Here is a 57,500-nt window from a genome sequence, read left to right on the forward strand (position 1 = left end):
ACTTATGATCAAGGTAAAGAAATGAGTAACCATAAGCTATTTACAAAAGATACTCAAATGAAAGTATATTTTTGTCATCCGGGAAGTCCTTGGGAAAGGGGGACTTGTGAAAATACGAATATGCTAATAAGAGATTTCTTTCCTAAAAAAACTGACTTTAATGATATATCAAGAAAAGAACTGAAAAGAGTCCAAAAGCTTTTAAATGAGCGTCCAAGAAAAACGCTTGGCTGGAAAACTCCCGCGGAAAAAATAAAGGAAGTGTTGCGTTAAACTTTAGAATCTATCGTTTATAACCACCACAAAGAAAAGGAATCGAACCCACCAAAGAGTGGATCAGGAACTGGCCTTGAGTATGTAAAGCTCCGTTTGGAGGAGTCGTATTCAGGGAAGTGGTCATTAACTCATGGAAAATCAAAAAAAGGATACAGAGTTTTGATTCTGATTCAAAAAAATTAAAATGAAAATATTGATTTTAGAAGACGAACCTGTACACGCCAAATACTTAACGAAGTTATTAAATACCATTTCAGGTGTTTCCATAGATGAAATTAAACATGTTTCATCTATGGATGAAGCAAACATACACTTAAAACAATCATCAATAGATGTTTTCTTCTTAGATCTAAATATTTTTGGATCTGACGGATTCGAGATTTTAGACCAATTTCCAACAACAACGGTAAACACTATTGTTGTTTCAGCCAATACAGACAATGCCATTCGTGCCTTTGAATACGGCGTCATCGACTTTCTCGCAAAACCTGTGTCAGAAGATAGATTGAGGTTGGCTTTGGAAAGGCGCTCCCTTTTCGCAAGCACCTACCAGAAAGGAAGCGAAAACCAAAACAACACAAAATCACGTTTATTACAAGTGGACCTAGATCGGCTACAAAATCGTCTATCCCATCTTATGGAAGTAGAGAAAATTTATCTTAACGAAGATCTTTCCCTCGAAGTTCTTGCCGAAGAACTAGAGTTACACCCAAGACAACTTTCCGAATTTTTGAATGGAAAAAAACAAACTAACTTTAATTCTTTTTTACATAGTTACCGGATCAAAGAAGCAAAAGACCTTTTGATCAAATACCCAGAAAAGAATGTAAGCGACATAGGTTTTGAAGTAGGTTATAAATCACTTTCCAGTTTTTATGATGCCTTTAAAAAAGAACTAAAAATCACAACTTCCGAATTCAGACAAAAAGCATCCATACTTAGTCAATAAAACACGTTATTCCCGACTTATATTTGTAGCAAATTTCCTTTATTGGTTTGTCTAGCAAATCGATGACTATACCGTTCAGAAAAAAATATCCCCTTTTCGTCCTGATTCCCGTCCCAGGACGACACCAAATCCAAAACGAATTAGAATATTAAAGATTCACAATGGGATTCATCCATTTGGTTTAGGAGATTCTTTGGTGTTTAAAAAAATGATAGCAGGTTTTGGTTGGTTCAGCGTTCAAAAAAATAAATCCATGGAAGGTCATTTTCCTTTAATCTATTTCTTTTTTTTCCTTTCGTTATTATTTATCAATTGTATAAAAGACGATAAAAAACCAGACAGATCAAATACCTTAGGACTATTGGGCATTGCAGCCGGAACTCAAACATCCACAGGCTCCGATGATGATCAAGTGTTACCACCCATTCCGCCGATTGTGGGGCCACCTGCGGGGCCAGGCGGACCATTAAATCCTCCAATTTTAAATGATATCCAGGCCCAGGTTATTAATGCACCGAATGAAGATGACCCCTTTAAAAAATTGGGGAAAGTTTTTATTGATAATATTACTTTTCAGCTACCTGTTCATAGCCAAACAACGATTACATCATACGTTGGGAGACGTAACATGAAAATTGATAATGACGGTAATGTTTCCAATGCTCTACATTACTCAACTAAAACTCCATCTAATGCAATCAATGGCGTAATTCAATTTTCTTTTCTTATTAATTCTGATCTGAAACTAAAAATAATCCTTTTAGCAAGAAATGAGTTTGGCTCTTCATTTAAAGAAGTTACATTCTCTCACAATAGAAGCTGCAGTAATGCTAATTTGTTTCCAACTACAATTGGTGATTGTGAAGATCACTGCATTAAAGCACTTACTAATGAAGATGGAAAAATGGAATTCCAATCAAAATACAAACATGACAACTTGGATTTTCTTAATATGGATATCATAGGAATTGATCCGCTGGATGAGCATGATCTTACTTATTATCGATATTTTTTCTATAATGGCAATGCGCCATTGCCACTTGGATCAACATCGGTATCGACAAAAATTCGAGAGTTTGGTGAGAACTATACTTGTATGCTATTGAGTAGTGAAGTAATAGAAGAAAAAAACAATATACTGAACCATCGACATTTAGAGGGGTTAATAAGAATAGAATAAGAATAAAAAAATTATATATTGTGATTTGTTAAACACAAATCACAATTCCCACACCCATCAAATGCAGAATCAAAATATCCATGAATGAATTTTCTTCGACAATCAGTTACCTTTGTATACATCATTGTTTGGTACAATCTTTTTTGAGAGTCTTTCTTTTTTTCTAATAATTCAGATTCAGAAAAAAATGAATCTGACCAAGGGGATTCTATTTGTAATGTCCCCCTTTCGAGTTCTCCTGAGATCAGCCCCTTACTTGCCAATAAATTGAGTGCGGTTTGAATTCGATGATCCCCTTTGTTTTTATAAGTCATAAAGGATTGTAAAGTTCCGTAATCCAATCCAGACAATTCGTTTTCTTTTAACAAAAGAAATCCAAAAAGTTTTTTCAAATACAATCCATCTGGATTTTGCCATTCAATGAATTCCATTTGAACAGAGAGATCTTCTTGGCAATAATAAAGTTTACAAAACGATGGATCTCCATCCCTTCCCGCACGACCAATTTCTTGATAATAGGATTCGATACTTCCTGGGATTTGAGCATGATAAATATTGCGAATATTAGGTTTATCGATACCCATTCCAAATGCATTCGTTGCGAGAAGAATTCTATCCTCTGATTTAAGAAACATGGTTTGTACTTTATTTCTTTGTTCTGGAGATAGTTTGCCATGATAAACTAAATGTTTTCTCCGTTTTGTATCCATCCAATGACTGAACTTCTCCAAATCCTGAATCAAACTAAAATAGATAATGCTTGGTCCATTCGAATTTTCCAAATCTTCAAAAATTGCTTTGTATTTTGATTCTGTATCAAAACAATCCACAACAGATAACTTTAAGTTGGGCCGAAAAAGACCATCATCAAAGATTCGTAATTTTTCCTTTGGGATTCCCAATTGTGAAACGATATCTTCCTGCACTCGATTTGAGGCTGTGGCAGTCAGGGCAATTGTAGTTGGATACCCTAACACCTCTCGAAACCAAGATATTTTTGTGTAATCTGGCCGGAAGTCATGACCCCATTGGCTAATGCAATGAGCTTCATCAATGGCAAGAAGAGAAATTTTTTGTGTGCTCAATGCATCCAAAAATTCTTTTTTTTGAAACCTTTCTGGTGAAACATATACAATTTTATAATCACCCGATCTTAGTTTGGAATAACGCTCCAATCGTTCTGATTTTCCCAAACTAGAGTTGATAAACTCAGCAGAAACACCTTTTCTTTGTAATGCGGTAACTTGATCCTTCATCAGTGCGATGAGTGGAGAAATGACAATACAAACCCCTGGCATAGTGACGGCAGGAATCTGGTAACATAAAGATTTCCCCATACCCGTCGGCATAAGGACAAGAGCGTTCCCTCCAACTAAGATATGTTTTATTATTGTTTCCTGTTTCCCACGGAAATCGGAGATACCAAAAATATTTTTAATACTCTCAAAATCCAAAAAAACCACCGAAGTTGGGGCCAAATTCAACTAAACCGAGAGTTTGTTTCTTATTATCTATCAAAGTATTTATTTTGTAATTTTTAATCGAACAACGTCCATAACTTCCTCCAAAATAGAAGGATCGTCAATAGTTGATGGAATCGAATAAGTTTCCCCATCAATCATCTTTCTCATTGTTTTACGAAGGATTTTACCTGAGCGAGTTTTTGGTAGTCTTTTTACAAATACCACAATCTTTAAGGAAGCAATGGCTCCAATCTTTTCTCGGATTCGATGAGTCAAATCTGATTCGATAGATTTTTGGTCAACGGTGATTCCGTCCTTACAAACAACTATGGCTATCGGAACTTGTCCTTTTATTTCATCTGCAATACCAATCACTGCGGACTCAGCAATGGAAGGATTTTCAGCGACAATTTCTTCCATCTCTCCCGTCGAAAGTCTATGACCCGCAACATTGATTACGTCATCAATACGGCCCAAAATAAAAAGATAACCATCTTCATCAAAAAAACCACCATCACCAGTTAGATAATAACCAGGGTAGTGCGAAAGGTAGGAGGATTCAAAATTGGAATGGTCATTCCAAAGTGTTGGCAAACAACCAGGTGGTAAAGGAAGTTTAATTACAATATTCCCCTTTTCTCCTTGTTTTAACTCATGTCCTTCTTCATCAAGAATCCGAACATCAAATCCTTTTACTGGCTTTGTCGCCGAACCAGCTTTAGTTGGAATAGGATACGCACCCATCATGTTGGCAGCAATTGCCCAACCAGTTTCGGTTTGCCACCAATGATCCACCACAGGAACTTTTAGTAGTTCACAAGCCCAATCATAAGTAACGGGATCTGTTCTTTCCCCTGCTAAAAACAAATAACGAAGTGAAAATATATTATATTTCGATAATTCCTTGCCATCTGGATCTTCTTTTCGAATGGCACGAAAAGCTGTAGGTGCACAAAACAATGTTTTCACATTATATTCTTCAATGATTCGATAAAAAGCTCCCGCATCGGGTGTCCTTACCGGTTTTCCCTCGTATAACACTGTGGTGCAACCGTAAATTAAGGGAGCATATACAATATAGGAATGCCCCACAACCCAACCTACATCAGACGCAGCAAAAAAAACATCCCCAGGTTTCATATCATAAATAGCTTCCATTGAATAGTGCATCGCAACCGCATGACCACCGTTATCACGCACTACTCCCTTTGGTTTTCCTGTAGTTCCAGATGTATAAAGAATATACAAAGGGTCTGCGGCAGAGACAGGAACCGACTTCTTTTGACCTGCGGTTTCCATCAACTCATCCCAATCAAAATCCCTTCCCGTATGCATAATTACTTCTAAATTAGGTCTGGATTTAAGTATTACAAATTCTGGTTTATGAGAGGATAAATGCATCGCCTCATCTAACAATGGTTTATAAGGTATAATTTTAGATACTTCGACACCATAAGAGGATGTGATGACAATTTTTGGTCTACAGTCATCTAACCTAACAGCAAGTTCATGAGGAGCAAATCCACCAAAAACAACTGAATGTATCGCCCCAACCCTTGCACATGCTAACATAGAAATGAGTGCTTCAGGGATCATGGGCATATATATCACCACTGTGTCGCCCTTCTTCACCCCAAAAGAGTCCAAAACGAAAGCCATTTTTTCTACTGATTCTAAAAGTTTTCGGTAGGATAGTTTGGTTTTAGATTTTGTAACGGGAGAATCGTAAATGATGGCAATCTCTTCACCTTTGCCTGATTCTACATGATGGTCCAAAGCTAAATAAGAAGTATTTAATATTCCATCAGGAAACCAATGATTGAGTCCATCTTCACTAAGCCCATAAGCCTTCGTTGGCTTCTTTTGCCAAGGAATCCGATCAACTAGAGACATCCAAAATTTCATTAAGTCTTCGCGGTGAACCAATTGTTCCATTCTATCACATCCTAATTGTTTATAAGATGGAAATTCCTCAAAAATCCCAACTACAAAATTTAACAAACCAATCAAAAACTAACAAGAAGAACATCCAACACTGCGTCACAGAAAAGAACACTGAACATTGATTAGGATTCCAATTTTATGAATCCTAGTTAAAATAATAACTCTATACTTCCCAAGTTTTTTTTCCTCAGAAATTTAGAATCAATCCAAACTTTTCTTGTTTTTAGCTTGGCTTCTCTAATATACTTTCTAATTTTTGGGGACAAGGATCCATGAAACCAATTTTCACTTTTTTACTTTTTGTTATTCCCTTATTCGCAAAAACAAACCTACCCATTTCTTTTGAAGAAAATGGTCTCTATGGTTTTAAAAATAAATCAGGCAAAGTAATTATCAAAGCCCAATACCAACAAACAATGGATTTCACAAAGGAACAGGTAAGTTTTGTTGTTTCAGAAAACAAATGGATTTGTATTGATACAAAAAACAATATTTTACTGGAAACTTTTGTCTATGACAACGGACCCGATTATTATTCAGAAAACCTCGCTCGATTTGTTGAAAATAAAAAAATTGGATTTTTTGATTCCTATTGTAAAAAACAAATCCCTGCCAAATACGATTTTGGTTTTCCTTTCGAAAATGGTTATTCTATCGTATGTAATGGATGCGAATCTAAGTTAGATGGCGAACATACGAAGATTGTCGGTGGAAAGTTTGGTGTCATCAACCGGAAGGGAAAAATGGTATTACCGATAGAGTATGACTCTATCAATGCAATTGATGCCAAAAAGAAAGTGGCAAATGTAATGAAAGATCAAAAGAAAATAACAGTAAACTTACAATAAAAAAACATTACCAACAAAAATCATCACAAACCTTTGAGTGGATACTCCGAGCCGATCTACCTAGTATAGAATGACTGTAATGGAATTGGATTATAGGACTTTTACTGACGGTATTGCCAACCTGATCGCAAAGTTCCGTTGATAGATTCAAAATAAACCTGTGACAGTTTCTTTGGTGATTCCATCATGGCAGTGACGAAGGGAATGCGAATTTAGGTTTTGTTTGAAATGAATTGGAAACTATCTATATGGTTGGCTTGCCTTTGTAGTTGTGCACCTATTACTTCTTTTTCCGAAACTCCTGTTGCAGTCCATGGCCAGTTGGATGTAACTTCCTGGGGCTTTGAACAAAATCTCCCTCTTTCCGGAGAGTGGGCTTTCCAATGGAAAGAATTGATCCAACCAAAACCACCTCTTTTAGAAGAGAGGTCAAATGACAAAAATTTATCAAAGGTACCTCCATCCCCTAATGCTTTCCAAGTCATTGGAGAGAGGTGGAAAAATAAATACGAAGGAACTGGATATGCAACCTACCAGCTAAAAATTAGGTTTCCTATAACAGCCAAAGAAAACGTATTTGCCCTCCGTTTTTTCCAAACGGGAGGTGCCGCAATGTCCATCTATGTGGACGGCCATTTGCAATTGGAATTGGGTAAAGTAGGTAAAAACAAGGAAATGATGGTTCCCACCCGCAGCTCAGGGATTGTTGTCTTACCTCATCCCAATCAGGAAACGAACATTTTAGTTCATATTTCTAATTTCCATCATGACGATGGTGCGTTTTGGTATCCACCAACAATAGGTCTCTTTAACAACATCAACAAACAAATATTAAACGAAATCATAAAAGATTCCTTACTCACGGGTGCACTCCTGTTTATGGCCTTCTATCATTTTGTAGTTTTTTTATTTAGAAGAAACAGATCCATCATCCTCTATTTTGGATTGTATTGTTTGATGATTGCCCTTCATTCTATTTCATTAAATGGAGATTCCTTATACTATTTATTTCCAGAGGTTCCTTACCGTTTTGCGTTTATTCTTTCTCTAATTTTTTACTTAACAATGCCTTTTTATCTTTCCTTTTTATACCAACGATTTCCTGAAAATTTTTCCAAATGGATCACAAACTTCTTTATTTTCACATGTTCTGGTTTATTTCTTTTTGCTTTAGTAACACCTTCGGATTTAGGATCACAATCCACTTTTTTGGGGTTGTTTTTTAGCATTTTAGGTTTATTATATTCTATTGTTTGTGTTGCTCAAGCAGCCTTTCAAAAAAAAGAAATGGCCCAACCACTTCTTTTGATTCAAGTTTTTTTATTCCTCTGTGCTATCAATGATACTTTGTATTTATATGGGATCCTAAAGTATTTTTTAATTCTAGAGTATTCTTACTTATCTACTGTTTTATTCCAGTCTCTCCTCTTAGCTTCTTATTTTACAAAGTCTGTGATTAAAACAGAAGTATTAGGAAAAGAACTTACAAAACTAAATGAATCTTTAGAAAAAACGGTAATCCTTCGCACACAAGAATACAAAGAAGCAAAACAAATTGCAGAAGAAGCCAACGAATGGAAGGATAAATTTATCTCTCTTGTTGCTCATGATCTCAGGTCTCCACTTAGCACCGTTTACTCGGCGTTAACCATTGTAACGGACAAAGACTCAACAGAAGAGGAAAAAACGCATATATTCAAACAATTGTTCGTGATCTTAGAAAATGCAATGTCCACTGTGGAACATTTACTCAACCTAAACAGATTCAACAAAGGAAAAATCCATCTAAATTTATCTCAATTCCGATTATTGGAAGTATTACAACCATTAGCTGATTCTTTTTCTTTGGAACTACAAAAAAAGTCCTTACGGTTAGATTTATCCATTGCAGATACCGCGACTATTTATGCAGACAAAACCATCCTCATCGAAATCCTACGGAATGTGATTGCCAATGCAATAAAATTCAGTAACCCCAATGGTTGGATCCGAGTAGGATATTGTGACAATACAAACTCTACAGAGATTACGATAGAAGACAATGGGCAAGGAATTCCTTTTGAACGGCAAAAAGATTTGTTTTACAAACAAATGACTTCACCCGGGAGTTTTGGGGAAAAAGGATTTGGAATTGGACTGAAACTCTGCTTCGAACTCACCCGCCTCCACCAAGGAAATATTCGAGTTCAGTCGGAAGAAGGAAAGGGTAGTCTTTTTACTTTAGAGTTTCCAAAAGAAAACTAACTTTGCACAAAAATCCTTGAAGATGGAAAGTATAAATCAAAAAGGACTCTTCCCTATTTCAAACTGGTTGGCTAACACTTTCAATCCACAAGTGCACAAGACCTAAACAAGAAGATCTGTCGTTTTGACTTCTATTTCAAATTGTTTTTGTAAAAAGGCTTGTCAGATTCTAAAATTCGATGCGACTATTGCGTTCGATGAAAAAGATTTCGTGGATGCTGGTTTTGTTCCTTTTATTTTCAGGAACTTCCTGTACACCCGACGGATCAGGCAACAAGAACGTAACGAATCATTTCGATTATTTTTTAGACAAAAGTACAGAAATGTCTTTTGAACAAATTCAAAAATTACAAACCTGGAATACAATTTCCGAACACCAACTCTCTTTTAATTTTACAAATGATGTCATTTGGCTTCGAGGAAAAACATCCAAAGAGGAATTTTCGCAAAGTAGAATTCTTTCTTTGGAATGGAAAGCCCTTGATGAAGCCATATTATTTTATCCAGAGAATCCCAAAGAATACCAAACATATAAAACGGGAGACACAATCCCCAAATCAAAATGGACATTTCCAGAAGCACTCTACCCCAGCTTCCAAATTCCCAAGCAGAAAAGAGGCGAATATTTTTATATTCGAATCCAATCAAAGTCCATAATCTCTTTTCCCATTCATTCCTTAGATGAAAAATCGCTTAACAAACGTATGATTCTAGAAACCGCAGTCACTTGGCTGATTTTAGGAGTCTGCGCGGTCATGTTTGTATTTGCTTTATTTTATTTTTTTGCTTTTGGTTTAAGCGAATTTTTCTTTTATGCAGGTTATGTGGTCTGCACAGTTCTCTGGTACAATGGCCAATATGGGAATGCTTATGATGTACTTTGGCCAGAATCTCCCTGGTGGCAGAACAAAGCCATACTAACATTTTCCACTCTTGGAATTCCTTTTTCGTTCCAATTTGTGCGAATGTTTTTAAATACAAAAGTCAACAATCCGAGGATTGATAAAATTTTATTGATCATGGGAATTGTGGCCCTCTTTTGTGTTCCAGCGATTCTCATCTCTCCTACAACTAAAATTTTTTCCAGGATCGCCACTTATATTTATCTGATCTCCATTCCGCTCATTCTTGGAACAGCATTACGAAATTATTTCAAAGGAGAAAAACGAATTCTTTTTTTTCTGATCAGTTGGGGAACTTACTTTATTATTAGCTATAATACAATGTTTTATCTTTTGGGGATCCTACCTTATTCCACTCCTCTTCTCTATTCTGCTGTGTTTATTTTTCCCATCGATCTATTTTTCTTATTGTTTAATCTCTTACAAAAATATGAAACACTTGAGGGGGAACGAAATGAAATCCTTCATCGAATTGTCACCTTAAACAATGCACCAACTACTCGTTATGTGAAGTCAAAACTAAACTCAGTCAATACAGAAGAATCTCTTGCAAAATTAGAATCATGGATGCGGGCAACCAAACCTTATTTAGATGAAAAATTAGATTTAGAAATTGCTTCCCGGGCAGTAGGCCTGACTGTACAACAAACTTCAGAACTACTGAATTCCAAACTAGGGATTAGTTTTCGCAGTTATCTCAATTCCTTTCGGATCACAGAAGCTAAAAAATTTCTGATAGAAAAACCAGAGATGTCTATCCTTTCCATTGCCTATGCGACAGGATTTGGATCCAAAACTGCCTTCAATGTGGAATTTAAAAAAGCAACGGGGTTGAGTCCCGTTCAATATCGGAACTCTGGTGGGTCAAATAATCAATAACAACTGTTAAGGACCGAATACGGGCAGACCTTGGTAGATTTGATTTACAGCTGTGGCACTAATAGCCGAGCCAAAGACACGGAATCCATCAATTCCACCATGATACCAATACCCACCACCCCAACTTCCAAAAGTAATTTTTTGTAAAACAATAGCTGAAGACCCAGAACCCGCATTCGCAGGTGTACCTAGATAGGCGCCATTCGCAAAAAAAGAGGCATTTGTTCCATCGTAAACGATACAAATATGTGTCCAAACACCAGCAGCTGGTGCATAGGTCTGTTTGGAATTATAGCCAGCGAAAATAAAATATAAACCAGTAACTCCAGCTGTATTTTGCAGACCAAACCCGCAGGCATTACTAAAAAGCGTACCATAAGTAAATATCAATTCCTGCACGCCAGATCCGAGGAGGGCATCTGGCTTAAGCCAAATACAAATGGTTCTTGGCAATGTCCCACTTGGCAACATGCTATCTCCCCCAATTTGGGAACCGATATCTGTATTATTGAGATGGATTGCCCCATCCACATCTCCTTCATATCCAGTAATTTTGGAAAGAGTCGGGCCAGCCGTTAGCGTTAATGGCTGGATACCTGAATTCGTAAAAGATCCATTCGTAAATTTCAAATGGACTAAGGATCCTATTTCAACACCAATGCGAAGAGTTGTGGTGGTTTCTCCAGCACTCGTTGTCGCCGTGACCTTGTAATCAGTATAATTGGTTATTATCGCAGGAGAGCCACTGATTTCACAGGTTTCATTGTTTATCGTTAGTCCTATCGGGAGTGTTGGTGAAACATTACATGCTGTGATCTGGCTGCATAAATCTGATTTGATAGAAACCGGGAAATTTTGTCCTAAAAGGTAGGTGTTTTGCGGATAGGATAACGAAGTATTCCCTGTACAGGGAAAACAATCCTTACCTTTTACAAGACAGGCAAGTATTTGTGTTTCATTAAACTCTCGACTATAAAAATCCCCTGCATTATTAAAATCAGAAGGTTTACAATCTAAAATAATAAAAATAGAGAAGAGGATTGCGTAGGATAATTTACTAAACTGTCCAAGGATATGAAAACGTTCGCATATATGTTTTTTCATCTTGGCACAAGAGTATAGGGTATTTGTGCCTAGCAGTCGTTCGGATATATATTTCCGAACTGAAGAATTGAAAAAAATTTGGTTCGTTCGGAATCGTCAAAACAAACTGAAAACAAAATTCCCTACCACTCTTGGTTTGCTATTCGATGACTATTCTACGTAGGCAATTCCTGTTTGATAAATCTGACCGATTTGTTTCGCACTTAAGGCAATATCATAAATCCGCATGGCATCGGAATCTCCCCACCAGTAGTATGGCAAACCCCCACTACCAGTCCAAGTCCCAATCACAAACGCTCCAGAGATCGTATTGAGTGGCCCCGAACCTGAAAAAGTCGGACTGCCGATCAAGTTTCCATTTACATAGAGACTTGCCGTATTTCCACCGTTATACGAAGCACATAAATGCGTCCAGGTGTTCAGTGGTACTGTGTAATCGGCAAGGGCATCATAACCAAATCCTAAAAATGAAACTTTATTTCCAGTCGCCGTTGAAAGTGCTAACACCGAAGCATTCGCAGTTGTAGTAGAGCCATAACGAAAAACCAATTGATGAGAGCCATTGGCAGGAAGCTGCGAAGGTTTGATCCAAGCGCACATGGTTCTTGGATTTGCTCCCATTGGCAAACTGGCATCTTGACCTAAATTTGAAGAATAATACCGGTTATTCGTATCGAAATTTATGCCCCCGTTGGCATCTCCGTCTTTGCCTGTTGTTAGATTTGGCACCCATTCCTGGGAAGATAAGTTAAAAACCACCGGTCCCGAATTCACTAAGGAACCATTGGTAAAATCTAATTGCACTAATGGTTGGATTGGCGCCCCTACCACCCCGCGAGTACAAAACGGACCGATGAGTAAACAGTTTAGCATTTGCGTTTCATTAAATTCGCGACTGTTTACATCGTTTACGTTCTGCAAATCGGAAGGTTTACAGAAAAAAACAGAAAAAATGATCATTAGGATTAATAAGCACAGAATGCAATTTTTTTGTTTTTTCATCTTAACAAACAGTATAATCGACCAAGGCCAATTGGTCGTTCGAATATATATTTCTGAACTTATTTAATCAGGATGTTTGAGAGAATACGAATGGGGTTCAGAATGAATTTCTGCTGTAGTTACCATGTTTTTACAAATACCAAAGGCTTATTAATTAGAGCGAATTCGACCCTTAAATTTTCGAATCTCAGTTTCTGTCATTGACATACATAAGTTTAGTAAATAAATTTACTAAACAACAATGATCATAAAAATCTTAAAAGTAACAATTTTAGTTTTGATTCTTGGTCAATATTGCAAACCTACCGAAGTTTGCAATATAAATGACTCTGATTCACAATGCGGTTTGAACAATATTTTGGTGCAAACTGATTGTAGTCTCACATCTTCATCTCCATCCAAACCACAAAACTTTTCAGGACTCCCAAGTAATGGACAAATTGTACTCAACTGGAATCCCGTTCATTGCAGCAGTCATTATAATGTATATTGGTCAGTGACTCCGAATATCAATGTAATAACTGCGAATAAAATAATCACTCAAGGGACAAAACTTACTCACGCCGGTATTATCAATGGAATCACTTATTATTATGCTATTTCTGCAGAAAATTCCATAAACCACAAAGAAAGTCCTCTTTCAGAGGAGGTTTTTTTTACACCGGCAATAACAACTTTAAAAACTTATGTTACGGCCGTAACCTATTCCATACTGAGTATAGGAAGTATAGCCGGTGCTGATACCATTTGTAATAACGACTCAGGCAAACCAGCAGGTGGATCTAGTTACAAAGCCTTACTTGTAGATGAAACAGGTTGTATTGGCAGTACCCCTTGCAGAAGAGCTTCTATAACGGCAAATATTGGTGATGGACAAATTGACTGGGTATTAAAACCAAACACAAATTATGTAAGATCCGATGGAGTGACTCCTATTATGACTACTAATGTAAATGGTTTATTCATCTTTGGAACATTAACTAATGGTTGGACAAGTGCAACTTTAACTGGTATCAGTGGGATATCGGGAACATGGAATACGTTTGCCGGATTAACTTGCACAAACTATAGCGTAAATTCCGGCTCGGTTACCACAACCCAATACCAACAAACTGGTAGCGTATCACTTTCTGGTGCTTCTTTAGTATGTGCAAACCCATATTATTTACTTTGCATCGAACAGTAACAGAACGCTATAAAAAGTAAAATAGAAGCATTCAAACGATTGGTAATAATTTCGGATCGGGGGATTTACGAACCGATATTTCTTGCTTAAAAACGCAGACTCTTTAAAGTATGTTAGGTCACGGTTATCCAATATGAAGAGATTTACATTACCTTTGGTATTTCTGATCCTCCTCTCTTCTTGCAGATTCCCTTCCTTAGAACGTGACCCGCTGGAATTTCTCGCTTTCCTCCGTTTTTTCTCAAGTTCTCAATTTACAGGACATAGTGTAGGTGGAGCCGTATCTGGACTCAGTACAGGGGCTTCGGTCACCCTAACAAACAACCAAGATTCGGTCACTGTCACTAGTGATGGGAATTTCATCTTCCCCAAAAAACTAAGTTCAGGCCAAAGTTATAATGTCAGCCTAGTGACCAATGGTGCAGGCCTTACTTGTACGCTAACTAACGGCCAAGGTGTTGTCCAAAGTAGTAACGTAAACAACATAAACGTTACCTGTGGATGGGGCAACAATTTCTATGAAGTGGGAGTCAATGTCTCAGGCCTCATAGGTATGATCTCTGTCCAAAACAATGCAGAAACTCTCAACATTGCTACAAACGGCCTCACAAAATTTACTACGCTCATTTCCACTGGCTCCAACTATGCTGTGACAATCACCTCACAACCAGTGGGTACCGTTTGTTCGTTTGATGATCCAACGTTAACAATAGGAACCATGGCAACTGCCAATGTTACCTTGTTCCTAACTTGTGTTACAGGATACCTAGTGGGAGGAAACATTCACCCAACACCAAATTCGGATCTAGGGACAAATCTCATAGGAAGGCAAACTTTTTTAAAAACAAAGGCCGGATCTTTCCCAATCAATTCCGGAGGTGGCGGTGCTATGACTGGAGGAGCTGTGGTCAGTGCAACTCCTACCACTGCTCGGTTTAATGGTCCAGGTATGATTGTTGCCGATGGTAGTTTCATATATCTAGCGGATAGAGCGAACGCAGTCATTCGCAAAATCGACAAATCGAATGGAACAACAACCATCCTTGCGGGTGGAAATTCTGGTGGTGGGACCGTCTGTCCAGGTACCATTACGACTAATTGTAAAGACGGTATAGGAACTGCTGCGGAGTTTAACGGCATTACTGGTCTCACAACCAATGGAAACAATTTATTTGTTTTAGAGTCCACAGGTCGAAGAATTAGAAGGGTCAACCTAACAACATCCGTAGTATCCACGTTCGCCGGATCGGGAAATTTAGCTTCTGCGGACAATACTTCAGGAATCCTCGCTTCTTTTAATAATCCATCTTGGATTACCATGTTCAATGGCAACCTCTACGTGGTAGATCGTGACAATTGTACCATTCGTGTTGTTAACCCTACTACGACGGCAGTGAGTACCATTGCGGGTGGACCAACCTTATGCAGTTTCGCCAATGATGCCACAGGAACTAACGCTCGCTTTGTGTCTCCAATTGCAGCAGTTGGCCTCGGAGGATACCTTTATATTACGGATCTTGGTTTGGGTGGCGGACATAAAATTCGCAGACTGTCTCTCGGTGGGACCAATGCGGTAGATACAATTGCTGGTGACGGAGTACAAGCATCCACAGATGGGATTGGAATCGCAGCACAGTTTAATGACCCACATGGACTCACTACAGATGGAACCAATTTATTTATTTCTGAATGGTCTGGCCACCGCATTAGACATCTCAATCTTTCAACGGGCAGAGTCACAACCCTAGTAGGAAGTGTCTCTGGGTATGCAGACAATACCGGTGGGAATGGTCTTTTGAACTTTCCTGGTTATTTAATCTCCGATGGACTGAATATTTATATTGCCGATTCAGGAAACCACTCCCTTCGTTATTTAGAACCATCAGAATTATTGCGTTTTACGTTTGATGGAAATACAAATGACTCCATTGGGACAAACCATGGTATCATTGCGGGAGGACCAACTCCTACAATGGATGAAAATGGCCTAACCAATGGAGCCTATGAATTCGATGGAAGTGGGGATTTGATCCAATCCACGGCAAATATTGCACCTCAAATCTCCGATAACTTAACCATCTCAGCCTGGGTGTATCCAGCAGGAACAGATTCAGCTGCTACTCAATTTATATTCTATAATGGACAAGGTGGTTCCAATGGCTACGGACTCGCCTTTGAAAGTGTGGGGACTTCACGAAGATTGTATGTCTCCCTTGGGGCTGTTGGACCAAGCGGTTATACAACAATGCGGTTACCTCTAAACCAATGGTCGCATGTTGTCCTCCGACGATCGAATCCCAACTGGCAAATTTATATCAACGGCAAACCAGATTCGATTGTTTTTACTACGAATCCTATTTTGCCAGCTAACACGTTCAAAGTGGGTGATGCTGGTAACGGAAATTATTTCAAAGGAAAAATTTCTGATATTCGTTTTTTCAATGGAGCACTCGACAATGATTCCATCCAAAAACTTGCAATACAAATTCCATCAGGACTTATCTCTTACTTCCCGTTCAATGGTAACACAAAAGATTATGGCAACTTTCAAAATGATTTGATCATCACAGGCGCCACAACAACGACAACAGATCGCAATGGACACCCGAATGGGGCTTATTTATTTAATGGTGCTTCCTATATGCAAAAAGTAAATCCCAATGGTTTACCCACGGGAAGTAACCCAAGGACAATTTGTGCTTGGTTCAACACAACAAGTTCCCTTGATCAGTACATTGTAGGGTTCGGAACCATGGGTACCTCTTCGGGAAATGGACTTGTCAACACCTCCACTCTCACTGGGATGTATGGTGTAGCAGACGATGTTAGTTTATTTCATGAGGGTCTTATGAACCAATGGGTTCATCTCTGCGGGGTTTATAATTCAACAACTGTCTCTGTTTTTGAGAATGGGACCTTAAGAGTTTCCGGAAACAAAAGTTGGACTACTGCAACAGGTCCCACCTTGGAAGTGGGAAGACTCCTTGATGGAACAGGAAATTTTTCAGGGAAATTAGATGATATTCGAATTTATAATCGTGTACTTTCCAATTCTGAGATCCGAACTCTCTCCGGCCATTATCCTACGCAAGTCAGCAGTTGGAATCCATCAATTGCCGGTAGTCGATTGAAATTTTTTCTAATGCCCGAGGCAGCCTCCTTTGGACCGGGCGCCTGTAGCGGAGGAACCAATTGTATCGGTATTTGGGACGACAGGAGTGGGAATGGGTATCATGTCAGTCAAGTAAGTGCCGCTTCACAACCGAACTATAACCTAACAGGTATCAACGGATCTCCTGGCATCCGTTTTTTGGAAGGTCCTGCGACCTATTTATCGAGAGTTTGCACTCCTGACCTAAATTCGACTTCCAATACAATTTTTGCGGTGTTTAGCGAAGCAAATCTTGTAGGTAACGATGGAATTTTTCATAATGGAACGAAACTTCTTTATTTACCAGACAATGCAGGTAATATTCTAAGCCTTTTTGATATTCAGCTAAATGGACCAAGATTGGTTTCAACAGCAAATTACAATACTGCAAATATTCCCGTTTTGATGTCATTGGATTTTGATGGATCTTTGGGAAGTATCTATAAAGGAGGAGCTGTCGTTGGTTCCAATGCCGTCACTGGTGGAACATTCAGTTGTCTTGTGGGAGACTTAAGTATAGGTAGGCATTTTTGGGGTATTGGCACCTATCCGACCGATGGCGATTATTTTGACGGTTTTCTCGGAGATATTATTTATTTTGATCAAGTCCTATCCACTAGTGATCGAGAAACTGTAGAGTGTTATTTATCGAATAAATACAATCTGCCAGTGGGCCACTCCTGTCCTTGAGGGCCAGGAGAAAGACCACCTAATAAAGATTAACAACTCATATTTTTTCTTTTGTTGTTATGGTTTTTTCCTAATCATTTGGATTCCAAGGGAAACCATCCAAAATAACCAACACAAACTCCCCGCAAGACCGGCGAGAGGAACCTCACTCAACCCAGGAATCACGATCGCAAATAATTCCCATTGCGCTAAAAGGTAAACGAAAGAAGAAACGAATCCGAAAACAGAAATCCATTTCGGGAAAACACCATCTTTCCAAATGATGAAAGAAATGATCACCATCCAAAAAATGGTAAATAATTGGCCTAAATGTTCTCCAAGCAAAACTCCGAATAGGTGGTGAATCGTTTGGAAATTTACCAAAATCGCTTCTTTCATCACACTAGATGTATTCGGATCCGTATAAAGAAAAGCAAGCATAGGAACCACGAAAACCCATCTCAAAAGCCCCATAAGTTGGAAAAATAGGGATACGATTCCAAACGTAACTGCTGTAAGCGATGTTAGCGGGCTTTTTAGTTTAGTGATCTGATACAAACTAAGATAACTAAATACTAGAGGCAGGCCTGAGATTCCAAAAAACCACCAAGTCCATACGAGTGCTGCTCCTCCTTTTTGAAACTCCAATAAAATCTCACCCACCGGCTTTCGTAAAATATCCGGATATTGAAAATTCATAATCAACATTGTATAGGGAATTTGGATGAGAAATGGTATAAAGATAAAGATCATACCCGCATAACGATTCCATTCGATTGATTCATTTTTCATATTTTACCTCTTAAAAAAATTCCGAATAACTAATCCCAGGTGTTGGATTGAGTTCTGTACTTTCACCTTTGGCGCTAAGGGCAATGAGCCCAAAACGAAAACTAAAACCTCGCCAAATCATAAACCGATACCCTACTTCATACATAATGGTATCTTTATTTTTGTATTCTAAATTGATTCCTTTACCATACGATAAATATGTATAAAAGGATGACGGTTGTTCTGCAGAGGAAACCAACTGTGTTGGAAAAAACCAATAACCAACACCTACCTTATAAAACTTGGTTGTGATCCCTGGTTCAAAATTGGTAACATAATACCCTCCATGGATCGATACTCTTTCATAACGATACTCTCCACCAATAGAAGGTGCCCGAAAAAAATTAACTGAGAATTCCTCTTTCGAAAATGTAGAGTTCCCAAAGATCGGTTTTTGAATCAAAAAAATAAATATTAGAATCGAGGAAATTGTCACTTTGCTACTCATTGTTTTCTAATCATATAGGATAATACATATTAGTCTTTTGTCGTCTCACCCCATGGGATGGGACCCTTCTTTTCCAAAAAAATTCTATCTATCCATCAACACTCTCTTACTTTAAGTATTAGGCTTCAAATGATTGGATCTATCTTACTCGGTGCAGGTTTTATGCAGTCCGTTTTCCTTGGTTTGTATTTCTATCGCCAAGAAAATACGGGAAGGCAATTCAGTCGTGATTTAGGATATTTTTTCTTCTTTCTTTCCTTGATTATGGTATCTAACCTCGTTTACTTTTCAGGAAATCTTTTTGAATTTCCGCATCTAATCAAAACGGGTTATCTATTTGGATTTAGCATTGCTCCATTCTTTTCTTTTGCAGTAACAAGGTATTTTGGCATTCCAAAAGAAAAACAATTTTGGTTCGGATTGTTTTTGTTAGTACCAATTCTGTTTTTTGTATTTCATATTCCTTTTTTTCTCTCGAGTGGAGAAGATAAAATTCGCTCACTCACAAACATTCCCCAAAACGAAATTTTCAGTGAGTCAAACCAATTCCAAATGATGACACTGGCCTTTTCTCTAGTTGTCTTTTTTCGAACTTATTACCGATTTCGATTGGTCCTCGAAGAATTTTCAGAGGACTTTTATTGGGAAGGAAAACTTTTTTCCCGTTATGTTTTGATTCTGATTTTCTGGCTTTTTTTTTGTATTCTATTTTGTATTTTCTTCCCAGGCAGAACTTCCGAAAGTATTTCTAACCTAGGTTTTTCCATTTGGGTTCTTGGTTTTGCATGGCACAGAATCTATCTAGATCAAAAACAAAATGACACTAACCAAAGTTTTGAAAAAAATCAAATCATCACCAAATACCAAAAGTCTTATTTAGCTGAGGAAAGATTAAATGAGTTAGGGAAAAATTTAGAAAATTTATTGAATAACAAAGAATTGATTTTAGATGGAGACCTTAACCTTTCGAAGATTTCAGAAATTCTCGGACTCTCTCCTCATACAACTTCACAAGTTTGTAATCGATATTATGGGCAAGGTCTAATTGAAGTTATCCGAAACAAAAGAATCAAATTTGCAAAAAAAGCTCTTACTGAATCGAACCTTCCTGTCCTGCGGATTGGTTTTGACGTTGGTTTCAATTCCAAAAACGCTTTTATCAGAGCCTTCAAGGACTTAACCAATCTAACACCTTCCGACTATCGAAAAAAATTCTCCACAGAGCCAAAAGAAAGAAATCCTTAGTTTTCACTCTGCGGAAAAAAAATATGGCCTATGACTCAGAAATTTTCTTTCTCTCCTTTAAATTCAGAGCTATAAAAAAAGAGATTCCGCAAGTAATCATTCCAAAAGCATATACTGCCGCATAACCAAAATGATTGGCAACAAGTCCGGCAAGTGGACCCGTAACTCCTAAGGCTAAATCAAAAAAAGCAACATAGGCACCAAGGGCAACACCTCTAAATTGTGGCTCTATATTCTTAACTGCTTCCACACCAAAGGCAGGAAAAACAAGAGAGTATCCAAAACCAGTGAGAGCTGCTCCCACAAAGGCAACTGACGAGGAATCCGCCTGCCAGAGAAGATACTGTCCCAAAATTGCCACAGCCGAAAATAAAAGGGCAATCTTTCTTCCACCATATTTGTCTACCGATTGGGCAAAAAATACACGAGCAAGAACATAGGCAGTTCCAAAGATTGTAATGACCCAATGTGCGTTCTCCCAACCCTTCTCTTTGAATAGGAGTGTGCTAAATCCCGCAATGCCAGCAAAACAAACTGCGGCAAACAAAAGACCCGTTCCTTGTTTCCAAACACGAGGGATCACTTGATAAAAAGGTATCCGCATTGTTCCGGTCACGGGAGTGGATGGAACAAAGTATGAAATGATTCCTGCAATGAAAGGCAAAAGAATCGCAAAAAACATCCCACCTTGAAATCCAAAATCTTTTACCGCTAAATAACCAAGTGGCGCAGAAATAGCAATGGCTCCATACATTGCCATTCCACTCCAGGCCATCACTCGACCTGCGTTAGTTGGTCCAACCAATCCAACTCCCCAAGAAAGCGCACCAGTAATCAATAAGCTTTCAGAATATCCTAATATAATACGTCCTATTAATAAACTAACAAGACAAAGATTATGATTCAAAAAGACTACTCCTATTGTAACAAAACCTGAAAGTATTGCGAAAAAAGTCCCCCGTATCACAGCGACCTTTGGTCCTTTTAGATCAGAAATCGTCCCGGAATGGTGTCGGCTCATTAGCGTTACAAGAGATTGAATCCCAAGTATTACTCCAAGCCAAACATCACTTAAACCCAAAACCCCTTTAATAAGGCCCGGCAATGTCGCTATGGGTATACCCACAGAAAAAAATCCCAAAAGAACAATCACCGCTATGATTAAAATGTATTTCAACATAACTTCCTCTACTTCAAATCCCAAGGAAACAAGGCATTAGCAAGGATCGCTGATCCATAAAGCCCAAATCCATAAACTGTGTGAATGGCAAAGTTTCGTAATCGCACTTGGTTTGGTTTCGGGGCCTTGGAAGCGGCAATCCCTATCCCCATAGCAGGTTGCATCAAAAACCAAGGTGCAAGAATCGTCCCAACACCAACAAGGATTGCTGGTAACAGACTGGGATTTCTTAACCAACCTTCACCCCAAATGATGGGCAATAAAAACGAAAAGAAAATCCCGATGGCATAATGAACAACCCAACCTATCATAGTTTCTCCTGCGATGGTTTGGCTTTTAGCAATCCCATCATGGAAAAGTTTTCCCCGAAATGTATGCCCCACTAAACGCCCCAAAAGTCCAAGATCAAGGGAACTTACGCCCATCGTCTTTTGCAAAAGAAATCGCCAGACATCCATTGCCATAGTGGCTCCAATCCCGATTCCAAAGACCTTCCAACAACTTTCTAAAAGAAAATCCATATTTCCCCTCCAACAATCATTCTATCATTCAATTGTTTTATTGATTGATAGAATGTATACAGTTTTTTTAAGGAACCTTACAAAATCTCTTGCCATAAAAGGAAAAATGGTTTGAATTAGATAAATGATGAGCAGTTTAGAAACCATCCCACGTATGGGGGAAGTTGCCAATATGTTGGGTAACGAATCTCGGCTTATCTTACTGCAACTTTTGTCTGAGGGTGAAAAGTCGGTAGAAACTCTCTCGGAACAGTCAGGAATCCCTGTAGCCAACACATCGCAGCACCTCCAAGCTCTAAAGAAAACGAACATGGTGACCACACGCCGCGAAGGAAAACGAATCCTCTATCGATTGGAATCAGGTCCAATAAAAGAATTATTTTTGGCACTGGAAAAATTTGCCGTGTTTAGCACAGCACAACGTCAAGGTCTTTTTACTGGTGTTGCACCAATTAAAAAAAATCATCTTACCGTTCCCGAACTCCAAAAGAAATTGAAAAAAGGCACAACCATACTCGTTGATGTTCGCTCAAAAGAAGAATATAAAAAAGGGCATATCCCTGAAGCGGTAAACATCCCCTACAACGAACTCACAACTCACAAATTTCCAAAAAACAAAGAAGTGATTGTGTATTGCCGAGGACCTCTCTGTTTGTTGTCAGTCAACGCAGTTAATCTTTTGAAATCACGCGAAGTTAACGTATCCCGTTTTGATCCAGGATACAGTGGATGGTCCGAAGGCGAAAATTGATTATACTAATTTATTTTTTCCTAATTGCAATCATAGCAATATCATCATTGAGATTTGACATTCCAGGTTGTGATAAGTTCTGGGCAGTATGTGTTTCCAAATCCGAAACCATTTTTTTTAATAAAAGATTCGGATGTTCATTTCCATTCATTAACAATAATTTGGCGATCCTGGATTTACCAAAAAATTCACCACTGGGGCTCCTCGCCTCATCAAATCCATCTGTATATTGAAAAAAGAAATCACCAGAGTCCAACGTGATCACTCTTCTCTCAATCGTAGATTCAAAAAATTGGTTTTCATCCATCCCCAAAGGTAAACCACCGGCAGGTAATTCGTGAATTTTATTGGTAGAAGAATCATAGAACATTGGTTTCACGTGTCCTGCGGAAATATATTCTACTGATGATTTTTCTGGATCAAAAACCCCCAAAAAGAAAGTAACAAAAATATGATCTGGCGTATCCTCATACAAACTTCCGTTCACTTCCAGAAGAATCTTTTTGAGATTTCTTTCTCCTTTTCGGAGAATTGCCCGAATCTGTGTCCGAAATAATGCCATCACAATTGCCGGTCCAACACCATGATTGGATACATCTCCAATACAGAATGCAAGTTTACCTTCTTTCAATTCTATAAAATCATAATAGTCTCCACCCACACCTGTCATTGCTTTATAAAATGCAGCAAGCTCAATTTTATCTTCAAGACTAGTTGGTAGTGTACCAGGTAACAAACGTTTTTGTATCTCTTCGGCAGCAACAAGCTCACCTTTCATTTCTTCACGTTCTTTAAGTCCGTGCACCATATCATTTAAAGATTCACTTAAGATTCCAATTTCATCATAACCAGCGTTCGGGAATGTAATATTTAAATTCCCTCTTTCAATTTCTTCTGTCTTTTTGCTAATGATTTTGATTTTTCGGACAAAGAACCAGGCAAGAATATACGCAGATAAAATACCGAGAACCGCGATTATACTTGCATAACGTATTTGTTCTTCTCTATTTTTTTTGATTTGCCGATAACCTTCTGTACGATCAATGATTATGACGTTAAAACCGAGTAAGTCTTTTTCTAATAATTCATATACTAATCCTGAACCGTTTTCCATAGAAAGAAGAACGGGGGTCTCATCAAGAGACCACATCATTTCTTCTGATTCTGTTCTACTCCGAACAAGAATTCCTGAATCAGAAAATGAAAATTTTCCTTTCGGTTTAGGTAATACTGTCTCGGAATGACCAGACAAAATCCATTCTCGAAATTGTTTGTATTTGGCAATTTGAACTTCTCTTTCTTTATCGTCTTTATAATATCTGATCAACCCAGACGGTCCAGTTTGAAAAGGCACAAACGCAAAGTCTTCTAATGCTGCATTACGGATTTCTAATATCGCATCATTCAATTTTGCTTCTTTAAATATTGTCCAATCATCTTTACTAAGCAATACTCTCTGGATATGATCATTCGTTTCTTCAAGTAATGATTCAAGGTTTCTGATTTTCTCTTGTATCTCTTCTAGTGTAAAAACTGTTTCACTTTCTTTAGGAGGCGTTTTTAGCTTATTTCCCCAATCTGTAATTTCATTGGTTATTTGTTTTTTCTTTTCAACGAGTGTGGAATAATTTTCATTCCATTTTTTTGCCTGAATCTCAAAGGCTGATTTGTTTGGAATTAATTCTTGGAATTTCAGCTCACGTTTTTTTATTAACTCTTTATAGGATTCAGCAAGCGACCGATACGTTGGATCTGCACCTGGCATTACTTTTCCTAACTTACGTAATTCCGTGACTCTGGTCCTTAATTTCAAAATGAGCTCTCGGAGCTGTTCAGAAATTTTAAGATCCTCTTTAAAGTAATCTAAAAAACCACTCTCATTGTCTGACAGAATTTCTGTTATTAACTTTGCACGCTCCGCAGTTTTGGGATTTCGAAAAACAGGGCGAAATACTACTTCATACTGTCGGCCTCCCACTTCATAAGCGGTCGGAAGATATTTTTCTCTCACCAAATTCATTACATTCTTTTCTGCAAATATAGATTTTTTAGTTTCTAAATATTCGCTTAGTTTTAAAAGTTTTTTGCCAGTATTTGAAGATTCTGGAAATAACAAACCTGTATCCAAAGATTCTTTACCAGTCCGATCAAAAGATAAAATCCGTATTTTATCAGGCATCAAACCTATTGACGTAATGTGATCTTTATGGGATCCCCGAAAAAAATTCTGCAAAGCTTTTGTTAGTAAGGTTTCGTAATTTAAGGATTTCCGTTCATTCGCAGGTATTGTTTTTTCGTTATATTTTCGTTCGTTGATTAGATTTGATTTTTCTACAGAAAGTGTATTTTTTCTTTTCGGAACCAAACTTGAATCCAAAAGCTCGGATTCAATCGATTGCAGCTCTTCCTCAATTTCAATGATCCGAATTTTTGCACGTTCAACTGTAATTCTTGCTAATGCAGTTTTCTCGGCGAATCCTTTGATATATTTATATGTTGTGGATTCAATCGGCGCGCCATTTTCTTTTCTAAGTTCGGCTCTTACTTTACTTTCAAAATCATCGATTTCTTTTTCTGAAAGATACCTAGTAAAATAAGTATCTACAGATCGATAAACATTGTTCCTTTTCAAATTTAAGCCAAGAGATTTTCCGAAATCTTTCAAAGAACCAAGTAAACCAGTTTCCTTGCTAACAATAGTTCGCTTGTATTGCTTTAATTCTTTCTTTTTTTCTTTAACCCGTAATTTAAATTCTTCGATCATAACAAGACTACGTGTCAAATTTTCCAAATCCAGAACCACTGAATTGATATATTCTAAGGGAGTTTTTAGCTCAGATTCAAGTTTATCTTCTAGAGCTTTTTTTTGTTGGTTATAGTGCAAAGTAGAAGTAATCCCCAAAATTGAGACAATAAGGATTGCCGTAAAAAAACTTAGTTTTGTTCTGATTCCTGGAAGGATGGCTCTTAGTATTCTTTTTTTATTCAACGGTTAATCCTTGTATAACTCAATGTTAACTCATTCAACGATTCAGCTACCAATCGTTTGTATTCAACAGTCATAATCTTTTTCACTGACCGCAGACCAAATCCACCATCCGATCCAGATTCATATAAGTGCTTCCAAGTATCTGATTTTTTTTTGGTTGGATCAAAAGGGATTCCGCTATCGGTGATAATGAATTTCAAATCCTTTGATGTTTTAATCATCCTTACTTGAATCAAAGAATTAGTTTTATTTGGAAATCCATGTTCGATAATGTTAGTTACTATTTCATCGATACAAAATATTACTTTCCCTACTGCATCCAAGGGGAAATCATCGATTAAGAAAGTTTTTACTTCTTGTCTGACTAAAGACAAACTATCTAGATTATTTGGAATTTTAACAACCTTTTCTGTGTTTGGTTCCAAAATGATAATCCTAAAACCCGACTAATGCTCCGTCCAAATTTGTAAACACCTTCACCTTTTTTGTAAAATACATTAAATCCATCGTATCTTTAACTTCCTTGGACAAACTTGTTAATACAATTTCTCCCGATTTCTCCTTTAAGTATTTCTGTATCGAATTTAAAACTCCGATACCTGCTGAAGAAATATAAGTCAGCTCATTGAAATCTAGTATAATTTTAGTTGCACCATTTTCAATGGATAACTCTAATTTTACTTTCAATTCTGGGGCCGTTTTGGCATCAATTTCGCCCGATACTTGTATTATAAATTTGTCCTCATGTTTCTTTTCTTTAAAGACTATATTGGCCACTACATACCTCTTTTTAAATCTTTCATTAATTCTCGCATCAAACCTTTTGTTTGAATAATACCATATAACTTTCGCTCAAGTGCATCTATTTCATAACTGAATTTAATATTGGGGTCACCTTCAAAAATATAACCAAACTTTCGAATTCCTTGGATTGCTTTTTTTGTATTGCCTTCCATAATTCCGCGAGTGACCGAATAATAGATATCAATTGCAAGTGAATCCCATAGGTTTTGCCGAAACCCTGCTTCTCTTTTATCCAGGGCAGTAAGTAAAGTTTCTACCTCTGCTTTATTATAACTTTCAAATTCATTATAAGTAATAATATATCGAGTTAATAATTTTTTACACTTTGCAAGATTGTTAGATTTGGTTGCCGTTAAAACTTGTTGGTATAAAGTATGTAGCTCCGTTTCGACATAAACTTTCTTTCGTGTTTTATCTAAACGAATAGGATTGAATGCTGTCTGCAGGTCTTCTGCGGTTAAACTGGCAATAGTCTCTTCGAATTTTTTTTCGTTAGATTCGTTTGTGATTTTTGCAAATTCTTTTAAGGGTTTTTCGATCGCATAAACTAAGTCAGTTGCTTCTGCAGAAGCAGCAAGTTCGATGTTTTCTTGCATTCGATCTAAGAAAAAAATGCATGAGTCACCTAAAGCAGACAAACTTTCAGCCAAACCTTGAGAGATCAAACGTTTACACTGATGTGCAATCGTATGTTTGTAGGCTGGATCTTCGATGTCTTGGTGGATTTTATCCATCATCTTAGCAGTCGATGAGCCTAAATGAGCTTTGTCTCGTTCCCAACCAGCAAAAACCAGTGGTTCGTATAAGTAGGTTATGAAATTCTTTTTTCCCGAAATGGCAAGTAATCTGATATTTTTTACAATTTCTAGTGCGAGATCGGGAGAAATATAGGTTCGTTTATTGGCCATTGTAAAGAATCACGAGACAATTTCAATTTGCGGATATCCCGAAAAAAGAGTAAAGACAAATCTCTAGATCTTTGGTACCTAAAAAATTTAGAAATAGCAAGAATCGGGTTTTAGAATCTCTGAATTCAATCTAAACTATTCTCAATTGATTTTAGGAGATGAGATGAAAACATTTATTTTACTACATGGTTCCTACCACGGAGCTTGGAATTGGCACAAAGTAGTTCCATTACTTCAAGACCTAGGACACAGTGCGATAAGCATTGACATGCCAGGACATGGACTTGACAGAAAGAAAATACACTCAGCAACACTTAGTGACTATGTAAACAAAACTATAGAGGTGATTCAATCCGTCGAAGGCAAAGTGATTTTACTTGCCCACAGTCGTAATGGAATTGTAATTTCCAGAGTTGCTGAAAAAATCCCAGAAAAAATTGAGAAATTAATTTACCTCGCATCCTATTTAATTCCAAACGGAAAGTCTATGATGGAATATGCACTCCTTGATCGGAAGTCTTTAGTGATTCAAAATACAGTTCCCAAAATTTCCTTAAAACTAGCAAGTCGATTGATTAAAAATTATACTGGGTATAAAAAAACATGGATCGATCTTTTATTACCAAAAAAATTCAGAACCCATCGTTTGAGCCAACATATCTACAAGGAAGCGCTCTATCATGATTGTCCTCCTGAGATCACTGAGTTAGCCAATGTTTTACTCACACCAGAACCTAATTTGGGTGGCTTTGAAAAATTGAAATTGACTACAGAACGTTATGGCAAAATTCCTAAAATATATATAGAATGTTTGCAAGATAGAGCTGTTACACTGTTCCTCCAAAGAAAAATGCAAAAAGATTCTCCCTGTGATCGGGTTTTTCAGATAGACTCAAGCCATTCTCCTTTTTTTAGTAAACCAGAAGAATTATGTGGTATACTAAACGAAATCGCTAAGGAGTAAAATCTATGTCTGAGTTTCTTTTGGTTTTCACCATGATCATCCTCTCTCCCGAAAAAATCGTACTCACTATGGAAAAGGTAAATCTTGTAAGTAAAACCAGTTTGGAAATCCAACAGTTCCAGTTTGAAAACACAGAAGCTGGTTTTTCCGCGGCAGATAGAGAACAAAAAAGACTAAGTAAAGACCTGCACCTCCCCACTTCTGATTGTTTGGTGGTCTTAAACCAAGAGAAAAAAGGTTATATTCATGTTGGTCTAAGCCACCTTGACAATTTACCCGAAGTCGCTAAAATACGAGAACCTAACATAGAGAAGATAGTGGCACTCTGTCGTATGAAAAAAGCGAAGTTTTGAAACGAACTTCATTTCTATTCAACCCAATATGATCCAATCTTATCGGAATTGGAATCCATACTGGTTTTGGTTTTCAAAAATTCCCAATCGGATATTTCCGATCTTTTCGAGAGGGCTTGTGATTTTCAAAAGAGAATTGGGACTCACATGTAAATAAATCAATGTGCTCTTGATATCTGCATGACCCAAAAGTTTTTGTATGTAAACTAAACTATACCCATCCTCTAAAAGATGAGTGGCAAAAGAATGTCTCAGTGTATGTACTGTGGCATATTTTTGAATTCCCGATAATTTTCGAATCTTCTGAAATGCTGCTTGGATGGTGCGGGGACTAATCGGGACATCCTTTCCTTTCTGCGAAAAGAATAAATATGTTTTTGGATTATAAATCTCCATATACTGTTTCAGAAGGAATGCTGTTTTGTCTGCCAAGATTGCATACCTCCCATGCCCTCCTTTTCCAGAAGAGATAAAGATTGCCTTTCTTTCAAAATCAATGTTGACAACCTGAAGGTTAAGCACTTCTCCAATACGAATCCCTGAAGAATAAAGTAAGGTAAAAATTGCTTTTTCACAAACGGAAGAACTATTCGTAAGGAAGGTGGTTACCTCTGTCTGACTCAATACTGCGACAACCGTCCGTTTCCTTTTCGGAAAAGGGACCAGTTCCAACATATCTTTGCGACCAAGAAGAGTGTAAAAAAACAAAAATGCGCTATAAAAGACAACCAAAGAAGAATCAGATTTATTTGCCTGTCTCATATTCAGAAAAAAATCATAGATATCCATGGGTTCCAAATCCAAAGGTGACTTTTGGAAGTATATTGCCAACCTGGACATACACATCGTATAACTTCGAATTGTCTTTTTTGCATATCCATGCACCGTCATATCTGAAACCATTTTATCTTTTAAAATTCCCATTTGTACAGGGGACAGAATGTACAGAGTAAGAAAATAAAAATAAAATGATTTTAGTACATTTAAATATAGTTATAATTTTTTCAGTAAATCTGCAATCTTTTGATGCCCATTTTGCATAGCTAAACTGAGTGGAGTTTGTCCTTTTTTGTTTTTAAGTGAAGGATTTGCATTTTTTTCTAAAAGGAATTTTACGATTTCAAAACTTCCGTCCCTTGCTGCAAGAATCAAAGGAGTTTGGCCTTCTATCGTATCGGGACGATTGATATCACAACCTAAAGAAACCAATTCTTTTACAACCGCATCGTTTTTCACTAGAACTGCTACAATTAGTGGGGTTTGGCCAAATTCATTGATCGCTTCTAAATCTGCCCCTGCCTTAACAATGGATTTTACAAATTCTAACGAGCCACCTTGTATGGCCCAAAAAAGAGGAGTGTATTTATGTTCGTCTACTTCATTTACACCGACTCCGGTGATTCGGAGTGCATCGAAAAGAAGAATATGGTTTTCTCTTGCAGCATAAATCCAAAGTAATTTTTTTCTTCGTGAATAATCCAAAAAGAATAAACTAATCAAAAGAAATAACAGTAAAAAGGCACCAAATGCTCTTTTGGCAGCAAATTTAGTATCAGGATGAAAGAAAAAAACTGAATTTTCTCCAAGAATACGAACAACAGATTTGTATTTCATAATAATTAAATATATTAATACTATATTTGTTGGCAATGTGAATGCAACCAGGTAGGGGATATTGACGATTTTACCATTGCCTGCGTATAAAACAAAATAAACTGGAAAAAGGACAATCAGAAAGGTATAAATGGTAATACTCTGAGTTATATATCTTTTTGTAGAGCCACCTTTTGAGAGGAGAAGTCCCCTGTGGAAACTCATTAACTGCAATAGGAGGGATGAAAGTATGGCCCAAACAACCGAACTTAGGATTTGTAGCGAAGGGAGTGGAATCGGCATATCCCAACGATTTTTACTCATTCCTACATAGAGGCCAGCAAGAATGGCAACACCACCAACGAACCAAAGGGAAAAGAAAATCCGAATCGAATGCCTCGCTCGTTTCATACGAGAAATTTTATCTTCAACAATATCTTCTTCACCAAGAATTTCTTCCACCGCAGAGGCAGCACGTAACATTCCCAAGACGGAAACAGCAACATAAAAACAGAGAAACGAAACTCCTAAAATATTCCGCTTCCAAGATACATCACTGGAAGTGTATCGGACAAAAACAATCAAGAGGATTGTCAAAATAGGCGGGGTAAGTAATCTGATTATAGAAATCAAGCCACCGCGAAATGGATTCATCTGAGGAAGGTTTTTACCTGCATTCATATTATTTTGCCACCCCTTTGGCCCCTTCATCTTTCAAATTCAAAATATAATTAGAAACGGCTGTTAACTTTTCATTCCCTAAGTATTTTTGCGAAGGCATCTCAATAAAACCCTCTCTTACCTTCTTTGGCATAGAGGCAAAGGAAACGACTCCAAATACATCCTTTTTATATTTTTCTTGTATTTCCCGGATGGGAGGACCAACGGTCCGAATGGTCATGGAGTGGCAACCTGAACATACGGCACCAAACACTTGTTTGCCCAACTCTCTTGCGTCAGATTTGGCTTCCCCTTCCCTTGGATCACCTATCATCGTTTTGATGTTTTCTGTGTTTTCTTTTGGGTTGCAGATTCCGTAACTACTTGTTCCAATTTTGGTGACTGCATCAGGAGAAATCAAACAATTGTCTTTCCCTTTCCCTGAGGCAACAACATCATATCCATCAGGGAAGATTCCCACCTTTCCACCATTAGGTGATTCAGGGATAGGGTTCCCAGAAAAAACAATCCTTATCACATAAAAAAGCCAAGATACAATATCGTTCCACTTCCGGACCCCGTTATCGATAAAAACATTTTCTAAAATTTTATTGCGATCGGGATTCGGTTCCACATCTGGATCGGGTGACTTTGAGTTAGGAAGTAAGTTATTATCACCAATTCCAATTCCCGCAAAACTATTTCTACGGATGATATTTCCCTCAATCGTTACTTCGTCGCCAGCCATCACACCAATTCCAATCCCTGGAGGAACCCCAGCCACAAGGGCTCCCGGTTCTGCAAAATTTCTATGGTTGTTATCAAATATAAAATTTTTTCGAATGATTACGTTTTCTACTTTTTTTAAGGGAAGACCTGGCAAAGCAAAGGCAACAATTCCCGCTGAATTATCGTAAACGGTATTCCCTTCAATCAATACATTGGTTGAATTTTCTATTTCAATACCAATGACACTACCATATACCTCATTACGCCTAACGTCTACATTATGGCACATTCCTATATAAATTGCGGCATCAGCAATTCCCAAACTAACCGTATCTTCCACCAAAACATTGGTTCCCATAGTTGGATAAATTCCATAGATCCCTGTATTTTCCACGATGAGTTTGCGCATGATGATATTTCCCGCACCTTGGGTCATCACACCGTTGGCTTTGTAATTTTTAATATGAAAGTTTTCGATAAGGAAATTGGCGCCGGATCCAATCACTCCATCGTTTAGTTTACCTTCTCCATCCAAAATAGGCCATTTGCCGTTTACGATCACACCGGATAAAGTAAAATGAGTTTTGTCCACAAACAGGAATTCATGATAAACACCAGGGAAAACTTTTACCGTATCCCCCTTCTCGAGTGAGTCGATTGTTTTTTGAATGGATTCTCCTTCATGAACTTCCACCGTCCGTGAAAAAACCTCTGAAGTGAAGAAAAAGAGAAAACCAATAACAACCCATAGGTGGGAGAATTTATTTCGATTTCGGCTAAACTGAATAGATAGGAAAGACTTTGTAAAACTCATTATTTTATGGAACTCCGATGGTGATATGATTCAAATTCTAGTGCAACTGGTAAACCGGACGGAACCGACTTAGGAAATTTTGGCATGTTTGTTTCATCATTCAATGTCTTTAAAAAAGAAACAAGGGAGCTGATTTCATTTTTGTTCAGCCCCATTTTCCTAACATGCCAATGGATTCGGAGATCACTCGGAGCTCCGTTTCCCCTTCCCCCGCCTTCATTATAAAAATTCACAACTTCTTCCAGGGTTTCTAAATTCCCAGAATGCATATAAGGCGCGGTCTTAGCAATATTCCTTAAAGTAGGAACACGAAAAGACCCTCTGAGTATTTCTTGTCCTGTAATGATTTCCCTTCCATAATCTCTCTCCGTCCGATCAAGGACTCCAATGGTAGCAAATACATTGTTTGTGAACATTGGCGGTGGGTGACATTCAGCACACCGAGCTACAAAGGAACGAAAGACATTGTAACCTAACAGCTCTTCGCTACTCAAAGCTTCCTTTTTACCAGTGGACCATTGATCAAACCGACTACTAAAAGAAACAAGAGACCTTTCAAAAGAAGAAATGGCATCAATGACCAAAAAGGCTGTAATTCTATTACCCTTTGCACCGTAGGCTTGGCGAAACATTTTTTGATAGAAATGGATTTCGTTTAACCGAGATTCAACGATTTCTTTTGAGCTTCCCATTTCTTCTGGCGAATAGAGAGGGCCCTCGGCTTGGTCTTCCAGATTAGAAGCTCTCCCTTCCCAGAATAGATTTTTCATATAGACAACATTCCACAAACTGGGGGCGGATCGTTTTAGCAACACGCCACCTTTTCTAGTTGGTCCATATCCAATTCCGTTTTTCCCCATACTTTGGTTTCTTCCGTCTGATAGACTATAGGCTGGATGATGGCAATGAGCACATGACAGTTGTTTATCGCCAGAAAGAATTGGATCAAAAAATAAGTATCTCCCCAAATCAATCACTTGGGGATTCAGTTTGGGTTGCGGAAGCGTTTGCCCAAGTCCCCCATTTTTCTCTAACGAATTTACATACCGATAATCGATCACACAAAAGTTTTTCTCTTGTTTCCACCCGTTAGGACAAAGAGACGAAAGATGAAAATCAGAAGGAGGCTCTACTACCTCAAACTCCGACAATTCTTGAATGATTCTAGGTTCTACTCTAGAACAATCACAAATAAAAAAGAGTACAGCAAAGAATCCAAAGTAAAACCGATACTTCACAAGACAAAAGAAACATAGAGAGAAAAGATAGAAATCATTTTAATGGGTAACTTTAAAAGAAAACGAGCATTTTTGCCATAGAAAAAAATCCTCTATTAAAAGCTCATTGATATATATCAATTCTTCGCTTGATCATACCCACAGAATCATAAGATAAGGATGGTTTCTTTTATTCCAGTTTTGCTTGAAACAAAAGAAAACCTAAAGTGGCAAAGACACCTCCGAAAAAAATAAACAACTCCGGACCAAATGATCCGGTTTGCCAATTAGCACCAACTAATAATAAATAGACGACGGGTGCAATGTATTGATTGATAAATAAACTGGCAAATGTCAATTGGTTGGCAAGTCCTCCTTTCAGAAATTTCCATAGAAATAGGTTCGGATTGCCCAGGATCGTTGAAAGGGCAAGGGTTGCCATAAAAACCATCTCAAGTGAAGAAACACCCACTCGCGGATCTATGGACATACTGAGATAAGTAGGATTTTGAAAAATATGACCAATCAAACTGATTCCCCCAGGAACTAGCGCTAGGTGAATTAAAATATCATCGAAAATCCAAGAGCTCTTTGGAGTTTTCCTAAGATACAAAAGAATTTCATAAAAACTAAAAAACACAAATCCAATCGAAGTAAACATTGAAGTCATAACCAAGGAAGACTTGGGATTGATATGAACGGCAGGAGCCGATAACAACATCAATATGGAAGAAATATTTCCACCACCAACGATCATAAGGAAGGCAAGATTTGCAGTGAATGGCCAAAGATGAAAATGTCTCGTAGCCAATCGCAATCCAACAATCACTAGAAGTGAAATGGCAGAAAAAATTGACAATACGGGACCATCTGCGCGGTAAAATAGTGGCGAGCCCAAAATCCAAGCAATTAAGACTACAGCGGAACCGATAAAAATCACAAAGTCAAGAATCTCAGCCCAGGTCAAAAAGCGTTTTTCCATATAATTCTCTTACCTCTCTAAACTGCATTGATTGGCCTTAGTTTGTTTATTTTTGCAAACAAAAAAAGTTGTGTTCTTTTTGCAAAATGCGATTATTGGCTCATACTATAACAGAGGTTTGAAAATGAAATTCCTTCATTTATTATTTTTACTAGTTTTAACTTTTTCTTCCTGTATTACATATTACAGAGATTATCCGACGATTGAGGCTCCACAAAAATCCTCTAATCCCTCAAAAGTAAAATTATTCTACCATATTGAACCATTCCCAATTTTAGAGTTTGGTGGTTATACGGCATTAAAATCATTTTTTAAAACTAAGATGAAATCACAATTTAGTGATACAGAAGAGATAATAGATCCAACGAGTATTCCCAAAAAGGGAGTTTACTGCAAAGTATCAACCCAGTGGGCACCTATTTCAGCTCCAGCTTTAATTTTTGGATACATTTCTGTAGCAACGGCAACCATTCTTCCGTCTTGGAGTTCAAATGAAGGTTTTGATGTTACCTATTCTGTATACAAGGATGGTCAAAAAGTAAAAGATTTTGTTTATTCACCAAGAAGGTCCATTTTCTTATGGATCTTTACTTTACCAGTAGTCTGGATCAATTTATTCACATCTACCGAAGAAGAAGTTTTTAAAGCTACGACTTACCAATTTTTGGAAGATGCAAAACCATACTTAAATGAATGATGGAATTATAAGAAGGTTCTTATCTATCAATTTTTATTGCTTCGCACAAACGACCGAATGAAGATTGTTACAAGTATTACTGACAGCTTCGATAATCGAAGTTGTCATCTGGTATGGGATGTCTTGGTTTGTTTTATGTTTGCTCTGCGTATCCGAAAAGAAATAGTAAGCAAAAAAACAAGTAGCTACATTATGATAACTAATGCCTAAAAGATTGTCCTGTTTACCCGATTTATCTCTGTTAGTGTAAAGATTGCCGTTTTTCCAACATATTCGGGCCTTTGAACCACTGTTATGCTTTCTGATTTTGGGGCTAATTTTCTAGAAACGTAAAGCCAACTCCAAAAGACATCTCAAAGCCTTTACAACATTGATCTCTTCGGTAACAGAGATTGCCACATTCATAAAGAGGAATTGCCATGTCAGAATCAAATTCAATTTTCAAACGAAGTCTAAAATCAGCCTTCAGCATATTTTTAACACAAACCAAAATATCAAAAATCGAACTGCTCGCTAATGGTTTTGTTCTGATCGAAATGACGGGAACAAAATTAAAAGATTCAAAGTGGGTTCCTGGAGGAAAAGTGCAAGTTGATGTAGGAAATCTTACCTACCGCACTTTCACGCCTATTCATGTTGATCGACTCGAAGGCAAACTCTCACTTATTTGTTACAAACGAAGTGATGGCCCAGCTTCAAAATGGATCAGTGCGTTAAAAGTAGGTGACCCTTGCGAAGTTTTCGGACCACGCGAGTCTTTGGATTTTTCAAGTATTGAGGGAGAGGTCATTCTTTTTGGAGATGAAACTTCATTTGGGATCGCAAAGGTTCTGCAAAACAAAGTGGGTAAAAAATCTCATATATTCTTTGAATTGAATTCGGCTGAAGCTGGCAAAGAGGCTCTCGAACCATTGGGGATTACGGAACAAAGAATGATCGAACGATCCCTTGATGGATCGCATCTCTCAAAGTTGGCGAAGGAAATTCTTGAGCGCCTTTCGCAAATGCCCGATGCAAAAATATTTTTGACAGGCCGAGCAAAATCAATCCAACAAGTCAGAACCTATTTAAAGGATTCTGGAGTTCCAACTAACAAACTAAAAGTGCGTGCCTATTGGGCGGATGGAAAAGTTGGTCTAGATTGATTTGGAATTTATTTTCCGGGTATAAAAATAGAATCTGACCTAACACCTGTGATCCGCAAGTGCAAGGGTCACAGCTTCTTCGCATTGGCCCACTTGTTTTTCCTTCAAATTTTCTTCTTGCGAATCAAAGAAATTCGATCTAAATCATACATTGTATATCGAATTAAAATGACTCCCATTAAAACTTATTTACTCAGCCTTTTTCTTTTGATTGGATTTGGAATTCCATTAAATTCAGAACCATTATCGGAGACTAACCAAAAAGCCATTGATGCCTTTTACCAAAAAAACTGGGTTCAGGCCGAAATGTGGTTCAAAGAAAGTTTAAAGAAAAATCCGAATGACCCATACGCAAACTATAACTTGGCCTGCGTTTACACCATTCACTTAAGTCAATGTGAAAATTTGACAGAAGAACAAGACATTTTTCAGTTATTGCAAAATGCCGTCACATATAAAAAAACTTACAAAAGTTTGATGCTTAAAGACAAAGACCTTTCCTTACTTCGTAATACATACCGATTCAATGAAATTGCAGGTTTAAACCCAAAAGAAATCTTTACAAATATTATTTGGTATGGTCCAAGTCCAGGTGCTTATGGATCAATAGCGGAAATTAAGTTTGATTCAAATGGTTCATTTGAACTCTCTTTGGTTGAATTTCGGGAAAGTGACGGTACACTGGAAAAACCAAAGTATAGAGGAAAGTATCAATGGATTTCCGAAAAAGTCATTCAATTAGAATTTCAAAAACTTCCTTCCTCACTTCCCAACCAAACAAAAAAAAGGCAAGCCCGTTGGAACAAAAATATCCTCGAAATCGACGGCTTTGACTATCATTTTCAGGATACACCGGACCGTTGCTCAGCATAGAAGAAAGCGATTCCATCTATCGCATTGCCCAATAGATTGGCTTCGCTTTTGAAAGAAACAAACAAAATTAATTTCAATTTGCGGTTGGCGTTTGTCCGTTTCGTTTGCTTTTTAGAGTATAAAATAAATAGATTGCTCTCGGAATCAGAGATTAGAAGCTTCAGTTCAAGCTAATATTCTCGTTTGAATCAAACGTTCTATTTCTTTCTCGCCTATGGGTAGTTTTATGGTAATTTCGCTTTCTTTTTTTAAAAAAAAATTTTTTTTACCTCTGCTTGTAGTTTTTATATCTTTTTCTTTTTGTAAAGTCGCAACCTCTCCCCTCCCCGATATAAATTCCGGATCAATGGATCTTTCCACATGGGAACCTAAACGAACTGTGATAAATTTGAAAGGAGATTGGGAATTTTGTTGGGATGAATTGATTCCTCCCGAATCAGATGAGTCCGTATGGAAAAAAAAATGCCATGGTTATTTTCCGGTTCCCTCTTTTTGGAAATTCTACAAAATAAACGGAAAAAACCTACCGATTTTTGGAAAGGGAACCTACAGACTCAAACTCAAACTTCCAAAACGGGAAATGAACTACGGATTGTTTTGGACAGAAATCATGTCCGCATTCGAAATTTTCGTTAACGCCCGTTCTGTGATAAAAGTGGGACAAACGGGAGACAGTTTTGAAACAATGAAGCCTGACCTGAAACCAGGCACGTCCTATCTGGGAAATCTTTCCGATGAAGTGACAATCGTCGTTTGGGTATCCAACTTCAATCATGAAAATCACGGATTTTGGGAACCTCTTTATTTCGGAGAATGGAAATCCATAGAAAGACAGCACATCAATCTTGTTATACGGGACGTTGCGAGTTCTTCAGCAATCATCATCATCGGCTTGTACCATCTGATTATCTATCTGTCAAGATTCCGTTCCAAAGAATATCTGATGTTCGGTATTTTCTGTATGATTATGGGAATTCGCCAATTGAATTTTGAAACGCATACGTTCTATTATCTATTTCCCAATCTGGATTTTGATTCATATATCAGGCTGCTCTTCGGAGTGATTTATATGATCGGGGTTTCCATGGTAACACTCTACGATCTTTTATTTCCGAAAGACATCCCAAAAATAATCACAAAAGTTCTCAGGTTGGTTTTCTTTAGTTTTTTACTAACTTTGTTTTTGCCGGTTTCCACTTTCACACATTACGCATTGTATCTCTTCGGTTTTGCAATGATTGCACTCATACTGTATGTACCTTTGTTCATCAGAGCTTTTTTTAGAAAAAGGGAAGGCGCGGGACTTATGCTCATTGCCTACTCCATTACAGCGGTTACCCTACTGAACGATTTATTATTCAATTTCGGATTGATTCATACAGGTTATCTCTCCCATTTGGGGGTTTTGTTATTTATCTTCATCCAAGCGATTCTATTATCAAAAAAAATAACAAAGGCATTGCAGGAGGAAGAAAAATTAGTTCAAAAACTCGGTGAAACTTTGGAAGAAAAAAACAGAACCCATACGGAACTCTTGAACCTAAAAGAATACCAAAAATACGAATTGGAATTGCAGGTAAAACTCCGCACGGAAGAATACGAGACCGCCAAACAACTAGCAGAAACCGCGAACAAGGCAAAGTCTCAATTTTTAGCAACAATGAGTCACGAAATCAGAACTCCCATGAACGGAATTTTGGGAATTACGGAACTTTTGAAAATGACAACTGTTTCGGAGGATCAAGCACAATATCTGAAGATGATTCAGGACAGCGGACAATCTCTTTTGACCATATTGAACGATATTTTGGATTATTCCAAACTGGAAGCGGGGAAAATAGAATTATCGGAATCCGATTTTTCCTGGAAAATTCTACTCGAACTTGCGGAAGGGATTTTTAAGCACCAAGCGGAACAGAAACAAGTTCGATTTGAAGTCAACTTTGATCCAGATTTTATATTTTTAGCACATGGCGATGAAAACAGAATCAAACAAGTGTTATTTAATCTAATTTCCAATGCGGTCAAATTTACGGAATCTGGAGAAATCAAAATCCTTCTCTCTTCCAAAAAGGAAAAAGTAGGAAACTGGATTCAATACAAAGTATCGATAACGGATACGGGAATAGGAATCCCGGAAGACAAAATGGGCTCCTTGTTTCAAAGATTCACACAGTTGGATTCAAGCATATCCCGTAAGTACGGAGGAACGGGACTCGGTCTTGCCATCTCTAAAAAACTAATGGATGTGATGGGAGGAGAATTGAAAGTAAAAAGGAATTTTCCCACCGGTTCCTGTTTTGAAATGGAACTCAGACTTCTTCCCAACCAAATGTCCAGAGTCATACGCTCCGAAGATTCGGTGGATCTTTCAAGATTACCATCTAACACAAATGTGCTGATTGCGGAAGATGATCCTACCAACCTGTTTCTACTTTCCAGTTTTTTGAAAAAATTAAACGTTCGCCATGATGTAGCGAAAGATGGCAGAGAAGCGATAACCAAGGCTCAAACAAATGAATTCCATCTAATTTTTATGGACATCAATATGCCCAATCTGGATGGTATCGGTGCCTCGGAAGAGATTTTGAAAGACGAACGAATTTTTCCCAAACCAATCATCATTGCAGTTACGGCGGACGCCTTCCAGGATGATCAAGACAAGTGCATTCGCGCAGGAATGTCTTCGTTTTTGCCGAAACCGTTCCAAAAAAGAGAAATAGAACAAGCATTATACGAATGGCTGATTGAAAGAAAAAACGGCCTTTAAAAGCCTAACATCTTTCGACGTAAGGCTTCTCCCAACAAATGTATACGACATGTAAATGAACAAACAGTGCGATCTTATCTTCAGGTGGGTGTCCACTTATATGCTTTCAGCGGTTAACTAGATCGAATACAAGAGTCTTGATAAATTTCATCACTGTCCTCAACCGAGGAGGTCATTCGATATATATAAGACTTTAATTGTCTTTCTTCAGAATCAAAAAAATATTCATATTTTTTTGTTAAATCATTATCGACGTTTTTCGAAATTCTCTTTCAGTTGAAGTTTTCATTTCAGACTGTCTTACCCCAACGAAGCAGTAATCAACCTAACGTTCGTAATTATCAGTATAGAATGTCTCACTACCTAAATCGTGTTTTTTTTGCTCTTGGTGATTTTTTTGCACTAGGAGATGATTTTTTAGGCTCAGATCTATTTCCTGAATTACTTGGCTTTCTTTTTTCCGATTGCCCTTGACTCCGATGTGAGTTTTGCTTGGAGTTCTGCTTTGAGTTTCCGTTTCGGCCAGAGGAAAGATCTCCCGATTGCGTGTGACGTCTTTGACCTCGATTGCCGCCACCTCCAGATCCATGGATTTTGGGAGCTTTGCCTGTATGCGATTCAACCCGCGCTGCATGGTAAGGATGGTCACGATCCACTGGGATCGAAATTCCAATTAATTTTTCAATGTCTTTGATCAGTGATCTTTCGTCTGCCTCTGCTATTGCAATGGCAATTCCATTTTTCCCTGCACGTGCTGTACGGCCAATTCGATGTACATAGGTTTCGGGAACATAAGGAATTTCATAATTAATTACATGGGTGATGTCATCGATGTCTATTCCTCGGGCAGCCAAATCGGTTGCGACAAGGGCTCTGTTTTTTCCCGAACGAAAATCTTCTAAGGCTCTTTGTCTAGCTGATTGACTTTTATTGCCGTGAATTACATCAGTTTTGATTCCACTTTTGTTCAAGAGTTCCGAAATTTTATTTGCTCCATGTTTTGTTTTGGTAAAGATAATAGTTTTTTTAAAATTTTTATCTTTAAACAAATGAAGGAGAAGATTTTTTTTATCTGCTAGTTCTGTATACATCACAGATTGTGAAATTAGTTCTACTGTCGACGAAACAGGTGTTACATCGATACGAATTGGTTCTACCAAAATTGAGTTTGCCAATTTTTCTATTTCAGGTGGCATAGTTGCAGAAAAAAACAAATTCTGTCTGCGCTTTGGAAGAAAGGAAATGATTTTTCGAATATCATGGATAAAACCCATATCCAACATCCTATCTGCTTCATCTAACACAAATATTTCGAGATTTTTCAATGTTACCAAATTTTGGTTCATCAAATCGACCAGGCGACCAGGCGTGGCAATGAGCACATCCAATCCGCTTGCAATGGCCTTGGCTTGGGGATTTTGTCCCACACCACCAAAAATTACTGCCGTTCGAATTTGGGTATATTTTCCATATAAAACAAAACTTTCATGGACCTGAATGGCAAGCTCACGAGTGGGAACTAACACAAGAGATCGTGGTTGTTTTGGATTTGGTTTTGCCCTCGTGGAAATTAAATTTTGGATCATAGGCAAAGCAAAAGCAGCGGTTTTACCTGTTCCTGTTTGAGCACAACCTAACAGATCGTGATTGTCTAGAAGTAAAGGAATGGCTTGGATTTGGATGGGTGTAGGTTTAGTATAACCAGTTTCAACGACTGCTTTTTGGATGGATCGATCTAATTTCAGATCTGAAAACGTTTCAATTTGTTTTTGCAAAATATGCCTTCATGTCTATCCTCCTAAATTAAGAAAAGCAGTCTATTTGGATAGGTCAAAAATTTCTCTTTTGGATGTTCGAAATGAGAATATGGGTTTGGGCAATCTCAAGGTAGAGGAATGAATTTTGATATAATGGGCGTTCCCGATTTAGTTGGTGTTTTGGAAATGGAATGTGTAAGGGTCGGGCTCTTTCGGGGTGCGCTGTCGCTTCCGTCCTTCGGACCAAGCCCTTCAGATCCTATATGTGAGAAGATTCTACTAAAATAAACCTGTTAAAAAACAGAACGTAGGATAGAACAATGATGGCCAGGACTCCAGGAAGAATTCTGCAGATCTGTCCCGACAAGGACTTGCTAGGGCTTTGATTCTCCTGGAGTTCTTGACCCTGCCATCACCATTCATAGTAAGTTAGTCTTATGACGAAGACTACATAATAGGATTCATGGGATGACAGGGTTTGGCAACTTTTTTCAGGAGAAAATTGTATGGAAACCATATACATCGGAATCGACTGGAGTAGAGATTTTGTAGATCTAGCCATCATCAACGGAGATGGAAATCTGTTACTTGGAGATAAAATTTTAATCACCAAAGATGGATTCAAAAAGTTAGATTCAATTATAGATCGGTTTCAGAATCAGTTTCGAATCGTTGCAGGTATAGAAAGCTGTGAGCATATTCTTGCTGGATATCTACGTAAAAACAAATTCCTCTTCACGAAGTGAATCCTCGTAAGTTACATAGATTCAAAGAAATCTATTCGTTAACGGGGCAAAAGGATGATCGTTATGATGCCAAAATGATCGCACTCTATGTTCTAAAAAACATCAACACCTGTCAGAATAAAAAAATTGAAATGAAGAATCTTCCAGGTTGATGAAGCTAAACAGCAACCTAGATATTCTAAAGAAAGATCGTGCACGGTTAGTGAATCGTTTAAAAAACAATCTACAATCATATTTCCCTTATTTTTCAAGGTGTTTTAGAGATATTACAAAACCAGTATTAAGTGCACTCAAGATCATCCAATCACCTGAGAAATTAGAGACTTTAACCCTGGAGGATTTTTTTAAAGGAAACTAATGACATCCAATGGAGCGATAAAAGAAAAACTTCTCTGTTTGATACGTGGCGTAAACTATGTAAAGAATCTCCGGATTATATTTCTCCCATACAAAATGAATGCATTCAATACACTGAATCGTTGATTGACCAAATCAATTTACTCGATACCCAAATAAAGAAAACAAAAAGCACGATCGATAAAAATTTTAAGAACTATGAAGGAAGCAATATCCTGAGTTCCATTCCAGCTGTTGGGACTACAATTGGAGGGGTCTTATTATCCGAGTTATCGAATGATACATTGGAATTTACTGACTATCGGGCATTTCAATCGTATGCAGGAACATCACCTGTCACAAAACAAAGCGGGAAAACTATGAGGAAAGTCATCATGCGGTATGCATGTAATAAAAATTTACGCCATGCTTTGTATTGGTTGGCATTCAATTCAATTACCAGAGTCGATTGGGCCCGTCAATTTTATGACAAGCAGAGATCAAAAGGCAAAAAGAATTCCATAGCTCTTCGCTCTCTATCTAACAAGTGGGCAAAAATAATCTTTTCTATGTGGAAACACCAAACCCCCTATTCACCAGATTTTTTTGAGACCAACCAAAAGAAGAAAAATCTCTTGACTGGTTTTGCATAGTAAGCCCTAACGCGGAGGGGGATTGAATTGTACCTTTATTTATTCAAAAGCAATTCGTTCGCAATAAGCTCCGCCTGCTTCAGCACGGTCTCAGTTGCTAACATCTGCATATCGGGAGGATAGCCATATTGCCGGAGGATCCTTTTGACAATTACTTTGAGTTTAGCCTTTACATTTTCTTTAATTGTCCAATCGATTGAGGCATTTTCTTTTACTTTTTGAAATAAGACAACTGCAAGTTCCCTGAGTTTTTCTTTTTCCATCAATTCCTTTGCACTATCGTTATTTGCAATGGCGGTGTAAAAAGCGTATTCATAATCGGATAAACCCATCTCTTTAGGTTCGGAATCCATATGTTGGATCTCTTTCGATAGAGCGATCAACTCTTCAATTACTTCTGCAGCTGTTAAGATTTTAACATGGTACTTTTTGATGGAATTCTCAAGCATTTCCATCAAAGATTTGCTTTGTATTAAATTCTTTTTAGCACGTCCTTTGATTTCATCATTCAGAAGTTTTTTAAGTAATTCTAGAGCGATATTTTTATGCTCCATGTTTTTTACTTCTAAGAGAAATTCTTCTGACAGAATCGAAATATCTGGCTTTTTGATTCCAGCTGCATCGAAAACATCGATTACTTTGTCAGTTACTAAGGCCTTATCTATGACTTGGCGGATGGCAGTTTCCACATCATAGTTTCCGCCCTCGGAATCAGTTTTTAAGAATTTTACTAATCTTGTTTTGACTGCTTGGAAAAAGGAAATTTCATCTTTCGCATCAAGCGCTTGTTCGTGGGGGATCGCAATGGCAAATACTTTAGATAGAGCAGTAACCTCATCAATAAATCTCTTTTTGCCATTTTCTAAACCTAAAATATGATTTTCAGCTTCTAAAATAAGAGACAATTTCCTTCCCATATCAGCATCAAAATATTCTTCATATCCAAAACCATGAAACATTTGCGAAACAACTTCCAATTTTTCCAGCATAAGTTGCACGGCCTTTTCTTGGTTTTCCGCTGGATCTCCTTTCCCGCCTGCATCGGAATAAAACGATAATGCTTTTTTGAGGTCTGATGCAATTCCTAAATAATCGACAATAAGACCACCAGTCTTTTCTTTATACACTCGATTCACACGCGCAATCGCTTGCATCAAATTATGGCCTTTCATCGGCTTATCGATGTACAAAGTATCTAAAGAAGGCACATCAAAACCTGTTAACCACATATCCCGAACGATCACTAATTTTAATTCGTCATCGGGATCCTTAATTCGATCCGCTAGGTTTTTCCGGATTTCCTTCGTCGTATGGTGTTTGTTAATTTCTGGACCGTCTGAGGATGACGAGGTCATCACAACTTTGATTGCGCCTTTTTTTGGATCTTCACTATGCCATGCAGGTTTTAATTGGATGATCGCTTCATAAAGTTCTGCGGCAATTCTTCGTGACATTGCAACAATCATTCCCTTGCCTTCAAAAACTTCTCTTCGGCTTTCAAAATGGGTCACAATATCTTTTGCCACTTTTTGAATGCGATTTGCGCTTCCAATCAGGGCTTCAAGCTGCGTCCACTTGGCTTTCGCTTTTTGCGATTCAGAAAGTTCATCTGGATCCAAATCGTCATCAAACTCTTGTATGAGTTTTTTTCCTTCTTCGCTTAAAGAAATTTTTGCAAGCCGACTTTCATAATAAATTCTTACAGTGGCTCCGTCTTCGACTGCCTGCGCAATATCATAAACGTCCACATAGTTTCCAAATACAGCTGGTGTGTTGACATCTGTGTTCTCGATGGGAGTGCCCGTAAATCCCAAATACGTTGCATTGGGAAGTGCATCTCGCATATATTTCGCAAAACCATAGACAATCTTTTTCCCAACTAAATTGCCAAGCTCGTCTTTGGTATCAATCGTTTTGGCTTTAAACCCGTATTGTGTTCTATGCGCTTCGTCTGCAATGACAATGATATTGTTTCGTTCCGATAAGGTTTCATACACATTCCCTGATTCTGGTTGGAATTTTTGAATGGTTGCAAATACCACACCACCAGACGCAACCTTTAAGAGTTCTTTGAGATGATCTCGATTTTTTGCCTGCACCGGTTCTTGCCTGAGTAGTTGTTTGGCGGCGGAAAAAGTATCAAAGAGTTGATCGTCTAAGTCATTTCTGTCGGTGATCACAAGAATTGTGGGATTGTCCATCGAAAGGACAATTTTACCCGTATAAAAAACCATCGAAAGTGATTTTCCAGATCCTTGCGTGTGCCAGACGACTCCCCCTTTTTTATCGCCAATAACGGATGAGATAGATTTAAATCCTTCTGATTTTGAAGTATGAATGAGAAGGTCTTTTTTAGGAGATTGGTTTTTTGAATAGCCGGATGCCCGAAGGGTAGACTCAACGGCTTTGTTTACCGCATAGTATTGGTGATAGGCGGCAATTTTTTTAACAATTTGAATGGATGTGATTCCAGTTTCTTTATCTTCCTTTTTCGTATTTTCAAATACAATAAAATGACGAAGTAAATCCAATAGTGTTTTTGGATTTAACATCCCGCGGATCAAAGTTTCCAACTGACCAACTAGTGGCGATGCTTCCGATTTCCCGTCAGATGTTTTCCAAGATAAAAACCGATTGTAACTAGAAGAAATGGTTCCGGCCTTTGCTTCCAATCCATCAGAGATTACTAAAAATCCATTGGATGCAAAAAGCGAAGGAATGGTTTGTAGATACGTTTGCAATTGATGAAACGCAGAATGGACTGTTGCATTTTCCTCCGTAGGATTTTTAAGTTCGATTACGACTAAAGGAATGCCATTGATAAAGAGTACCAAATCTGGTCTTTTGTTTGTGTTGTTCTCTACAACGGTGAATTGATTGATTACAATAAACTCATTGTTTTCCCAAGTCACAAAGTCAATCAGTGAGACCAAATCACCACGAGAGTTTCCGTCTTTTTGATAAACGACTTGGATTCCTTCCGTTAGAAACCTGTGAAAGTTATGATTGTTAACGATCAGTTCCCGTGAATTCAACCTTTGGATTTGTTTGATCGCATCCTCGATGGATTCTTTGGGTAATGATGGATTGATCCGAAGGAGAGACTCTTCGAGCCTTCTCACCAAAAGAATATCTTCGAAAGACTCTCTTTCAGGCTGATCACTGTCAGGTGCTATGTCCGGCCCATAGATATATTTATAGCCTTGGGCCTCCAAGAGAGAAATTGCATATTCTTCTATTTGTGATTCGGTGATCCTTGCAGAATTCATCGTCTGATTCGTGTTTATGCAAATTTGATAGTCGTTAGAAATAAAGGCAAGCGGCAAATGATGGTTGGTCTGAAGAAACTGATTGAATTAAGCCTCCAAATGTATAAAAATGCAGTTCAATTTGGAGAAAAATCCTTGCTGTAAAGTATTATATACCTGAAGATTTAATCCTGTTTCTTTTCAATGCAATAATGGATTTAGGTCATAGTTTATTGTTGAGTAATTTTTTGTTAGCCGTTAGTAGAGGAATTCTAGAATTAAAAAAATCTCCATCATTGGTTAATAATACTGCATTATTGGATTCACATAGATCAACAATAACTCTATCTGAATAATCTAACAACCCTCCTGAAAGTAATTTATTTATATCTGGCTTGAAATAAGACTTCCCAACTACATCAAAATTCTTCAAAATTTTATCTTTTAAAACTGTAGAAATATCCTTTTCAATTTGCTGACCTTCTTCCGAATTTCGAAAATTTTTGAATTCACTTGGATTTACATAAAGATGCTCTCGTTCTGCAAATTTATCGAATTCAAGGCGAAAGGCTCGATTATAAATTTCAGAAATTATCGTATTATCAACGATCAGGGGATTTTTTTGTCGAATCAATGACGAAAGTATCGATGAATATTCTTTCTCCTGTGAGTTTGAACCAGTCGGCCAAAATATATAAATTAAAACATTTGCATCAAAAAAAATATTCCTTCCAACTAACGTGGATATATCGGACTTTGAATAAATTTCCGGCAATTCATTCCCCTAAAACTTCGCGTAAGGAACGCTCCATTCGATCTGGGTCTTTATAATAAATTTTTGCAGTATCGACAACACGTTTTAATAGCCCTAAATCTTCTTGGGACATGCCTTCTACTTTCAAACTAGTTTTAATTGTTTCTTCTGAGAAATCTCGGTATAATTGTCCGATCGCAGTGTTTAAAAAAGCAGACGTAATAAGTTCGATTCCTTCGAAAGAAAGGGTTACGGCATTTTTCTCATCTCTAAAGGATTTTGAGATGAGTAGGAATAGCTTCTGCCCGTCCTCAGCATCTACACAATAAAGACTAGGGACTAATTCTTTTATAGGGATTGTTGGAATCACCATTTTCATTCTCCTAGAATATATCGGTCACTTTTAGCTCTTCCAAAAGGGAGTAAGACGTTGGATCGTCTGTCTGGAATCTCATATTAATGGTAGTTCCTGGAAAAGGACAAGAAATTTCTTCGAAAATATCGATTCCATTTTCGAATTCGTAAAAACCAGAATCACTGACAATATTGATTTTTCCGCCATTTTTTTCGGTAAATTCCCGCAATATTGCGAAACCTAGCCCCCCTGTAATATTGTCCTTTGTGGAATGCCCTGACTGAATCGCCCACTCGATTGCTTTGGTTGCGGAAACATCGCGATGAAAGAACTTACAAACATTTTCTTTGATCCCGATACCTATATCAGTAATCGAAAATTCAATGGTATTTTTATTTGGAAAAAATTGACCACAAGTTATAATTTCTTCCGATTTACTGTGGGTCTTAGCATTTTGAAAAATTTCAAATATAGATTCTGTCATTTTCTTTTTTAATAGTTCGGAAAGTTTTGGTAACTCTGGCCTTCGAAGTAACTCTGACTGGATATAGGTTAAAAATTCGTCCCCTTGGTTAGGTTTTAATTCTAAAAATTGAATTGTCGTTTGATTTTGATCAGTTATTTTTTCATAACCGTATTTACTTAAAAATTTATTTTTGCATAAAATCTTTTGAATGTCAGGCTTTAAATAATCAAATTCGAAGCGATGACCATTTAAAGCCAATTTATTCATCACACTTCCTAAAGGTGAGCACATATTGGCACCAAACCAAGTATCGATGGAGAGAAAAATTTTTAAGTGATGCTTATCTTTAAACTGATTGTAAAATTCGGCAATTTGTATATAACCATCGTAAGATGTTCTTACATTGTTGAATTCGAAGTCTGATTCCAGCATACTCATATTATTTTATTCCAAATTTCTCTTCACGATTCAAAATAAAACTTCAACTTTTTCAAGATGAACGTACAGAAGCCTTGTGAATAAAAACATAAATGGTTGTGGATTAATTTTTATGTCTCATTGATTCCAAAAAAAGAAAATACCCCACCGACAGATTTGATCTCTGGTGATAACTCCGCTAAAATTTGTTTTGCATTTTTTCCAAAGCCACCTCTCATATCCGCTGCTCTTTTTCGAAGCTGATTGAATTCTCTAAAAGTGATTCGGGTTCCTGAACTATTTTTTCTTTTTACTAGCTTTTGAACTGTTGATTGGGCTCCACCATCGCCTTTGGTTCGTGCCTGGATAGATTCCCACAATTCATCCGAGAACCCGCAAACTGCTACCTGATTCCCAAACCTACTATTCAAATAATCGAGTCGTGTAAGTGCGGCATCTAACGGCAATTCCATTTCTTTTGCCAATCGATTTAAATCAGTTGGATATCTTTTTTCTGTATTTCGCCAGTTTTCCTCTTCATCTAGAAGAATGAGTCCTTCCAAATCAGCATTTCTTTCCTCAACGGGGTTATTGAATCCAGGCAAATCATATTGAAATGGAGAGAACAAAGCCCTTTGAATACCCCGAAAATGATGTCCTAGCTCGTGAGCGAGCACCCAGACTTGGTTTTCCAAAGTCAAGGCAGAGGAAATTCCAATGGCCGAGCCAAGTTCTGTCGTAACGTATAGACCTTTCCATGAAATTAGTCTCTCAACGTCCAAAAAATTAACGATTACATCTTCTTTTTCTGCGATAGAAAGAAGCCTTCCTAGTCTTACTTCATTTCTTTTCAATGGACTCTCCCATGTCCCAAGAGAAGTTAGGAACTGCCTGTTTTATTTTTTTAAGAAAAATATTTTTCATTAAAATATCTGCAATGGGGCGTAATTCTAGTGGTTTGCTATCTGCTTTTGCCGCGGCTTGCAACTTCGTCATTTCTTCGTTAACTGCTACAATCGTAGGAAGAAGTTTATGAAGACCATCACCTATAAGTAAGCTCGCGACTTGACCGGTAGAAATAGAAACTCCCAATTGTTGAAATGTATGAGATACTACTTCCAAATCTTTCCATTCATTTACAGTAAGCGGAACTTTTTTACGTAAGGTTTCTTCTAGGCGGCCTGGCCGACCTCCCGTAGATTTAATCCCCTTAACAGCAGAATGTAATATACCAGCAAACGTAATCGGTTCTAAATGATCTACTTTAAGTTCTTGAGAAAATTGAGCACCTACTCCTTTTGAAAAATCTTCCTGAGAAAGTTTTTTCGCTGTAGAAGTTTGTCTAATTTTTACGGCCTTTTTTGAGTCATTTACTTTGATTTTCATACTCACACCCCTTGATCATATTCCGTAATTTTATAAAATACCCCATCGAATTGACAGGCTACTTCACCTTGGTTTGCTTCCCTTCCGAGCCTATGTAGAAATTTTTTAAGATTTTTTATATTTTTTGCTAAGCTTTCACCATCAACATAAGAATATAGAATGATCGTATCTTCCCATATGATTTCTCCTGTTGGGGATTTCCAACCACCCTTAGAGGGGGGATTGATTGTAACTCCTCCTCCAATTGCAGAAAGAAGAACACCTGCTTCCTTTACCCACATTTCCTGGTCAAAGGAGTTTTTGCCATACCTATCGACACTCGGTATGTATAGAGTCAAAATTTGAGGAGAGCCTTCCGAGCTTGCCCCCAATTCTGAAACTAAATCCAGCTCAATTTCATCCATATCTATACAATCGAACTTTTGGGCCCAAAAGTCAAGCCTTAAACTTTTGTTATCTTTTCGAAAACTAGCAATAATTCTGCCAATTTGCCAGCAGAAACCCCCGAACTCCAGATCTTGGATTGTAAGAAGGATAGACATTTCGATATTCCAATTCTGCGATTTCCAAACTTTGGTTTGAAATTAAATTCTTAGATGCTAAATACAATAGACCCAAAGCAGGAGATCGGCTCTCTCCTTGATTACAATGAACCAAACATTTCTGCTCAGCAGACAATGCTTGGTCTATAAATAGCAGAGCAGCATCAATGATTGTTTTTGGAATGTAATTAGGATCTGCCGCATCGACTAAATTCAGAAAGAGCCGATTCCCTCTTTTTGCAATAAGATACTCTGGATGATTTTTTGGCGCTCCTTTACTAGAGTAACCTAACAGGTTTCGATGGTACGGTTCCTTGCAGGCATGGACAATATGCCAGTCTGGTAGAAATCTTACTTGGTTTTCATAATCAGATTCGTTTCCTATAAAGAGATTGTGATAGATTTGGATCATATGAATATCACCTCAATCTTACTCAAAAATGTCCAACCCGACAAGAAAAATATTTAACAGTGGTCAGTTTAGAGCTCGAATAGGTTTAAGACTTTGTGAATTCAAGTATGCTCTTCAAATGTCGCGGTTTATATCCACCTTCACTTCCCCACTCATCAACTTCGGCAATAGAGTATCGCGGAGCTTTTCCAAAGAACGGATTTGGAAACAGTTTTCTATAATTCTATCGTTCAAAGGCTTTAATCTCAAATCAATCTCTTCTGATTCTAAAGTCGATGGAATTTGTGTCTTTATGCCCCACAGATCTTCCTTTCCTATGGATCCAAAAACAGTTCCAGTATCATTGAAGCCTGCGATTTCTAACATATGGTATCGTATTTTATAATATGTGTAACTATATAAGTCAGATTTAATTTTATATCTTAAGGATGCAACACCGCGACCAATACAGCATTCTTCATTCGCCATATTTTGTGCTCCGACCGGAGCCCTTACGCTGATTAGTGTATCGTATTTTTCCGCAAACCTTTTCGGGTCGGTTGTAAATACTCTATTCTTGGGAAAACGGAATTCAAAATCAGCATTTCCTTGGTACATTGGAATACCTACTCCGTCTTCATTATAGCTTTCGCCTGGAGGAGATTGACCCATTGTAATTATGAATTCATCCCCCAACTTCCCCTCCTCCCAACTCTCCTCCGCTTCCTCCACAAACCACTGCCGAAAGAGTGCCTCTGCCATCGCTTCCAAGGTTTTATTCTGCCGGTGTAAAAGATCAATTTTCTCATCTAACGCCGACAAAACGCCTGCAATATCTTTTTGTTCGGCGATAGTGGGAAGGAGGATGGGGATTTCACGAAGCCCTTTTAAGGGAACATTAATAATAGTTGTCCCAGTTGCAATTTCTAATAGTGTTGATTGAAATTCCTTACTTAACATTTTATAATAAATGAAAAAATTATCAATATCGCTAGAAATATTTATATAGCAGGCACTTTTTCCAAGAACACATTTTTCTCCATTATAGAATGCTAGATTTCCAATAGTTCCATTAATTCCTAAAAGAATAGTTCTATTCGACAATGGTTTTTTATGTTTTTGATATTCAGCTTCTGTAACTTTCTTGGTTTCGTTTTTAATTGAAATCTTGCCATTTAACAAGTTATTCCCATTTATAAAATAATATTCTCCATCATCACTATATGCTGGAGTTCCATGTAAACCATCTCCGATTTTGTCCGCGATATCCCCTAACTTAAATTCCTTCCATTCACTCATGCGGACTCCTCGCCTTTTTCTATTGTTTCCTTTCGATTTCTCTTCCAGTTTTGAATCATCTCTTCCAACTGCAGACCAGATTTCAGATCGATGCGGTCTTCGAGTTTGGTGAGGGCGTAGAAGGAGAGGGAGGTGGATTCGGAATGAATCTCTTGCGTTGCATCATTCATTTCTATTTACCCTCGCAAGAACAACAGCAGAAATCTTCGGGGATTCGTTTCCTTCTGGAATCTGGTATTCGCCATCAAAATACATATTATCAGGCCTGTGAACTAACTCGATGATTTCTGGCTTATAAAAGCAGTCGTAACCCGATTCATAGCCCGAAACAAAAATCGGAAGATCTTCAGGAAAAGTTTTTAGCATTTGAATGAGCTCTTTTACGGTCACTGGGTTGTTTTTCATTTTTTATACACTGCGCACTTTACGTATCTATTTGAACATTTCTTCCGATTGCAAAACCGATTTTCGATAGATTCGATCTTCGAGTTTGGTCAGGGTGTAAAAGAAGAGAGCGGTTTCAAAGATCATATTATACTCCTTTCTCAACTAACAAAGATTTTGGCAATTCCTCGAATGTTTCAAACCAATTTTTGATCAGTTTGGCGATCCTTGGATCATCTTCTAAATATGATTTATAAAGGATCATCCTTCCATCATCGGTGAGTGAATCAGTATTCGATTCTAGTCGTATATGGGAAGAAACCCCTATCCACCAGCTAACACCACCGTATAGAAATTTATAAGCATAATGACCATCCTGAGTTTTGACTCGAATTGGATTGATCATCAGGTCAATCATAACCTCACCTGTTCTATCTCGAAAAAGAACAGATCCAAAAATCGGATAGTCAGTTTCCTTACCAGGATTTTTAGTTAAGATCATTTCTCTTAGGATTTTCTCATGTTTCTCACCCAAGTTTACTTTCTCAAATATGGGATTTTTTGAATGATGAGCTCGCCAAAGTATGGATAGATGATAGAGCTTGAATTTAGTATAATTTAGATTTTGGCGTACAAAGTAAGGATCTTCGGATCCATTTAAAGAGCGGATATTTATATTTTCTTTCCAAAATTGATGGATCGGTTGTTCATACGTTGTATTTAAAAATCCCTCACATTCAGTACATAACATGGGTTCTTTGATTCCCTTTTGATAAATCTCAACACCCAGTTTTTGATCCATCTTCGGTTGGATGAATTTATGTTTGTGATACAAAGATTGGAACCAAAATTCAGGAATAATATGCGATTCACAGAGTAGTTTCTCTTCTAAGCAAAGATTGCAATTTCTTATCTTTGATTCTTTCCTTGATTTCATTTTGAATTTTTCTCTGGAGATAGAGATTTTCTAATTTTCCTCTAACACCTTAGCGAGTCCAAATCCCGCGATAGCGGAAAGGAGAGCCGAAGTAGCATTGGAAGACTTTGATTCCTGCAATTCACGCGAGACTTGAGTCAGTCGCATGTGAAGTTGTTGGGCAACAGATTGTAAATTTTGATATTGATTTTTTAATGTTAGGTGCTGGCTTTGCAAAGTTTGCGTTTGTGAAATTTGATTATTTCGTTCTCCAAGAAGCGTTGCAACTTGATTTCGAAGCACTCCAATTTCCTCATGTGTAGCTAAAGAATTTTGAAGTTGACCTTTTAATAATGCGTTCTCTTTTTCTAATTGATCCAATCTACTGATCATTTGCACAAGCTGGTCTTTCAAAGAAACATTTTCGGCTCTCATTCCCTCGTGTTGAACTTGCAGCGAATGAAGGTCGTTTTCTCTAGTCTCTAATCGCCTCTGTAAAGCAAATAGATCAGAAATTTCTACCCAACCATGCCAAACTTCCATGAATTCTGTGTCCTGGAGCAATTCCAGAGTCGTAACCTGCAATACCTTTGCCAATTCTCGTGCATGTTCTGGTTTCAGCACTCGTTCGCCACTAAGTATACGAGAGAGTGCTGCAGGACTCATATTTGCCCTTTCTGCTAGCTCGGTTTGACTAACACCAATCTTTTCCCGTAACTTGGCAATTTTCAAAGCAAATGCGCCAGGTTCCAGGTTTTCTTTTTTGTCATCGATCTCTTTCATATTGTCAAAAATCTCTTTTTCTGAATAAAGAGTCAAGTGACAAAATGAATCATTATAATGTATTTTTGCAATTAATAAAGAGCCAGATCGGAAGAACAGTGGATAAGAAGTGTAAAAAGTCCATAGTTAAGTTCCAAATAATCCAGGTTGTTTGATAGGATTCGGTCGAAAATCACCAATGATCACAAAGGGATTTTTAGAAAGATAGTGGTGTTTTAATGTAGTTCCTAAGATGAAATAGTAATCCTTTGTTTTTGCAAAGTCTTCAAAGTATTTCTTTTGAACATCCTGGCAGGCTTTACTCGTATCCCCTTCGTGTTTTTTGAGAGAATTCCAATAGAGCATTCCAGTTTCCCAGTCTTCAATCATGAGATTGGATTCTTTACCTGTTTCGTCTTGAAACTTAAATTTAAACTTATAGGGAACCTTATCTACAACTTCAAATTCAGTAATATCATCCAAATCATTGGTTTCAAACAGCGAGCCTTGGCTGTGCTCAGACTCTAGAGCTTTGATTTTTTTCGGATCCCAAAAGGATTCCGTTTTTTCATAAGTAAAATCTAATATTTTTGTTGGTTTGAAAACGGCAAGGGACGTGCATTTTTCTCTATCTTTTGCATCTTCTATAAGTTGGGACATATTGGTATAAACATTTTTTAAAACAAAACTTCTTCTTTCGTGCCAAGTATCTTTGTCAGAGTCAATGTGACCAACTGTTTCAATTTGATTTGGGTCTAAGGGACGGAAGGATTCAGGTCGAAAGTCTTTGGAATTTTTAGTGAGTTCGAGTTCAATCCAATCGTATTTTGAATATCTTTTGTTAAAATCAATCTTCCGAAAAGGAATCGGATAGATTCGTATCCATTCACCCTCTTCCGTAATTCCCGCTGTGCAAACGGTTTCTCCATACTTTGTCGAGATCGCGGGATAAGTTTTTACTAAAATTAGAACCTTTTTTTTCATTCTATAAATGAATTACAGAAGTTGGTTCTTTTATTGCATCTAACAAAGCATTTGCTGTATGACTTCTATGACAACATTCCGAATCTGCCTCAAAGCACGTGAGCGCAATTCTCGCGTTTTCTTCATAGATTTTATTTAAGGATCTTAGATCTGATTGATTTTCACGGAGGGTGGTTTTTTGGTATTCTAGAAAAAGCTTTTGGTAATCAGACTTAGAATTCAGTTCCTGTCTTTTACTAGAGACAATCCCGAGTCCCGGAAAATGTATATATTGGATGCCTACGGACTCAACTACCCCTTTCAATTGTTTTTTGGAAAATCCATACTTCATACTCAATGGATTTTTTCGGACATCACAAAGCACATGAACGGAATTTCGAATCAATTCTGTTACATATTTCTCAATCGATTTTCCTTCATAACCAATGGTAAAGATTGCTCTTGTGTTTGATTTCGGTTTCTCTTTATCAACGTTTGCCAATTCATTAATAGATAGAATGTCCTTCGCAATTTCGCTGTGGATGGCATAAAACGGATAATGAGTATATACATACCGAATCAAATCTTTGCCAGTTAACATTCGGAATTCCTGATGAAAGGATACCAAATCCTTTCGGTCAGCAGCCTTTAACGTCGTAAAAAAATGATCGGATTTACTTAGCTCCCATCCCAAGGGAGTCTCTTGAACAAGTTCGTATTTTTTTAAAGTTCCAAGGTCTTGTGTGGCCTGTGCCGAATAACAACCAAATCGATAGGGATAAAAATCATACGCAGGATTAGATTGTTTTTGAGAAAACAAAAATAGATACTTTTGAAGGTCCGTTTTCGACAACCGACCACCAAATTTTTCTAATATGGCGAGTAATACTTTCCTTCGATAATACATTGTCGATTTTCTGGGTAAAAGGAAAGCGAAAGTAACCTTATTTTTTCCTTAGTTTACTTTAAGCCTCTTTCCTAAACTAACGCAATCCTTAATTTACCTTCACCTTTGCCAAATTTTCTAGAATCAAAGCATTCAACCTTGCCTCTTCCACCAATTGTGCCTCAAATTCAGACTTAAGGCTTGTAAACCGTTCCTTAAAATCAAAATCATCTTCTTCATCAGGTAAACCCACATACCGACCAGGTGTCAGCACATAATCCAATTCCCGCACGCGGTCGAGAGTTGCTACATTGCAAAATCCCTTGATATCTTCATATTTAGTTTTAAGTTTTTTCCATTCGTGATAGGTGCCCGCAATTTTCTGAATGTCTTCTGGTCGCAGTTCCTTCGTTCGCCGATTGATGAGAACTCCTTCATTGCGAGCATCGATGAATAAAATTTCATTCATCCTGTTTCGATACCCGCCACCAGATTTACTCCGAGAAAGGAACCAAAGACTCGCAGGAATTTGTGTATTGAGAAATAACTTAGCAGGTAAATTCACAACACAATCCACAAGCCCTGCTTCAATGAGTGATTTGCGAATCTCACCTTCTCCTGATGTCTTAGAAGTGAGAGATCCTTTTGCTAAAACAAAACCAGCTGTTCCCGTAGGACTTAAATGATATAAAAAATGTTGGATCCATGCAAAGTTGGCATTTCCTGAGGGAGGCGTCCCAAACTTCCATCGACCATCCGTACGTAATAAGTCACCCGACCAGTCACTTACGTTAAACGGAGGATTAGCGATGATAAAATCAGCTTTTAAATCTTTATGAGCATCATTTAAAAATGACCCTTCATTATTCCATTTCACTTGTGTACTATCTATCCCACGAATCGCAAGATTCATCTTCGCCAATCGCCAAGTTGTCTGGTTACTTTCTTGGCCATAAATAGAAATATCG

The 57,500-nt window shown here is 37.7% G+C and carries 54 protein-coding genes (1 of these 54 running past the window's edge); 19 read left to right on the plus strand and 35 right to left on the minus strand.

The annotated features are described in order from the left end of the window. From LEP1GSC199_RS01960 to LEP1GSC199_RS01970, 3 genes are all read left to right on the plus strand, one after another. Window positions 1–273, plus strand: a 273-nt coding sequence (locus LEP1GSC199_RS01960) for an IS30 family transposase (protein WP_039925783.1), incomplete at its 5' end; no start/stop codon positions are given. A 187-nt stretch (window positions 274–460) separates the two neighbouring features. After that, complete coding sequence (locus LEP1GSC199_RS01965; protein ID WP_002976718.1) at window positions 461–1,225, plus strand: response regulator transcription factor; 765 nt, start codon at window positions 461–463, stop codon at window positions 1,223–1,225. Window positions 1,226–1,421: 196 nt separating this feature from the next. Continuing rightward, window positions 1,422–2,405, plus strand: coding sequence for a hypothetical protein (locus LEP1GSC199_RS01970; protein WP_232420576.1), 984 nt, complete (start codon window positions 1,422–1,424; stop codon window positions 2,403–2,405). An 11-nt stretch (window positions 2,406–2,416) separates the two neighbouring features. Here LEP1GSC199_RS01970 and LEP1GSC199_RS01975 read toward each other — a convergent pair whose 3' ends face one another. Both LEP1GSC199_RS01975 and LEP1GSC199_RS01980 read right to left on the minus strand, forming a co-directional pair. Further along, a complete protein-coding gene (locus LEP1GSC199_RS01975) occupies window positions 2,417–3,859 on the minus strand; it encodes a RecQ family ATP-dependent DNA helicase (RefSeq protein WP_039925795.1) in 1,443 nt (480 codons plus the stop codon). A gap of 69 nt (window positions 3,860–3,928) precedes the next feature. Then, window positions 3,929–5,803, minus strand: coding sequence for an AMP-binding protein (locus LEP1GSC199_RS01980; RefSeq protein WP_002976638.1), 1,875 nt, complete (start codon window positions 5,801–5,803; stop codon window positions 3,929–3,931). A gap of 281 nt (window positions 5,804–6,084) precedes the next feature. On the opposite strand from LEP1GSC199_RS01980, the gene LEP1GSC199_RS01985 reads away from it, so the two are divergent. The 3 genes from LEP1GSC199_RS01985 (at window position 6,085) to LEP1GSC199_RS01995 (ending at window position 10,685) form a co-directional block, all read left to right on the plus strand. Next, on the plus strand, window positions 6,085–6,660 hold the full coding sequence (locus LEP1GSC199_RS01985; protein ID WP_002976675.1) for a WG repeat-containing protein: 576 nt from the start codon (window positions 6,085–6,087) through the stop codon (window positions 6,658–6,660). 228 nt (window positions 6,661–6,888) lie between these two features. Further along, window positions 6,889–8,904 (plus strand): sensor histidine kinase, encoded by a 2,016-nt coding sequence (locus LEP1GSC199_RS01990; RefSeq protein WP_002976680.1) that lies wholly within the window; start codon window positions 6,889–6,891, stop codon window positions 8,902–8,904. 215 nt (window positions 8,905–9,119) lie between these two features. Beyond that, a complete protein-coding gene (locus LEP1GSC199_RS01995; RefSeq protein WP_002976614.1) occupies window positions 9,120–10,685 on the plus strand; it encodes a 7TM diverse intracellular signaling domain-containing protein in 1,566 nt (521 codons plus the stop codon). Between the two features lie 6 nt (window positions 10,686–10,691). On the opposite strand, the gene LEP1GSC199_RS02000 is transcribed toward LEP1GSC199_RS01995, so the two are convergent. Together LEP1GSC199_RS02000 and LEP1GSC199_RS21400 are read right to left on the minus strand one after the other, a co-directional pair. Then, window positions 10,692–11,789: a LamG-like jellyroll fold domain-containing protein gene (locus LEP1GSC199_RS02000; RefSeq protein ID WP_002976608.1), complete on the minus strand. Its 1,098-nt coding sequence runs from the start codon at window positions 11,787–11,789 to the stop codon at window positions 10,692–10,694. A gap of 150 nt (window positions 11,790–11,939) precedes the next feature. Next, complete coding sequence (locus LEP1GSC199_RS21400; protein ID WP_232420559.1) at window positions 11,940–12,662, minus strand: LamG domain-containing protein; 723 nt, start codon at window positions 12,660–12,662, stop codon at window positions 11,940–11,942. Window positions 12,663–13,032: 370 nt separating this feature from the next. On the opposite strand from LEP1GSC199_RS21400, the gene LEP1GSC199_RS20460 reads away from it, so the two are divergent. After that, window positions 13,033–13,977, plus strand: a complete 945-nt coding sequence (locus tag LEP1GSC199_RS20460; protein ID WP_002976655.1) for a DUF1554 domain-containing protein — start codon at window positions 13,033–13,035, stop codon at window positions 13,975–13,977. A 133-nt stretch (window positions 13,978–14,110) separates the two neighbouring features. Beyond that, a complete protein-coding gene (locus tag LEP1GSC199_RS02020) occupies window positions 14,111–17,818 on the plus strand; it encodes a LamG-like jellyroll fold domain-containing protein (RefSeq protein ID WP_002976640.1) in 3,708 nt (1,235 codons plus the stop codon). Window positions 17,819–17,875: 57 nt separating this feature from the next. Here LEP1GSC199_RS02020 and LEP1GSC199_RS02025 read toward each other — a convergent pair whose 3' ends face one another. Next, entirely contained in the window at window positions 17,876–18,589 is a 714-nt protein-coding gene (locus tag LEP1GSC199_RS02025) for a DUF4386 domain-containing protein (protein ID WP_002976648.1), read from the minus strand. 10 nt (window positions 18,590–18,599) lie between these two features. Next, entirely contained in the window at window positions 18,600–19,076 is a 477-nt protein-coding gene (locus LEP1GSC199_RS02030; protein ID WP_002976629.1) for a hypothetical protein, read from the minus strand. Between the two features lie 129 nt (window positions 19,077–19,205). On the opposite strand from LEP1GSC199_RS02030, the gene LEP1GSC199_RS02035 reads away from it, so the two are divergent. Continuing rightward, a complete protein-coding gene (locus LEP1GSC199_RS02035) occupies window positions 19,206–20,321 on the plus strand; it encodes a helix-turn-helix domain-containing protein (protein WP_002976711.1) in 1,116 nt (371 codons plus the stop codon). 28 nt (window positions 20,322–20,349) lie between these two features. Here the strand turns inward: LEP1GSC199_RS02035 and LEP1GSC199_RS02040 are convergent, their stop codons facing one another. Next, window positions 20,350–21,501 (minus strand): MFS transporter, encoded by a 1,152-nt coding sequence (locus LEP1GSC199_RS02040; RefSeq protein WP_232420562.1) that lies wholly within the window; start codon window positions 21,499–21,501, stop codon window positions 20,350–20,352. A gap of 8 nt (window positions 21,502–21,509) precedes the next feature. Next, a complete protein-coding gene (locus LEP1GSC199_RS02045) occupies window positions 21,510–22,022 on the minus strand; it encodes a DUF2938 domain-containing protein (protein ID WP_002976653.1) in 513 nt (170 codons plus the stop codon). A 124-nt stretch (window positions 22,023–22,146) separates the two neighbouring features. Here LEP1GSC199_RS02045 and LEP1GSC199_RS02050 point away from each other — a divergent pair, with 124 nt between their 5' ends. Then, the gene (locus LEP1GSC199_RS02050; RefSeq protein WP_232420565.1) at window positions 22,147–22,773 is read left to right on the plus strand and encodes an ArsR/SmtB family transcription factor; all 627 of its coding nucleotides are present in this window, start codon (window positions 22,147–22,149) and stop codon (window positions 22,771–22,773) included. Between the two features lie 10 nt (window positions 22,774–22,783). On the opposite strand, the gene LEP1GSC199_RS02055 is transcribed toward LEP1GSC199_RS02050, so the two are convergent. Genes LEP1GSC199_RS02055 through LEP1GSC199_RS02070 form a run of 4 tightly spaced genes read right to left on the minus strand, consistent with a single transcriptional unit; the run spans window position 22,784 to window position 27,474 of the window. Next, window positions 22,784–25,762 (minus strand): PP2C family protein-serine/threonine phosphatase, encoded by a 2,979-nt coding sequence (locus tag LEP1GSC199_RS02055; RefSeq protein WP_002976657.1) that lies wholly within the window; start codon window positions 25,760–25,762, stop codon window positions 22,784–22,786. Then, on the minus strand, window positions 25,759–26,187 hold the full coding sequence (locus tag LEP1GSC199_RS02060; protein ID WP_002976697.1) for an ATP-binding protein: 429 nt from the start codon (window positions 26,185–26,187) through the stop codon (window positions 25,759–25,761). The genes LEP1GSC199_RS02055 and LEP1GSC199_RS02060 overlap by 4 nt, the downstream gene beginning before the upstream one ends. A gap of 10 nt (window positions 26,188–26,197) precedes the next feature. Beyond that, complete coding sequence (locus LEP1GSC199_RS02065) at window positions 26,198–26,539, minus strand: STAS domain-containing protein (protein WP_002976689.1); 342 nt, start codon at window positions 26,537–26,539, stop codon at window positions 26,198–26,200. Beyond that, window positions 26,539–27,474, minus strand: coding sequence for a hypothetical protein (locus LEP1GSC199_RS02070; RefSeq protein ID WP_002976667.1), 936 nt, complete (start codon window positions 27,472–27,474; stop codon window positions 26,539–26,541). The genes LEP1GSC199_RS02065 and LEP1GSC199_RS02070 overlap by 1 nt, the downstream gene beginning before the upstream one ends. Before the next feature lie 163 nt (window positions 27,475–27,637). Here LEP1GSC199_RS02070 and LEP1GSC199_RS02075 point away from each other — a divergent pair, with 163 nt between their 5' ends. Beyond that, on the plus strand, window positions 27,638–28,438 hold the full coding sequence (locus LEP1GSC199_RS02075; RefSeq protein WP_002976642.1) for an alpha/beta fold hydrolase: 801 nt from the start codon (window positions 27,638–27,640) through the stop codon (window positions 28,436–28,438). A gap of 5 nt (window positions 28,439–28,443) precedes the next feature. After that, entirely contained in the window at window positions 28,444–28,791 is a 348-nt protein-coding gene (locus LEP1GSC199_RS02080) for a hypothetical protein (RefSeq protein WP_002976636.1), read from the plus strand. 39 nt (window positions 28,792–28,830) lie between these two features. On the opposite strand, the gene LEP1GSC199_RS02085 is transcribed toward LEP1GSC199_RS02080, so the two are convergent. From LEP1GSC199_RS02085 to LEP1GSC199_RS02105, 5 genes are all read right to left on the minus strand, one after another. After that, window positions 28,831–29,715 (minus strand): tyrosine-type recombinase/integrase, encoded by an 885-nt coding sequence (locus LEP1GSC199_RS02085; RefSeq protein ID WP_002976706.1) that lies wholly within the window; start codon window positions 29,713–29,715, stop codon window positions 28,831–28,833. Window positions 29,716–29,784: 69 nt separating this feature from the next. Continuing rightward, complete coding sequence (locus tag LEP1GSC199_RS02090) at window positions 29,785–31,065, minus strand: ankyrin repeat domain-containing protein (RefSeq protein ID WP_002976682.1); 1,281 nt, start codon at window positions 31,063–31,065, stop codon at window positions 29,785–29,787. Between the two features lies 1 nt (window position 31,066). Next, the gene (locus LEP1GSC199_RS02095) at window positions 31,067–32,467 is read right to left on the minus strand and encodes a parallel beta-helix domain-containing protein (RefSeq protein ID WP_232420568.1); all 1,401 of its coding nucleotides are present in this window, start codon (window positions 32,465–32,467) and stop codon (window positions 31,067–31,069) included. 119 nt (window positions 32,468–32,586) lie between these two features. Next, window positions 32,587–33,648 (minus strand): cytochrome-c peroxidase, encoded by a 1,062-nt coding sequence (locus LEP1GSC199_RS02100; protein ID WP_232420571.1) that lies wholly within the window; start codon window positions 33,646–33,648, stop codon window positions 32,587–32,589. Between the two features lie 346 nt (window positions 33,649–33,994). Further along, window positions 33,995–34,786: a hypothetical protein gene (locus LEP1GSC199_RS02105; RefSeq protein WP_002976627.1), complete on the minus strand. Its 792-nt coding sequence runs from the start codon at window positions 34,784–34,786 to the stop codon at window positions 33,995–33,997. A 124-nt stretch (window positions 34,787–34,910) separates the two neighbouring features. On the opposite strand from LEP1GSC199_RS02105, the gene LEP1GSC199_RS02110 reads away from it, so the two are divergent. The 3 genes from LEP1GSC199_RS02110 (at window position 34,911) to LEP1GSC199_RS02120 (ending at window position 37,501) form a co-directional block, all read left to right on the plus strand. After that, complete coding sequence (locus tag LEP1GSC199_RS02110) at window positions 34,911–35,483, plus strand: LIC12231 family lipoprotein (protein ID WP_039925787.1); 573 nt, start codon at window positions 34,911–34,913, stop codon at window positions 35,481–35,483. Between the two features lie 419 nt (window positions 35,484–35,902). After that, a complete protein-coding gene (locus tag LEP1GSC199_RS02115; protein WP_002976663.1) occupies window positions 35,903–36,628 on the plus strand; it encodes a siderophore-interacting protein in 726 nt (241 codons plus the stop codon). Window positions 36,629–36,796: 168 nt separating this feature from the next. Continuing rightward, the gene (locus LEP1GSC199_RS02120) at window positions 36,797–37,501 is read left to right on the plus strand and encodes a hypothetical protein (protein WP_002976620.1); all 705 of its coding nucleotides are present in this window, start codon (window positions 36,797–36,799) and stop codon (window positions 37,499–37,501) included. A 165-nt stretch (window positions 37,502–37,666) separates the two neighbouring features. Here the strand turns inward: LEP1GSC199_RS02120 and LEP1GSC199_RS21605 are convergent, their stop codons facing one another. Continuing rightward, entirely contained in the window at window positions 37,667–37,861 is a 195-nt protein-coding gene (locus LEP1GSC199_RS21605; protein ID WP_002976673.1) for a hypothetical protein, read from the minus strand. A gap of 28 nt (window positions 37,862–37,889) precedes the next feature. On the opposite strand from LEP1GSC199_RS21605, the gene LEP1GSC199_RS02125 reads away from it, so the two are divergent. Next, a complete protein-coding gene (locus LEP1GSC199_RS02125) occupies window positions 37,890–40,271 on the plus strand; it encodes an ATP-binding protein (protein ID WP_002976665.1) in 2,382 nt (793 codons plus the stop codon). 359 nt (window positions 40,272–40,630) lie between these two features. Here the strand turns inward: LEP1GSC199_RS02125 and LEP1GSC199_RS02130 are convergent, their stop codons facing one another. After that, window positions 40,631–42,046 (minus strand): DEAD/DEAH box helicase, encoded by a 1,416-nt coding sequence (locus LEP1GSC199_RS02130; RefSeq protein ID WP_002976687.1) that lies wholly within the window; start codon window positions 42,044–42,046, stop codon window positions 40,631–40,633. Window positions 42,047–42,534: 488 nt separating this feature from the next. Here LEP1GSC199_RS02130 and LEP1GSC199_RS02135 point away from each other — a divergent pair, with 488 nt between their 5' ends. The 3 genes from LEP1GSC199_RS02135 (at window position 42,535) to LEP1GSC199_RS02145 (ending at window position 43,763) form a co-directional block, all read left to right on the plus strand. After that, window positions 42,535–42,774: a hypothetical protein gene (locus LEP1GSC199_RS02135; RefSeq protein ID WP_002976694.1), complete on the plus strand. Its 240-nt coding sequence runs from the start codon at window positions 42,535–42,537 to the stop codon at window positions 42,772–42,774. Continuing rightward, complete coding sequence (locus tag LEP1GSC199_RS21205) at window positions 42,771–42,926, plus strand: hypothetical protein (RefSeq protein ID WP_157356588.1); 156 nt, start codon at window positions 42,771–42,773, stop codon at window positions 42,924–42,926. Before LEP1GSC199_RS02135 ends, LEP1GSC199_RS21205 begins: the two co-directional genes overlap by 4 nt. 327 nt (window positions 42,927–43,253) lie before the next feature. Beyond that, on the plus strand, window positions 43,254–43,763 hold the full coding sequence (locus LEP1GSC199_RS02145; protein ID WP_002976722.1) for an IS110 family transposase: 510 nt from the start codon (window positions 43,254–43,256) through the stop codon (window positions 43,761–43,763). A gap of 35 nt (window positions 43,764–43,798) precedes the next feature. On the opposite strand, the gene LEP1GSC199_RS02150 is transcribed toward LEP1GSC199_RS02145, so the two are convergent. The 16 genes from LEP1GSC199_RS02150 to LEP1GSC199_RS02220 form a co-directional block, all read right to left on the minus strand. Beyond that, window positions 43,799–47,032, minus strand: coding sequence for a type I restriction endonuclease subunit R (locus tag LEP1GSC199_RS02150; protein ID WP_002976632.1), 3,234 nt, complete (start codon window positions 47,030–47,032; stop codon window positions 43,799–43,801). Between the two features lie 202 nt (window positions 47,033–47,234). Then, the gene (locus LEP1GSC199_RS02155) at window positions 47,235–47,786 is read right to left on the minus strand and encodes a PIN domain-containing protein (protein WP_002976646.1); all 552 of its coding nucleotides are present in this window, start codon (window positions 47,784–47,786) and stop codon (window positions 47,235–47,237) included. Window position 47,787: 1 nt separating this feature from the next. Continuing rightward, window positions 47,788–48,138: an STAS-like domain-containing protein gene (locus tag LEP1GSC199_RS02160; protein ID WP_002976714.1), complete on the minus strand. Its 351-nt coding sequence runs from the start codon at window positions 48,136–48,138 to the stop codon at window positions 47,788–47,790. 10 nt (window positions 48,139–48,148) lie between these two features. After that, a complete protein-coding gene (locus tag LEP1GSC199_RS02165) occupies window positions 48,149–49,024 on the minus strand; it encodes an ATP-binding protein (RefSeq protein ID WP_002976720.1) in 876 nt (291 codons plus the stop codon). A 110-nt stretch (window positions 49,025–49,134) separates the two neighbouring features. After that, window positions 49,135–49,857 carry an ImmA/IrrE family metallo-endopeptidase gene (locus LEP1GSC199_RS02170; RefSeq protein ID WP_002976651.1) on the minus strand — a complete coding sequence of 241 codons (723 nt, stop codon included), beginning with the start codon at window positions 49,855–49,857 and terminating at the stop codon, window positions 49,135–49,137. Continuing rightward, complete coding sequence (locus LEP1GSC199_RS02175; protein WP_002976631.1) at window positions 49,844–50,389, minus strand: hypothetical protein; 546 nt, start codon at window positions 50,387–50,389, stop codon at window positions 49,844–49,846. The genes LEP1GSC199_RS02170 and LEP1GSC199_RS02175 overlap by 14 nt, the downstream gene beginning before the upstream one ends. Window positions 50,390–50,391: 2 nt before the next feature. Next, a complete protein-coding gene (locus LEP1GSC199_RS02180) occupies window positions 50,392–50,793 on the minus strand; it encodes a hypothetical protein (RefSeq protein ID WP_002976645.1) in 402 nt (133 codons plus the stop codon). 64 nt (window positions 50,794–50,857) lie between these two features. Next, window positions 50,858–51,343 carry a dual specificity protein phosphatase family protein gene (locus tag LEP1GSC199_RS02185; RefSeq protein WP_002976625.1) on the minus strand — a complete coding sequence of 162 codons (486 nt, stop codon included), beginning with the start codon at window positions 51,341–51,343 and terminating at the stop codon, window positions 50,858–50,860. A gap of 114 nt (window positions 51,344–51,457) precedes the next feature. After that, the gene (locus LEP1GSC199_RS02190; protein WP_002976709.1) at window positions 51,458–52,621 is read right to left on the minus strand and encodes a restriction endonuclease subunit S; all 1,164 of its coding nucleotides are present in this window, start codon (window positions 52,619–52,621) and stop codon (window positions 51,458–51,460) included. Beyond that, the gene (locus LEP1GSC199_RS21210; protein WP_002976700.1) at window positions 52,618–52,791 is read right to left on the minus strand and encodes a hypothetical protein; all 174 of its coding nucleotides are present in this window, start codon (window positions 52,789–52,791) and stop codon (window positions 52,618–52,620) included. The genes LEP1GSC199_RS02190 and LEP1GSC199_RS21210 overlap by 4 nt, the downstream gene beginning before the upstream one ends. Then, entirely contained in the window at window positions 52,784–53,026 is a 243-nt protein-coding gene (locus tag LEP1GSC199_RS02195) for a hypothetical protein (protein WP_002976672.1), read from the minus strand. Before LEP1GSC199_RS02195 ends, LEP1GSC199_RS21210 begins: the two co-directional genes overlap by 8 nt. A 127-nt stretch (window positions 53,027–53,153) precedes the next feature. After that, window positions 53,154–53,942 (minus strand): hypothetical protein, encoded by a 789-nt coding sequence (locus tag LEP1GSC199_RS20465; protein ID WP_002976704.1) that lies wholly within the window; start codon window positions 53,940–53,942, stop codon window positions 53,154–53,156. A gap of 30 nt (window positions 53,943–53,972) precedes the next feature. Continuing rightward, complete coding sequence (locus LEP1GSC199_RS20470; RefSeq protein ID WP_051999722.1) at window positions 53,973–54,704, minus strand: helix-turn-helix domain-containing protein; 732 nt, start codon at window positions 54,702–54,704, stop codon at window positions 53,973–53,975. A gap of 126 nt (window positions 54,705–54,830) precedes the next feature. Continuing rightward, window positions 54,831–55,667 (minus strand): hypothetical protein, encoded by an 837-nt coding sequence (locus LEP1GSC199_RS02210; RefSeq protein ID WP_002976668.1) that lies wholly within the window; start codon window positions 55,665–55,667, stop codon window positions 54,831–54,833. A gap of 1 nt (window position 55,668) precedes the next feature. Beyond that, window positions 55,669–56,553: a DUF488 domain-containing protein gene (locus tag LEP1GSC199_RS02215; protein ID WP_002976684.1), complete on the minus strand. Its 885-nt coding sequence runs from the start codon at window positions 56,551–56,553 to the stop codon at window positions 55,669–55,671. 88 nt (window positions 56,554–56,641) lie between these two features. After that, a protein-coding gene (locus tag LEP1GSC199_RS02220) for a type I restriction-modification system subunit M (protein ID WP_002976618.1) crosses the window boundary here: on the minus strand, window positions 56,642–57,500 show its 3' portion. 692 nt of this gene lie beyond the right edge of the window; only the last 859 of its 1,551 coding nucleotides appear in the window; its start codon lies beyond the right edge, outside the window — the gene reads right to left on this strand; its stop codon occupies window positions 56,642–56,644.

The sequence above is a fragment of the Leptospira vanthielii serovar Holland str. Waz Holland = ATCC 700522 genome (assembly GCF_000332455.1).
Classification (GTDB): domain Bacteria; phylum Spirochaetota; class Leptospiria; order Leptospirales; family Leptospiraceae; genus Leptospira_A; species Leptospira_A vanthielii.

Excerpts from the sequence above, each read along its gene's own strand:
- LEP1GSC199_RS02185 (WP_002976625.1), bottom strand. The coding sequence starts at position 51,343 with ATGATCCAAATCTATCACAATCTCTTTATAGGAAACGAATCTGATTAT.
- LEP1GSC199_RS02090 (WP_002976682.1), bottom strand. The coding sequence starts at position 31,065 with ATGAATGCAGGTAAAAACCTTCCTCAGATGAATCCATTTCGCGGTGGC.
- LEP1GSC199_RS01965 (WP_002976718.1), top strand. The coding sequence starts at position 461 with ATGAAAATATTGATTTTAGAAGACGAACCTGTACACGCCAAATACTTA.
- LEP1GSC199_RS02150 (WP_002976632.1), bottom strand. The coding sequence starts at position 47,032 with ATGAATTCTGCAAGGATCACCGAATCACAAATAGAAGAATATGCAATT.
- LEP1GSC199_RS02030 (WP_002976629.1), bottom strand. The coding sequence starts at position 19,076 with ATGAGTAGCAAAGTGACAATTTCCTCGATTCTAATATTTATTTTTTTG.
- LEP1GSC199_RS02080 (WP_002976636.1), top strand. The coding sequence starts at position 28,444 with ATGTCTGAGTTTCTTTTGGTTTTCACCATGATCATCCTCTCTCCCGAA.
- LEP1GSC199_RS01985 (WP_002976675.1), top strand. The coding sequence starts at position 6,085 with ATGAAACCAATTTTCACTTTTTTACTTTTTGTTATTCCCTTATTCGCA.
- LEP1GSC199_RS01990 (WP_002976680.1), top strand. The coding sequence starts at position 6,889 with ATGAATTGGAAACTATCTATATGGTTGGCTTGCCTTTGTAGTTGTGCA.
- LEP1GSC199_RS02025 (WP_002976648.1), bottom strand. The coding sequence starts at position 18,589 with ATGAAAAATGAATCAATCGAATGGAATCGTTATGCGGGTATGATCTTT.
- LEP1GSC199_RS02070 (WP_002976667.1), bottom strand. The coding sequence starts at position 27,474 with ATGGCCAATAAACGAACCTATATTTCTCCCGATCTCGCACTAGAAATT.
- LEP1GSC199_RS02190 (WP_002976709.1), bottom strand. The coding sequence starts at position 52,621 with ATGAGTGAATGGAAGGAATTTAAGTTAGGGGATATCGCGGACAAAATC.
- LEP1GSC199_RS02135 (WP_002976694.1), top strand. The coding sequence starts at position 42,535 with ATGGAAACCATATACATCGGAATCGACTGGAGTAGAGATTTTGTAGAT.
- LEP1GSC199_RS20460 (WP_002976655.1), top strand. The coding sequence starts at position 13,033 with ATGATCATAAAAATCTTAAAAGTAACAATTTTAGTTTTGATTCTTGGT.
- LEP1GSC199_RS02165 (WP_002976720.1), bottom strand. The coding sequence starts at position 49,024 with ATGAGTATGCTGGAATCAGACTTCGAATTCAACAATGTAAGAACATCT.
- LEP1GSC199_RS20470 (WP_051999722.1), bottom strand. The coding sequence starts at position 54,704 with ATGAAAGAGATCGATGACAAAAAAGAAAACCTGGAACCTGGCGCATTT.
- LEP1GSC199_RS21400 (WP_232420559.1), bottom strand. The coding sequence starts at position 12,662 with ATGCTAAACTGTTTACTCATCGGTCCGTTTTGTACTCGCGGGGTGGTA.
- LEP1GSC199_RS02040 (WP_232420562.1), bottom strand. The coding sequence starts at position 21,501 with ATGTTGAAATACATTTTAATCATAGCGGTGATTGTTCTTTTGGGATTT.
- LEP1GSC199_RS02075 (WP_002976642.1), top strand. The coding sequence starts at position 27,638 with ATGAAAACATTTATTTTACTACATGGTTCCTACCACGGAGCTTGGAAT.
- LEP1GSC199_RS02115 (WP_002976663.1), top strand. The coding sequence starts at position 35,903 with ATGTCAGAATCAAATTCAATTTTCAAACGAAGTCTAAAATCAGCCTTC.
- LEP1GSC199_RS02085 (WP_002976706.1), bottom strand. The coding sequence starts at position 29,715 with ATGGGAATTTTAAAAGATAAAATGGTTTCAGATATGACGGTGCATGGA.
- LEP1GSC199_RS02000 (WP_002976608.1), bottom strand. The coding sequence starts at position 11,789 with ATGAAAAAACATATATGCGAACGTTTTCATATCCTTGGACAGTTTAGT.
- LEP1GSC199_RS02160 (WP_002976714.1), bottom strand. The coding sequence starts at position 48,138 with ATGGTGATTCCAACAATCCCTATAAAAGAATTAGTCCCTAGTCTTTAT.
- LEP1GSC199_RS02210 (WP_002976668.1), bottom strand. The coding sequence starts at position 55,667 with ATGAAAAAAAAGGTTCTAATTTTAGTAAAAACTTATCCCGCGATCTCG.
- LEP1GSC199_RS02195 (WP_002976672.1), bottom strand. The coding sequence starts at position 53,026 with ATGAAAAACAACCCAGTGACCGTAAAAGAGCTCATTCAAATGCTAAAA.
- LEP1GSC199_RS02045 (WP_002976653.1), bottom strand. The coding sequence starts at position 22,022 with ATGGATTTTCTTTTAGAAAGTTGTTGGAAGGTCTTTGGAATCGGGATT.
- LEP1GSC199_RS02180 (WP_002976645.1), bottom strand. The coding sequence starts at position 50,793 with ATGGATGAAATTGAGCTGGATTTAGTTTCAGAATTGGGGGCAAGCTCG.
- LEP1GSC199_RS02110 (WP_039925787.1), top strand. The coding sequence starts at position 34,911 with ATGAAATTCCTTCATTTATTATTTTTACTAGTTTTAACTTTTTCTTCC.
- LEP1GSC199_RS02120 (WP_002976620.1), top strand. The coding sequence starts at position 36,797 with ATGACTCCCATTAAAACTTATTTACTCAGCCTTTTTCTTTTGATTGGA.
- LEP1GSC199_RS02035 (WP_002976711.1), top strand. The coding sequence starts at position 19,206 with ATGATTGGATCTATCTTACTCGGTGCAGGTTTTATGCAGTCCGTTTTC.
- LEP1GSC199_RS01995 (WP_002976614.1), top strand. The coding sequence starts at position 9,120 with ATGCTGGTTTTGTTCCTTTTATTTTCAGGAACTTCCTGTACACCCGAC.
- LEP1GSC199_RS20465 (WP_002976704.1), bottom strand. The coding sequence starts at position 53,942 with ATGAAATCAAGGAAAGAATCAAAGATAAGAAATTGCAATCTTTGCTTA.
- LEP1GSC199_RS01980 (WP_002976638.1), bottom strand. The coding sequence starts at position 5,803 with ATGGAACAATTGGTTCACCGCGAAGACTTAATGAAATTTTGGATGTCT.
- LEP1GSC199_RS02020 (WP_002976640.1), top strand. The coding sequence starts at position 14,111 with ATGAAGAGATTTACATTACCTTTGGTATTTCTGATCCTCCTCTCTTCT.
- LEP1GSC199_RS02215 (WP_002976684.1), bottom strand. The coding sequence starts at position 56,553 with ATGTATTATCGAAGGAAAGTATTACTCGCCATATTAGAAAAATTTGGT.
- LEP1GSC199_RS21210 (WP_002976700.1), bottom strand. The coding sequence starts at position 52,791 with ATGAATGATGCAACGCAAGAGATTCATTCCGAATCCACCTCCCTCTCC.
- LEP1GSC199_RS02050 (WP_232420565.1), top strand. The coding sequence starts at position 22,147 with ATGATGAGCAGTTTAGAAACCATCCCACGTATGGGGGAAGTTGCCAAT.
- LEP1GSC199_RS02105 (WP_002976627.1), bottom strand. The coding sequence starts at position 34,786 with ATGGAAAAACGCTTTTTGACCTGGGCTGAGATTCTTGACTTTGTGATT.
- LEP1GSC199_RS02175 (WP_002976631.1), bottom strand. The coding sequence starts at position 50,389 with ATGAAAATCAAAGTAAATGACTCAAAAAAGGCCGTAAAAATTAGACAA.